The organism is Marinobacter sp. SBS5 (genome assembly GCF_048285575.1).
Lineage (GTDB): Bacteria > Pseudomonadota > Gammaproteobacteria > Pseudomonadales > Oleiphilaceae > Marinobacter.
The window spans coordinates 910,667-967,664 of the sequence record NZ_JBLWAZ010000001.1 but is presented as its reverse complement, the minus strand read 5'-3'; the positions used below and the strand labels follow the sequence as shown (position 1 = coordinate 967,664).

Below are 56,998 nucleotides of genomic sequence, written 5' to 3'. Positions count from 1 at the left end.
TCAGATTATAAATGTAGTCGATGGCAACGCTGGTAATCCGACTTTCAACATTGGCTTTCTGGAAAAAATCAAACGTTTCAGAACGGGTCAATTCAAGACGCTCCGATCCGATTCGTTGATAATTCCCATTGAGTTGCAACGTGTGGCTGGCAAACGGCAACGGCAAACGTGATACCAAAGCAATCGCCAGGTTACCCGGAATGTGCGTAACCAGATAATGAAGCAAGCCGATAACCGCCGGATTGGTTACATGCTGAAGATTATCCAATACCAAAACTTCCGGCTGCGTAGTGGCCTGCCGTGCTTTAGACACCAGCATCAAAGCCAGGTGGTCCTCAAAGGCCTCACTGCTTCCTTGAGCCATGTCGGAAAGCCTTAAGGCCGAGGCTAGCACAGAGAGGAATCGCGAAGGCGCATTGTCACCGGCGCTTAAAGAAATCCAGCGTATCGCTGGCATTTCAGATGCGTCGCCTGAGCCCAAAAGCGCACTCACGAGAGCGTGGGTTTTGCCATACCCACCGGGGGCTTCAATGAACAGAACTTTCCCCGGGACTAAAGCACCGCGAATGGCCTGATCCAATTCCGGACGGAGCAACCTGTCTGCAGGAATTGCAGGGAGTTGAAGCCGATGTTCAAGAAGATCACGAACCAATTCACCGTGCTGAACACCCGCATTGGCAATTTGGAATTCGTCGTTAGCTGCACAGCCTTCGCTTAAAGGTTTCACGCTCTGCCCCATTCAAAACCAGGCAAAAAATTGAAAAGCCTGGTACAACCATGATTCGCTTAAGCATTTAAGCGCTGGCGCCCTACGTGGGGTCGCCTTTAGTATGATTTTATGGGTAGAGGGTAAACCAAACCGCAGGCCTTTAGCAAAAAATGGCCTTTTTCGACATTGCAATATATCTATGTGATTTATCTCACATTTCCGGCAATTATTACAGACACAAAAAAGGCGAGCCAATGGCTCGCCTTTTCAACCGTGCATTCAGATGATTAACGCGTACCTGCTCTGCGCAATGCAGCCGGCGTAAAGTCTCGTGAATGACGCTCAGCACCGAAGGTGTACGGGTTGTTTTCTTCGTTGGTGAGACCCAACGCCAAGTAACGGCCAGAGAGCAAATCGTACAGCACTTCAATGGCGTACCATGGCACGTCCTTGTCGTAGAACTGCATGCCGTGCGCTTCCGCTACACGCCACAGCTCACCACGGCCATCGTAGTGATCAATCACTGCGGCCTGCCAAGAATCCTCATCAATGTAGAAGTCACGCTGGGCGTAAACGTGGCGCTCGCCGTCTTTCAGCGTGGCGCGAACGTGCCATACCCGGTGCAATTCATAGCGAGTCAAATCTTGATTGATGTGACCTGCCTTGATGATGTCGCTGTAGCTCAGACCGCGATCAACCAGTTTGTAAGAGTTGTACGGGATGTACATTTCTTTCTTGCCCAGTAACTCCCAGTTGTAACGGTCTGGAGCACCGTTAAACATGTCGAAGTTATCACTGGTACGCATGCCATCAGCCGCGGTACCCGGTCCGTCGTAGGCTACCTGAGGCGCACGACGAACACGACGCTGGCCAGCGTTGTAAACCCAAGCACGACGAGGCTCTTTTACCTGGTCAATGGTCTCGTGAACGAGGAGTACGTTACCCGCCAAACGTGCCGGCCCGGTAATGGCCTGCTTGAAGTAGAAAAGAACGTTGTCGTCCTGCCCCTTCTTGTAATCGGACAGCGCGCTATTCCAAGTAATTTCATCCTGGAATCGCACAATGGAGTAGGCACCACCTGCCGTAGGTGTTGCCTGCCCTACGTTACGCTGAACCGAACCGCCCCGGTAACGGGTAATGTGGTTCCAAATGGCCTCAAGACCATTCTGAGGGATGGGGAACGGTGTGGCGCTCTCATAATTACCAAGTCCGTTACCGTTCTGAATCAGCTCTACCTTGGTTGCGTTTTCAACCGTTTTATCCATCACGTGTTTCGGATAGGTGGCTGTTCGATGAGTTTCGTACACCGGAATTTTGTAGTCGGCGTACTGGCGAATCATCGCAACCTGACCAGGCGATAGCTTGTCTGCATGCTGATCAACGTTGCTTTGGTCGATCACAAACTCAGGCTTCTCATTCGGAAAAGGGTTCACGTAGATCCCGTCACCTTTATAGCCCGCAGGCGGTGTTGTCATACCACCTGTCCAAGCAGGAATAGCGCCGCCGTTGCCTGCTTTTTCCGCACCCATCGGGGTCAATGTGTCACCCAGCTTGGCTGCTTCGCCGGCAGAAACTGCACCCCAGGCGTGGCCAGCAAACATGCTTGCGGCCAGAACGCCTGTAGCTAATAGTTTCTTGTTCAGTTTCATTTAAATTACCTCTTTGAACAAATTCTGTCCGATTTAGAATGAGTAAGAAACACTAGCACTCACGAAATCACGGTCAGTCTTCTCGTTATAGGGTTTGCCACCAAAATAGTTGGTGTAATCGATGCTGCCAGTGATGGTGTTCTGGTAAACGCCCGTCAAAGACAAACCAATGGACTTGCTACCTTCGTTGAAGGCGCCACCCGGCTGAGGGGCATACCCCTTCACATCATGCGCCCAGAAAACGGAGGGCGTCAGATTGATACCCGCAATCGCATTCGGGTATTCCCAAGCCAGGTTTGCACGGTAGCCCCAGGAGAATGAAGTTACGAAGCCGTCGTTTGTGCAGTTTTCGGGGTTGAGGTTGTTATCCTCACAAGCGGTACTACCCGGAGTCGCGCCCAATCCGAAGGTTCCTGACCGACCGTAACGGGCCTCGTCTTTACCCGGCAGATCGTGGATGTAGGTTGCTCCAATCTCTGTTACCAAGGACATGCGGCTGGCCCCCATAACTTGGTCGAAGAACTTAATCAACGTCATCTGAGCCTGAGATACGCCGTAGCGGTCATTACCGGATACAGCCACCCCGTCAGTATTGCCATTATTTTCTGCCGCGATTTTGTCTTTATCCCGAGCATAAAGAAGGCTATACGGAGCCTGCAATCCACCATAAATCAATTCGAAGGCGTTCCACTGGATCGGCATTTTGTCCCGGTAGCTGTACTCCGCACCCAGTGACCAGCCTCCCGGTGTCGTTGTGTTGATACTGATGCCGTACAGATCGATAGCCTCAGGGTATTCAATGAAATAATTCGGGAACGGCTTACCATTTGAAGGATCATTGGTCCGACCACTGATATACGGCAGTCGGCTATGGTACTTGATGTAATAGAAACCCAGTTCGGAATCATTCAATTGGGGAACGTACCAGCGCACAGCCACACCAAACTGGTCTTTAGCATCTGGCTCTCTATCGCCTTCACGCGCGATCACAAGTCCACTTGACTGGTTAGCCGCCTCAGAGAGTGCCCCTGTCACAAACACAGGTCCACAGCCATCCGCCACGAAATCAACGGTTGAAAAGAAGGTGCCGCAATCATCAGTCCGAATCTTTTCCCAATCGGTCTGTACGAAACCTTCAATTGTGACGTTTTCGGTTACACCGGCTGACATGTAGAACATTTCCACCGGCAGAAGCGCATCTTTCAACTGTGAGCCCGGGGCACGGAAAGCAGGGATATCAACCGGGTTAATGGTGTTGATGCCACCTTGAATGTAGGTACTCTCACCCCAACTCAGAACTTGTTTTCCGTAACGGGCACTGACGGGCACATTGCCCAGATACCAATCGGTAAACACGTAAGCATCGAGAATTTCACCACCAGACGCGTTGTCTTTGGCTTTATCGTTCAGCTCGACATAACGGCGGTCACCGTCTTTCAGTTCAAAATCGTACCAGTAGCGGCCACGAACCAAGGCACCCACACGGGTGAGGTAGTCGGTGTCTACGCTGTAATCCAGGAACAGCTCACTGTTACCTTTGACGACGTTGGAAACCACATCGCCTTTGTCGAAGTTCCGGTTACCGTCATCGTAGTTGTTTGTTGATGCAGTGCCTCGGCCATCGTGAGGCGCGAGCAAACGCTTATCAGCATCTTCAGTACGCCATGTGGCCCCGGCTGATAGCGTGGTATTAAATTGAACTTGCCCGGCATCCCCCAAGGGGTACGAAATAGCAAAGGCCGGGCTGGATACGCCAGCTGCGATGGCGACGGCAAGTGGTAACTTGGTCCAGCGCTGCCAGGGTTGAGTTTTTCTTGTCATTGGAAGGCTACTCCGTTGTTGTTCTGAGTCGCTGCTCGATTATTCTGTTGTTGGTGTTCTGCGGCCATAAATACACTGCCGTGATGCTAGCACTATAGCTAAGGCTTCTCGCGGCTTTGATCAGTCAAAAGTATGATTTTGCTATCACTCTTCGTTAGCCGTCTTTCTCGCACCTCATCACTATAGACAAGATTCTGGAATGCAACCACTTTGGGGAGTGTGGTTTTGGGCTATCTGATTAGGGAACTTTTGGAGGGGGATTCAAGGTAATAGACGCTCTTCTGAGAGGCCTGACATAGTGCAAGCAAACAATGCCGGGCTGGTTATCCGGAAACCGCTACGAGCACATCCATGTGTGCTTCTCTCAGGCCATCCTTGGCCTTCGAAATTTCCGGATAACCAGCCCGACATTGTTTGCCCAGACTATGTACTTAACGTCCGGGCAGATAAAACGAGAGAAATCCCGTTAGATCATTTCGATAGCCATAGCGGTGGCTTCGCCGCCGCCGATGCACAGGGCCGCTACACCTTTCTTTTTGCCGTAACGCTGCAAGGCGTACATCAGGGTGACCAGCAGGCGTGAGCCTGTGGATCCGACTGGGTGACCCTGGGCGCAAGCGCCGCCGTGGATGTTTACTTTTTCGGCGTCGAGGCCCAGCTCTTTGATGGGCATCATGGCGACCATGGCGAACGCTTCGTTGATTTCGAACAGATCAACGTCGTCTTTGGTCCAGCCGGTTTTGGCGAACAGTTTTTCGATCGCGCCCACGGGGGCACAGGTAAACTCGGCAGGAAGCTGCGATTGGGTGGAATGACCAACAATGCGGGCCAGTGGCTTGAGGCCGCGTTTTTCGGCTTCGGATTCGCGCATCAGGACCAGTGCAGAGGCGCCATCGGAGATTGAAGAGGCGTTGGCTGCGGTTACGGTTCCATCTTTGGCGAAGGCCGGGCGCAGGCTTGGGATTTTTTCGATATTGGCGTTGTGGGGCTGTTCGTCGTCTGCGACAACCACTTCGCCTTTACGGGTTTTGACGGTTACCGGGATGATTTCATCTTTGAGGACGCCGTCTTCGATGGCTTTTTTGGCACGCTTCAGGGAGGTAATGGCGTATTCGTCCATCTCTTCGCGGGTGTAGCCTTTTTTATCAGCGACTTCTTGTGCGAAGGAGCCCATCAGGCGACCGGTTTCGGCGTCTTCCAGGCCATCCAGGAACATGTGATCCTGCGGTGCTGGGCCGGGGCCCATGCGGTAGCCTTGGCGAGCGCCTTGCAGGATATGCGGGGCGTTAGACATGCTTTCCATACCGCCGGCTACCATGATGTCGTTGGTACCTGCTTTGATCAGGTCGTGGGCGAACATGGTCGCTTTCATGCCGGAGCCACACAATTTATTAATGGTGGTCGCGCCAGTGCTGTCGGGTAGTCCGGCTTTGCGCATGGCTTGGCGTGCAGGGCCCTGCTTAAGGCCTGCGGGCAGTACGTTGCCCATGATAACTTCTTGCACATCGGCAGGCTGGATGCCGGCACGTTTGACCGCTTCGGCGATTGAGATTGCGCCCAACTCAGGCGCAGTGATCGGGGCAAGGCTGCCCATGAATCCGCCCATGGGTGTGCGTACACCACTTACGATAACGACGTTGTCTTGGCTCATGTTGTGACCTCTCTGGTTTCGTTCTTTCTAGTTTTTGATTAAGGCTTGTGCGGTGCTTCCAGGTATTCCTGGGATTGCATTTCCAGCAAGCGGGATTCGGTACGTTCAAACTCGAAGCTGAGACTGCCACCGGAGTAAAGTTCGGTGATTGGAGCTTCGGCTGAGATGATAAGTTTTACGTTGCGGTCGTAGAATTCGTCGATCATGTTAATGAAGCGCCGAGCTTGGTCGTCTTTTTCTACGCCCATGACGGGTACGTTGCTGACGATTATGGCGTGGAACTGGCGGGCCATTTCGATGTAATCGTTCTGGCTACGAGGGCCGTCACAAACATCCAGGAAATCAAACCAGACCACGTCGTCCGCGTGAGCTTGCGCCGGGATTTTGCGGCCGTTTATTTCCATGGATTTACTGTGTTTACCGGCCTCAACGGCTAGCGCATCGAAGCTTTCCCGCAAGCTGGCATTAGCGCCTTCGTCTAGCGGGTAGTAATACAGTTCGGCCTGTTCGAGTGTGCGTAGGCGGTAATCCACACCGCCGTCTACGTTCACCACGTCGGTGTGTTGCTTGACGAGCGCGATGGCGGGGAGGAATCTGGCCCGCTGCAGGCCGTCTTTATAGAGCCCGTCTGGGACGATGTTGGAGGTGCATACAAGGGTAACGCCCCGGCTGAACAATTCTTCCATTAGCGTGGCGAGGATCATGGCATCGCCAATATCCGATACGAAGAATTCGTCGAAGCAGATAACCCGGGTTTCGCCCGCGAAGGTTTTGGCCACTTGTTCGAGCGGGTTTTTCTCGCCTTTGAGCTTTTTCAGTTCGTTGTGGACGCGCTGCATGAAGCGATGGAAGTGCACGCGCATTTTGCGATCGAACGGTAGGGCTTCGAAGAAGGTGTCCATCAGGTAGGTTTTACCGCGGCCGACTCCACCCCAGAAGTACAGGCCTTTCACCGGGGTTTCTTTGCCTTTTTTCAGCTTGCGGCGTAATTTCTTCAGACCTTTGCTACGCTCACTTTCAGCTTCCACCAGTTTGTCGTACAGTGCTTGTAGGCGGCGAACGGCGTCTTCCTGCGCCGGGTCCTTGTGAAAATCCGGGCGCTCGAGATCCTTTTGGTAACGTTGCCAAGGAGTCAGGTTCGCAACAGCTTCGGTGGACACGGCTTCTGTCATCAGGGTTTTCCTGCCATCTGGGTGGATTTCTGGGCGCGGTATTGTCGCTTATTTCGTGCTTTTTGGCCACGGCACTTAGGCCATGGAGCAATACGACGATTGGCGCAGTGTTTCGGCATGTGCGCTGGTGCTTTGGAGGGGTATACTCCTTTTATAGGTTTTGGCTCTCTCGCATGTACTGACTAGGACGATTGTTATATGACGAACCTGATTCTGGCGGCTGTGGCCGCGCTGGTAGTAGGCATTATCATTGGGGTTCTTTTTGGCCGTTCTGGCCAAGGTGCTTCTTTACGTCAGAGGAGAGCTGAGCAGAAGATTGATGAGCTTCGCGGTGAGTTTACGCGCTATCAGGCTCAGGTGAATGAGCATTTTCTTGAGTCCGCGCAGTTGTTAGAGCGGTTTAATAACGCCTATCGCGATGTGAATGATCATATGGCGCGTGGGGCGAATCGTTTGTGCAATGATGAGGAGTGGCCGGAGTCGCTGGGACAGGATGTGTCTGGGCGTATTGAGCACTCTGACTCTGATTCTTCTGAGCCGCCTCGGGATTATGCGCCGAAGGCCGATCCAGAGGAGAAGGGTACGCTGGCTGAGGATTTCGGGCTGCCTAAGGGTGCGAAGCGGCCTGCTTGATATGACACAAGACTTCTTTTGGAGTTAGGTTGGGGGGGGTAGGCTTTCCAAAAACCGCTCCTTCGGCACGTCCATGTGACGCTTCTGCTCCGCGATCCGTGGCTACGCACATTTTTGGAAAGCCTACCCCCCCCACCCCGTCAAACCCCTTTTACAGCCTGCCACTACACCGGGTTATCACAGTCGATGAACTGGTGCTTTACTCCGAACTCTCTCGCTAATGCTTCACCCAGTGCTTTAGCACCATAACGCTCTGTCGCGTGGTGGCCGGCTGCGTAGTAATGGATGCCGGATTCTCGGGCGGTATGGGTGGTTGGTTCGGAGATTTCGCCGCTAATGTAGGCATCGACACCAAGTTCCAGTGCTTTGATGATAAACCCTTGGGCTCCGCCGGTGCACCAGGCGACGGTTTTGATCAGTTCTGCACCCTCACCTACGTGAAGTGGCTGTCGGTTCAGCGCAGTTTCAATGTGATGGCCAAAGACGGTGGGAGACATAGGCTCGGCCAGTTCGCCTTGCCAGACTAAGCCGCCTACCGGGCGTGGGTTTTGGATGTCTAGTACGCTTGCCAATTGGCGGTTGTTACCGTATTCGGGGTGGTCGTCCAATGGCAAGTGGTAGGCAACGAGGTTGATGTCGTGATCTAGGAGCTGTTTGATGCGGCGTTTTTTCATTCCGCGTATGCTTTGATCTTCGCCTTTCCAGAAGTAGCCGTGGTGCACGAGGATCATGTCGGCGTTTTGTTTTACTGCGGCGTCGATCAGCGCTTGGGAGGCAGTTACGCCGGAGACAATGGTCTGAACCTCTTCCTTACCTTCAACTTGCAGGCCGTTTGGGGCGTAGTCTTGGAAGTTTTCGGGCTGGAGCCATTCGTTTATTTTCGCCAGAATCTCATTTCGTTTTGCCATGTTTTGCACCCCTACCCTTCAGTCTTTCGAGATCGGATCGGCGCACGTACTCTGAGACGCAGTAAGATGCAGGAAGCTCTTTCCAAAAACCGCTACAAGCACATCCATGTGCGCTTCTCTCCGGCCATCCATGGCCTACGAAATTTTTGGAAAGAGCTTCCTGCCCCTTACTTCCAGCTTGGGTGCGCGCCGGTTCGTCGATTAAATTTCCCGCGAGTTTAGAGAAAGTCCAAAGCTTTAATCAACGCGTTGTTTTGGTCACTGGTTCCGATTGTGATTCGGAGAAACTCGCTGATTCGCGGCTTATTGAAGTGGCGGACAATAATACCCTGCTCTCTAAGCTCCGCAGCAACATCGGCACCTTTGTGATCGGGGTGACGGGCAAACACAAAGTTGGCTTTTGAAGGCAGCACTTCGAAACCGAGCTTCTCAAGCCCTTTGGTGACCTTCTCACGCTCTCGAATGACACCGTTACAGGAGTCTTCGAACCACTGGCGATCTTCGAATGCGGCTACGGCACCTACCAGAGCCAAGCGATCCAGCGGGTAGGAGTTGAAGCTGTCTTTGACTCGGTTCAACGCCTCAATAAGTTCTGCATTTGCGACAGCGAAGCCGACCCGCAAGCCGGCCAATGAGCGGGCCTTAGAGAGAGTCTGGCAGACAACCAAGTTCGGGTATTGGTTAACCAATCGAATCGCGGTTTCACCACCGAAGTCAATGTACGCTTCATCAACGACCACAACACTGTCGATATTTGCCTGCAAGATGGCTTCTACGTGTTGCAAGCCCATGTAACGACCGGTAGGAGCGTTCGGATTCGGGAAGATGACCCCGCCGTTGTCCCGTTTGTAGTCATCCGGGTTGATTTCGAAGTTTTCAGTCAGCGGGATGATGTTACTTTCGACCTTATACAAGCCGCAGTAGACGGGATAGAAGCTGTAGGTGATGTCTGGGAACAGGATTGGTTTGTCCTGTTTCAGCAGGCCTTGGAAGATGTGAGCCAGCACTTCGTCGGAGCCGTTTCCGACGAACACTTGGTTCTCTTCTATGCCGAAATCGGTGTAGTAAGACGCGATGGCCTCTTTCAACGCCTGACCTTCGGGGTCTGGGTATAGACGAAGGTTGTCGTTGAGCTCCGACTTAATGGCGGAAATCACCTTCGGCGAGGGGCCGAAGGGATTTTCGTTGGTGTTCAGCTTCACCAGGTTCGCCATTTTGGGCTGTTCACCTGGCACATACGGCTGTAACTCGCTGACGAGTGAGCTCCAGTATTTACTCATGATTTCTGCACTCCAGATTGGTGCGGGAGTCGGTTTGGTTGTTTTGATTTGGGAGTTTTCGCGGAGCGGGTAGTGCTTTCCAAAAACCGCTCCTTCGGCACGTCCATGTGACGCTTCTGCTCCGCCATCCATGGCTACGCACATTTTTGGAAAGCACTACCCGCCCCACTCTTCAGACTTTCAGTACAACCAACCCAACTCGCAAACTATTAAGATGGGCCGCGGCAGGCGTTTGCTGCCGAAACAATCAATCAGTCTTTGATACGATACTCGGCAGAGCGAGCATGGGCTGTCAAACCTTCGCCACGGGCAAGAACCGAAGCCACACGCCCCATCCGATCGGCGCCTTCAGGTGTAAAACCGATCAGCGAAGAACGCTTCTGGAAGTCGTAGACACCCAGTGGGGAGCTGAACCGTGCAGTGCCGCTGGTGGGCAATACGTGGTTCGGGCCAGCGCAGTAATCGCCTAAGGCTTCTGCTGTGTAACGGCCCATGAAGATAGCCCCAGCGTGGCGAATGTCTTCCAGCATGGCTTGAGGGTCTTCTACCGACAGCTCCAAGTGCTCAGGAGCGATGCGGTTAGAAACTTCAGCAGCTTCTTTCAAGTCTGCCACGTTGATCATCGCGCCACGACTGGTCATGGAGGTACGGATGATGTCTTCACGCTCCATGGTGGGTAGAAGCTTGTTGATACTCGCTTCCACCGCATCCAGGAAGTCCGAATCCGGGCTGATCAGAATGCTCTGCGCCTGCTCGTCATGCTCAGCTTGCGAGAACAAGTCCATGGCGATCCAGTCTGGGTCGGTTTTGCCGTCGCAGATAACCAGGATTTCAGACGGGCCTGCGATCATGTCGATACCAACAACACCGAACACTTCACGCTTGGCGGTCGCCACAAAAATATTGCCCGGCCCAACGATCTTATCCACCGCCGGCACCGTTTCCGTGCCGTAAGCCAAAGCACCCACCGCCTGTGCGCCACCTAGGGCAAACACACGGTCAACACCAGCAATGGCGGCTGCCGCCAGTACCATATCGTTCACCACACCATCCGGCGTAGGAACCACCATAATCAACTCGCCGACACCCGCCACCTTGGCAGGAATCGCATTCATCAACACAGAAGAAGGGTATGCAGCCTTACCACCCGGCACATACAAACCGGCGCGATCCAGCGGCGTTACCTTCTGCCCCAGAACCGTTCCGTCTTCATCCTGATACTGCCAGGACTGCTGATTCTGCCGCTCGTGATAATCCCGAACTCGCTCCGCCGCCTTCTCAAGCGCCTCGCGCTGATCCTGAGGAATCGCCGCCAGCGCCGCTTGCAAACGATCTTGTCCCATTTCCAGATCGGCCATAGAGCCAACCTTCAGACGGTCAAACTTCTCTGTAAACTCCAGAACCGCCGCATCGCCACGGGTCTTCACCTCATGCAGGATATGACGCACCGACTCATTCACCTGATGATCCACACTGTCATCCCACGCCAACAGCTTGGCCAGCGCACTGTCAAAGTCGCCCTGGGTGGTGTTTAGTCTGGTGATCTTATCGGTCATAACTCAAATCCTGCTTTGGATTGAAAACGAATGCCTGCCGAATAACCCGCCGGCAGTTACGGGAATTGAATGAGAGGAGCTTCAAACTCCCCAAGCCTGAGAGAGCGTTTAGGGTGTCCCTTCCAAAAATGTGCGGAGCCATGGATGGCGGAGCAGAAGCGTCACAAGGACGTGCCGAAGGAGCGGTTTTTGGAAGGGACACCCTGAACGCTCATGCACCAAGCGCCTAAACAGGAAGCCCCACCATAACCAAAAGGAAGCCTTACTCCGACGAACCGCGACGACGATCCACAGCAGCCGCCATCATCTCGATGATCGGATTAATCTTCCCATGCTGCATCTTCATCGACGCCCGATTCACCACCAACCGCGTACTGATATCGTCAATCAACTCCCGCGCCTCAAGCCCATTCGCCTTCAGCGTATTACCGGTATCCACGATATCAACAATCTCATCCGCCAAATCCAGAATCGGCGCCAACTCCATCGCACCATACAGCTTGATGATGTCCGCCTGCCGCCCCTGAGCCGCGTAATAACGCCGGGCAACGTTCACAAACTTGGTCGCCACACGAATACGCCCGGCAGGAGGCTGCTCACCCTTCTTACCAGCCGTCATCAAACGACAACGGGAAATATTCAAATCCAACGGCTCGTACAGCCCTTCCCCGCCATGCTCCATCAACACATCCTTGCCGGTTACGCCAAGGTCTGCACCGCCATACTGAACATACGTAGGCACATCCGTTGCGCGAATAATCAGCACACGCACGTTGGGGTCCGTTGTTGGGAACACCAGCTTGCGAGACTTTTTCACGTCGTCTAGCAGCTCAATACCGGCTTCCGCCAGCAACGGCAGCGTCTCTTCGAGAATTCGTCCCTTCGACAAGGCGATGGTGATGGAATCTGTCATGGATCTTTCCGGGTTCCCGTTGGTGTTTGATTACGCTGGCAAACGGCGAATACTTCCGCCCAACAGCTGCAATTTTTCTTCAATACATTCGTAACCGCGGTCAATGTGATAAATGCGGTCTATGATGGTATCGCCCTCAGCAACCAACCCGGCAATCACCAAACTGGCCGATGCACGAAGGTCTGTGGCCATAACCGGCGCGCCAGTCAAATGATCCACGCCTTTGATAATGGCTGCGTTACCCTCCAGCGTGATGTCGGCACCCATACGGCTCAATTCCTGCAGGTGCATGAAACGGTTTTCAAAGACCGTTTCCACGATGGTTCCAGTACCTTCTGCTACCGCATTCATGGCCGCAAACTGGGCCTGCATGTCGGTTGGAAACGCCGGATAAGGCGCGGTACGAATGCTCACCGCCTTCGGACGCTGACCTTTCATGTCCAGCTCGATCCAATCTTCACCCGTGGTGATGTGGGCACCCGCCTCTTCCAGCTTGAGCAGCACCGCTTCCAGCAAATCGGCGCGGGTATCTTTCAGCTTCACCCGGCCGCCAGTAGCCGCGGCTGCAACCAGATAGGTGCCGGTTTCAATCCGATCCGGCTGCACGTTGTGATGGCAACCGTGCAGACGTTCAACACCATTAATCTCAATCGTCGCCGTACCGTGGCCCTTGATGTCTGCGCCCATGGCGATCAGGCATTCAGCCAAATCCACCACTTCGGGTTCACGGGCGGCGTTTTCCAGAATGGTCTTGCCGTCAGCCAACGTGGCAGCCATCAACAGGTTCTCCGTACCGGTAACAGTAACGGTATCCATGAAGATGTGCGCGCCCTTCAGGCGGCCGTTGGTTTTCGCATGGATGTAACCGTTTTCAACCTTGATTTCCGCACCCATCTGCTCCAGGCCGTGGATATGCAGGTTGACGGGGCGAGTACCAATGGCACAACCACCCGGCAAAGACACCTGCGCCTCACCAAAGTGTGCGACCAGCGGCCCCAGCACCAGAATGGAGGCGCGCATGGTTTTTACCAGCTCGTAAGGCGCGTGGTAGTGCTCGATGGTGTTGGCGTGTACTTCAACGCTCATCTTTTCATCAATCAGCAGCTCGACACCCATTCGGCCCAGCAGCTCGATCATGGTAGTGACGTCATTCAGGTGCGGCAGGTTGCCGACGGTAACCGGCTCAGAAGCCAGCAGAGTCGATGCCAGAATCGGCAAAGCCGCGTTTTTGGCACCGGAAATCCGAATTTCGCCGTCCAGAGGCTTTCGGCCTCTGATCAGAAGTTTATCCACAATAGTAATCCTGTTCTGTTTAGGCGTTGGCCTGCCGCGCGGCCCACTCGCTCGGAGTGAAAGCCTTCGGGTGAAGCGCGTGAATAGTACCGTCCATGATGTGCTGGAACAGTATTTTGTTGATCATCTGCTGTCTTTTAATGGTAGGCAGGCCTTCAAAGACGTCACCCACTGCAACGACCATGTAGTGGTTGCCATCGACTTGTACCTGAACCTCACAATCAGGCAGGGCTTCTTTGACAAGTTCGGTAACCTGGGCAGCGTCCATAGGATATCCTCAGCTTTATTAAAATCAGGAGCGGAATTGTAACCAATTACCGGGCAGCGGTCAGCTATGTGCGGAAAATCCGGGCAGGTGGGCCTCGAGATTGCTCAACGCTGCCAGCGACTGCAAGCGATCGCTGGCGCCCTCAAAAGAAAGCACCACTTGCTTCGTTTGCCCTAACCGCTGCCAGCACATCAACATGGAAAGCACCACGCTGTGGGCCGTTGCCAGCTTGGCGAGATCAACCGTCAGCGGGCCTTGGGCACCACTGATCAGCTTCTCACCCTGCTTGCGCAGCTCAATGACAGTGTTCGCATTCACTTCGCCAGCGACACTCAGCACAGAACCTTCCAAGCTAACGACCGGACTGGAGTTGTTCATGAGGAGGTAACATCTTCTTCAAGGTTCAAAGATTTTACCGAGTCGGCCCAACCATCAATCACAAGCTGAACCTGCCCACGATTCTCTTCCATTTCCTGAGCAAAGCGGTCGCGGAAGGCCAAACCGATGTTCACACCTTCAACAATGACATTCTCCATCAACCAACGATCTTCTTTGGCTTTATACATGGAGTAGGTCACGGGGTAACGGTTGCCCGAGGCCGTAATCACCACCAACTGCACCGATGCCCGGCTATCATCCTGCGGCAACAACTCAGCTTCGAGTACGTTAATTTTGAACTCGTCTGCAGTCACCAGCGCTTTGGCGTAGCTTTCGAACAGACTGCGCTTAAACTTCACAACAAACTCGTCCCGCTGCTCGCGAGAGGTTTGACGAGCGTATCGCCCCATCACCCGAGCGGCGATCCGGCGAAAATCCACAAAATCCGTCAAAGCCTCATCCATGCTGCGATAAAAGGCTTCAGGATCTTTTTCATAAAGCCCTTTTTCAGCATTGAGCTTCTTAACCAGCATCTGAGTGTTGTCGTTCACATACTGCTTCAAGTCATCCTCAACGCCCGCCCATGCCTGCCCGGTAACCATGACCAACAAGGCAAAGACTGCAAAAAACGCTCGCTTCAAACCCAACATTCTCTTCTCCTTTTCTAAGCTGTTATCAGCGGCCCGAGGCAAAATTGCTGATCAGCCTTTCCAGATTCATCGCAGACTGGGTGGAATAAAACGTGTCACCCTCACTCAACGATTCCATATCCCCACCGATAGAAATATCAATATACTGCTCACCCAACAGTCCGGATGTACGAATGACCGCCGCGCTGTCGGCCGGAATGGTGTCCACATCCGCATGAATGGCCATGGTCACTTTGGCCTGGAAGGTATTTTTATCCAAGCTGATGGACTCGATCGAGCCCACCGTCACACCCGCCATCGACACTTTGCCCCGAGGCGTCAGGCCACCCACATCATTGAAGTTAGCGTATATCGTGTATGTCGACGCGGCCGACTTCGGCGACAATCCGCTCACCTGCAACGCCAGGAACAGCAGAGCTGCCAGCCCAGCGATCATGAAGAAACCTACCACTATTTCCGTTGTTCTCTGCACCATAACAGGGCCCTAGAATCCTTATTAAAAATCGCCAAACATAACAGCGGTCAGCACGAAATCGAGGCCGAGCACCGCCAGTGATGAATAAACAACTGTCTTGGTCGTCGCAGAACTGATGCCTGCAGACGTGGGTACACAGTCGTACCCTTGATAGACAGCTATCCAGGCACACACAAACCCAAACACCACAGTTTTAATGACGCCGTTCAGCACATCGTCCAGAAAATCGACCGATGACTGCATGTTGCCCCAGAACGAACCTTCAAAGACACCCAGCCAATCCACGCCAACCAGCATGCCACCCCAAATACCGACCACCGAGAAAATCATTGCCAATATGGGCATCGCGATAAAGCCAGCCCATAGGCGAGGCGCAATGACACGGCGCAACGGGTCAACGCCCATCATTTCCATACTGGACAGCTGCTCGGTCGCCTTCATCAAACCAATTTCTGCGGTCAACGCGGAGCCTGCCCGGCCGGCAAATAACAGCGCCGTAACGACCGGCCCAAGTTCTCGCACCAAGGTCAGCGCAATCATCTGACCAATCGCGGCCTCTGAGCCGTAATCACTGAGAATGGTGTACCCCTGAAGCGCCAACACCATGCCAATAAACAAGCCGGAAACCACAACAATGGCCAGCGAGAGCACACCCACTGAGTAGAGCTGTTTAATGAGGAGCGGGAAGCCCGTCGCCGGCTTTGGCACACCCACGAGAACGCCCACCAAAAACTGGGTGGCGCGGCCCAATGAGCCAACAATTTCCATACTTCTGCGACCGAAGCCCGCTACGTAATCCATCATAACGAGGCTCCTTTAAGGCCGAAGTCAGCGACGGAATCACGAGCCGGGTAATGGAAGGGGACCGGACCGTCTGGCTCACCGCTCAAAAACTGACGAACCAGCTCCGATGGGTGGTTACGCAATTCGTCCGGCGTACCCGTGCCAATCACCTTGCCATCGGCAATGATGCACGCGTAATGGCAAATACTCAGGGATTCCGGCACATCGTGAGACACCAGCACACTGGTCAGACCCATCGAGCTATTGAGATCTCTGATCAACTTAACCAGCACACCCATTGCGATCGGATCCTGACCGGCAAAGGGCTCGTCGTACATAATCAACTCCGGATCAAGCGCTATGCTTCGGGCCAGCGCTACACGCCGGGTCATGCCACCGGAAAGCTCTGAAGGCATCAGATCCCGGGCGCCACGCAGCCCTACCGCTTCCAACTTCATCAACACGATATCGCGGATCATGTCTTCCGGCAGGGAGGTATGTACGCGCAGCGGGAAAGCCACGTTCTCGAACACGCTGATATCCGTGAACAGTGCACCACTCTGGAAGAGCATGCCCATCTTTTCGCGCAGGCGGTACAACTCCTTCCGCTTGAGTTTCGGAACTTCGTGACCCGCCACCATGACCTGGCCTGAATCCGGCTTGAGTTGTCCGCCGATAACCCGAAGCAGCGTCGTCTTGCCGGTGCCACTTGGCCCCATAATGGCGGTAATCTTACCCACAGGAATATCCAGGGTAATACCATCAAAAATGCGCCGACCGGAGCGGGAAAACACCACATCCTTTAGCGTAATGTATGCAGATGACTCCATAATCCATCCTTTTCGAGGAGCGCCTACATTAAGATAAGCGTCGCCTGACCTCAATCTCAGGTTATTAAAATGTACTGATTGCAACGTTCAGATGTCCTGAACATTGGCAGCCCTACCGGGTATCAATGGTATACTTTCTGCCATAGTCATCCGTCCCGATAACAGGGCCGGGTTCACAGACCGACCGAGCAAAGCCAGCCGAGATGACAGATTCAAACTCTTCAAGTTCCCGGGATTACCGCAACTCAGCCGTTCGGGCCATCCGGATTGAACGGGATGCAATCGAAGCACTCGAACACCGTATCAATGGCGAGTTCAGCCGTGCCTGCGACATCATCATGGCCTGCAAAGGCCGAGTCGTGGTGACAGGGATGGGCAAATCCGGCCACATCGGCAACAAGATTGCCGCCACTCTGGCCAGCACCGGCACGCCCTCTTTTTTCGTGCACCCGGGTGAAGCCAGCCACGGTGATCTCGGCATGATCACCCCGCAAGACGTGGTTATCGCCATCTCCAACAGCGGCAGCACCAGCGAAGTCGTCACTATTCTACCTTTAATCCGGCGAATGGGCGCGCCCCTGATCAGCATGACGGGCAACCCGGACTCTTTACTCGCAAAAGAAGCCGAGGCCAACCTGGACGTCAGTGTCGCCAGTGAAGCCTGCCCACTTGGGTTGGCCCCCACATCCAGCACCACGGCCACACTGGTGATGGGTGATGCTTTAGCAGTCGCGTTGCTGGAAGCCCGCGGGTTCAGCGCGGAAGACTTCGCTTTTTCTCACCCGGGCGGCCGGCTGGGGCGACGCCTACTGCTGCGCGTTTCCGACATTATGCACACCGGCGACAAGGTTCCCCGTGTACTTGAAACCACCACCCTGAGCGGCGCACTTCTGGAAATAACCCGCAAAGGTCTGGGCATGACCACCGTCGTGAACGCCACTGGCGAGCTGACCGGCATCTTTACCGACGGCGACCTGCGCCGAACCTTGGACAAATCCGTTGATGTGCACACCACCGCCATCGCTCAGATCATGACGCGCAACGGTAAAACCATTCAGGCAGATCAGCTGGCGGCCGATGCGCTCAACATTATGGAAGAGCTAAAAATCAACGCCCTGCCGGTGACTGATAGCGAAGGCAATCTGGTCGGCGCCATCAACATGCACGACCTGTTGCGGGCGGGGGTTATCTGATGCCAGAACTGACACCACCACTCAGCCAACACTGGAGCGATGAACTCCGCACCAAAGCAGCGACCATCAAACTGGTCGCCTTTGATGTTGACGGCATAATGAGTGACGGCAAGCTCTATTTCAGCGCCAGCGGCGATGAACTGAAAACCTTCAACATTCTGGATGGTTTGGGGCTGAAGCAGCTGATGAACGCTGGCATCACCGTTGCCGTAATTACCGGCAGGCGCTCTCCTCTAACCGAAAAACGCATGAACGACCTAGGCATCAGCCACCTCATGCAAGGGCGGGAAGACAAGAAAATTGCCCTGCAAGAGCTGGTGGCCAACATGGACATCACACCAGAGCAGATCGCCTACATGGGCGATGATTTGCCAGACCTTCCTGCACTGCAATTCGCCGGCCTTGGTATCACCGTCCCGAACGGTTACTGGCTGGTTAGACAGCATGCAGATTACTGCACCACGGTTGCCGGCGGCAGTGGCGCAGTGCGAGAAGCCTGCGACCTGATTCTCTGGTCGCAAGACCGACTCACAACAACCCTCGCACCCTATGTGAGCGAAGCGCTGTGATCACTCGACTGTTCAGCCCCGGAAAAGGCAAAGCGTGGGCCAGAACGCTGGCGTTGGGCGGCACGATAGCAGCCACCCTGTTTCTCATGTGGCAAAGTGAGGAACCACCAGGCAGTCAGGACGACGCCAAAGAGCTTCGCGGGCCGGCGGAGCCAGACGGTTTTATCATCCAGGCGGATTACCGGACCTGGGACGCACAGGGCAACCCGAAAATTCGCATGACCAGCCCTCGCATCGAGCAGTTCGAACGCAACAACCTCGCCGCCATGGAGAAGCCCCGTGCCACCCTGCATGGAGAAGGCGACCCGGTGCCGTGGAATATTGAGGCGGATCAAGGTAGCCTTCTGCAAGACGATGGGCTAGTTAACCTGAACGGTAACGTTGTCATCCATCGACAGCTTCAAGGCTCTGATACCACCTTCAAAACCAACGAGCTAACCCTGAACAATACCGAGGGTACCGTGTACACCGATCAACCGGTGACCATCATCGAGCCCCACGGAACCACCAAAGCAACAGGCATGAAAGCCTGGCTAGACGACCGAATTCTGGAACTCAATTCCCAAGTGGAAGGGCATTATGATCCCATCAGGTAACCGACTTCTTTTTCCGCTGATTATGGCAGCCGCTTTTCTGGCCAGCCCGGCAGCAGCCTTCACGCTGGACTCCGATGAGCCCATCAAAGTCAGCGCCAACTCTGCACGCCTGGATGACAGCGCTGGCACAGCCATCTACACCGGAGCCGTAGAACTGGTGCAAGGCAACGTTAAACTGGATGCGGAACGCGTCGTTCTTTATCGCAGCCCTCAAGGCCTGAGCAGAATTGAGGCGAGCGGCAGCCCCGCCCATTACCGCCAGCCATCGCAGGACGAAACCGCCGTCATCAATGCCGAAGCCCGGAACATCACCTGGTCGGCGAAAGACAGCCAGCTTACCTTTGAGCGAGAAGCCTTGATCGAGCAAGGTGGCAGCACCTTTCGGGGTGATATTATCCACTACGACACCGTGAATCGGGTGGTCACCGCAGAAGGTGGCAACGTTGAGGGTGAAGGCTCAGGCCGAGTAGAAATGGTGATTCAGCCGCGCAGTTCAGGTCAATAACAGGAAGGTTCTGATGGCAGTTCTCAGGGCCAGTAATCTGGCAAAAAGCTACAAGCAGAAAAAAGTGGTTCTGGACGTTTCTCTGGAAATTCGTTCCGGCGAAATTGTTGGCCTGCTGGGCCCCAACGGTGCCGGTAAAACTACCTGCTTTTACATGATTGTTGGACTGGTGCCCGCGGACCACGGCCGCATCACCATAGACAACAACGATATTACCCCCCTCCCCATGCATGGACGTGCGCGAAAAGGCATCGGTTATTTGCCTCAGGAAGCGTCGGTATTCCGCAAGCTGACCGTGCGCGACAACATTATGGCCATTCTGGAAACTCGCAAATCGCTGTCTAAAGCGGATCGCGAAGCCAAACTGGAAGAGCTACTCGAAGAGTTTCACATTACCCACATTCGCGACAGCGTGGGTATGGCACTTTCGGGCGGTGAACGTCGTCGGGTAGAGATTGCTCGGGCTTTGGCTATGGAGCCCGCGTTCATTCTTCTGGATGAGCCCTTTGCCGGAGTTGACCCTATTTCGGTCAGCGACATAAAACACATCATCCGACATCTTCGCGACAAAGGCATCGGCGTTCTCATTACCGACCACAACGTACGCGAAACGCTCGATATTTGTGAGAATGCCTACATTGTCTCTGGTGGCCACATCATCGCATCGGGCAACGCGGATGCCATTCTTGCCAACCAGCAGGTGAAAGAAGTTTACCTTGGAGACGAGTTCCGACTATAGACAATCGCAGACCTGAAAGCCGGGCTGATTGTTTTGCTGAACGCTAGCAAGTAAACTCGGCAGGGTACTTGCTTAAATTGTTGGGCATGCGCTGCAAGTTACCAGCACACAACAATTTTTTTCATTCGCAAGCAATGCTATATATCAGGATACAGGCACGTTATGGATTTTGAGCCATGGTTATGAAAGCTTCATTACAGCTTAAAATGGGCCAAAGCCTGACCATGACCCCCCAGCTGCAACAAGCCATACGGCTACTGCAGCTTTCCACGCTGGACCTTCAGCAGGAAATTCAGCAGGCACTCGATTCGAACCCAATGCTGGAAACCTCCGAGGACGACGATCAAACCGACTCGAATGAGCAGCGAGAAAGCAGCCAGGACGACCAGCACGAGACTGCTTCTGCTGCTCAAGAAGACCAAAGCACAGACTCGCAAAGCTCGGATTGGGACGAATCAGAAACCGCGCCTGACTGGTCTGCCGAAGACCAAACGCCGGACACCATCCCAGACGACCTACCTGTCGATACGGCTTGGGACGACATCTATCAATCGGCGCCAGCCCCTGCAAGCCGGGGTGAAGACGAACACGACTCCGATTTCGAGACCCGCAACTCCCCGAGCGAAACGCTACACGACCATCTTGAGTGGCAACTGAACCTGACTCCGTTAAGCGAAAGGGATCAGGCGATCGCACACGCTCTGCTGGATGCTGTGGATGACCGAGGCTATTTGACGTCATCCATCGAAGAGATCCATTCGGGCCTGTTTGAAGATTCCGAAGACGATCCGCTCGAACTCGACGAAGTTCAGGCTGTCCTGCGCCGACTGCAGCATTTTGATCCTCCAGGTGTATTTGCCAAGGACCTGCAAGACTGCCTGATGATCCAGCTGAACCAGCTGCCGCCTGAGACCCCTTGGTTGCGCCAGGCAAAATTGGTGGTTACTCAATTCCTGCATTTACTGGGCAACCGGGATTATGCTCAGCTGCTGCGCCGTAGCCGCTTGAAAGAAGACCAATTGAAAGAAGTGTTGGCGGTGATCACCAGCCTGAATCCCAACCCCGGCGACAGCATCGACCGCACAGAACCGGACTACGTGATTCCGGATGTCATCGTGCGCAAGCACGAAGGTCGCTGGCGAGTAGAGCTTAATCCGGAAATTGCGCCGCGCATTCGCGTCAACGCCAGCTATGCTTCGCTGATTCGGCGGGCCGACAGCAGCGCTGACAACACCTACATGCGCGACCAACTGCAAGAAGCCAAGTGGTTTATCAAAAGCCTTCAGAGCCGCAACGAGACCTTGCTCAAAGTTTCCACTCGCATTGTTGAGTACCAACAGGGCTTTCTGGACCATGGCGATGAAGCCATGAAACCATTAATTCTCTCGGACATCGCTCAGGCCGTGGATATGCACGAGTCGACCATATCCCGGGTCACCACTCAAAAATACATGCATACCCCGCGGGGCATTTTTGAGCTCAAGTACTTTTTCTCCAGCCACGTGGGCACTGCCGAGGGTGGAGAATGTTCCTCAACGGCGATTCGTGCGATGATCAAAAAACTGATTGCCGACGAAACACCAAAAAAGCCATTGAGTGATAGCAAAATTGCAGCCATGCTAGGAGAACAGGGAATCAATGTTGCCCGACGTACGGTAGCCAAGTACAGAGAGGCGATGCACATCCCTCCCTCGAACGAGCGTAAGCGTTTGGTTTAAGGATTCGTCAGCACAAGAGGTGCTGACACTCAGTCCGGCAAAAGCCGGCTATATGACAACAGGAGAAGCCTATGCAACTCAACATTTCAGGCCATCATGTAGAACTGACTCCCGCACTAAAGGATTACGTAACCACCAAGTTTGATAAGCTTGAGAGACACTTTGACCACATCAGTAATTGTCAGGTGACACTGCAAGTTGAGAAAGTTCGCCAGATGGCCGAAGCTACCCTCCACGTAATTGGTGGCGAAATTCACGCAAAGGCTGAAAGTGAGGATATGTACGCCGCTATCGACGGCTTGGTCGACAAACTCGACCGCCAAATCCTCAAGCATAAAGAGAAAACAGTTGCTCGGATGCAAGGTAACGGTTAACGCGCTCTTTAGCGTGAAACCGAACCGGGCGTTTCAATAAGACGTGCTGCGGCAGGAGTATCCGGCCGCAGCCTTTTTTTTACGGAAATGAAGTCGATCTATGACCGATTCATCCCTGACCATCGACAACATTCTGGCTCCAGAACTGACTCTGTGCCGGGTTGCGGCGTCAAGCAAGAAGCGTGTACTGGAGTTTATCGCTGAACACATTCATCAACAGGATGAAAGCCTCAACGATACAGATATCTTTAACAACCTGGTGTCGCGGGAGCGGCTGGGCAGTACCGGTATTGGCGAAGGCATAGCTATCCCCCATTGCCGTCTGGACGGGCTGGATAGAGTCATCGGCGTATTGATGACACTGGCCGAACCGGTTGACTTCGATTCCATCGACAGCCAACCGGTTGACATTGTTTTCGCCCTGGTTGTCCCCAGAGAGGCGACTAGCGAACACTTGGAGCTGCTCAGTCAGCTTGCCGAGAAGTTTAATGAAAGCTCTTTTTGCGAAAAACTGCGCCAGTGTCAGGATGCCGGCAGCCTGCACCAGGCCATGATTTCCAACCCTAACTGATACAGTTTGGGCAGAACGCGTAGCATGAGAGGAATACCGTTATGAAGCTGATCATCGTCAGCGGCCGCTCAGGCTCGGGCAAAAGTACCGCGCTGCACGTACTTGAGGATTTGGGGTTCTACTGCATAGACAACCTCCCCATCGGCCTTCTGTCCCCACTGACTCAAGAGGCCACCACTCAGGAAGCGCCCACCCGCCTGCGTAAAATGGCGGTCAGCATTGACGCTCGTAATCTGTCCGGCGAGCTGGCGAACTTTGAGGCGATCTACCATCAGCTGAAAAGCACCGGCATGGAAGTGGAAATCATCTTTCTCGATGCCGACGAACAAACTCTGCTGCAGCGTTTCCACGCGACCCGCCGCAAGCACCCGCTCAGCGATGACAAGACCTCGCTGCCGGAAGCCGTTTCCAACGAGAAAGTTCTCCTCGAGCCGCTATCCAGACTGGCCGATCTTTATGTGAACACCACTGGCCTGTCCATGTATGAGCTGCGCGACATGGTCAAGCAGCGGGTTGCAGGTCGCAAAGATCAGGAACTCGCCCTACTGGTTCAATCCTTCGGTTTCAAGCACGGCGTCCCGGTCGATTCCGATTATGTCTTCGACGTCCGGTGCCTCCCCAACCCCTACTGGGACACTACTCTGAGAAAGTACACCGGCATCGACCAACCGGTGATCAATTTTCTTGAGCGCGAGCCTTTGAGCCAAAAGATGGTCAACGACATCATTGGCTTTCTTGACTCTTGGCTGCCCTCGTTCGCCGACAGCAACCGCAGCTACATGACCATTTCCATCGGTTGTACGGGCGGCCAGCATCGATCGGTGTACGTGTCGGAGCAACTGAAAAAGCACTTCGCCACAAAGTACCGAAACGTACAGGTGCGCCATTCTGAACTACCCCATCTGCAGGCCAGAGGGGAAATCTGATTCACCATGATCAGCCGAACGGTCACCATCATTAACAAACTCGGTTTGCACGCTCGGGCGACCGCAAAATTAGTCGCCACCGCTTCCCAGCACGAATCCAAAGTCTGGATCAGCCGAAACGGCCGAAAGGTCGATGCCAAGAACATCATGCAAGTAATGATGCTCGCTGCCAGCCAAGGTACAACGGTAGAACTCATTGCCGATGGTCCGGATGAGCAACAAGCCATCGACGCTGTGACCACCCTGATTGCGGATTATTTTGGCGAAGGCGGCTGATTCTTCGCAATTCACCTACAACTCCCCCTCACCGACACCTCCTAACTCCGCTATAATACGGAGGTTTTCTGACCGTAGGTGGATCCATGTCTGATATTCTGGAACAAAGTCAGGCCCACCAGAGACTCCGTTCCCTGAGCGAGGCTCTGGATAGTGGCGCGCTGAAGCAGGTTGCTCGCATCCTGAATGGCGGCCTTAGTCCCAGTGATATTGCCCACCTGCTAGAATCCTCTCCGCCTCGTCAGCGGGCTTTGTTGTGGAATCTGGTTGATAAACAACTAGAAGGTGAGGTTCTCCAGCACCTCGGCGACGACATTCGAGGGTACTTCCTGAGCAAGTTCAACGCTCAGGAGCTGGCTGACATCATTGAAGATTTCGAGTCGGACGACCTGGCCGACCTTCTTCAACAGCTACCGGACACGGTGATCCTGGAAGTTCTGGACACCATGGACGAACAGGACCGGCAACGGGTTGAGGAAGTCCTCTCCTACCCGGAAGACACCGCCGGCGGTTTGATGAACACGGACACCATCACGGTGCGCCCGGACATCAGCATCGACGTCGTGCTGCGTTATTTACGCCGCCACCGCAGCCTTCCCCCCATGACTGACAGCCTGATTGTGGTTAACCGGCGGGATGAATTTATCGGTACCCTTGCCATCACCCGAATGCTGGTATCCAACCCGGCGTCTACTGTCCGGGAAGTTATGGACACGGACATAGAGCCCATCCCGGTCACTCTATCCGACACCAAAGTGGCTACCCTGTTCGAACGTTATGACTTGATTTCAGCCCCGGTGGTCAACGAGCACAACAAGCTGCTGGGCCGTATCACCATCGATGACGTGGTCGATGTTATACGTGAAGACGCAGACCACTCTTTGATGAGTTTGGCCGGTCTTGATGAAGATGAAGACACCTTTGCCCCGGTGATGAAAACCACCCGCCGGCGCGCCGTTTGGCTCGGCATCAACCTGCTCACCGCATTTACTGCCTCGGCGGTGATCGGCCTGTTTGAAGAGACTATTGCCAAGGTGGTTGCCTTGGCGGTCCTCATGCCCATTGTTGCCAGTATGGGCGGCATCGCGGGCAGCCAGACCCTGACACTGGTCATCCGGGGCATGGCCGTCGGGCAAATTACCAGCGTTAACGTAGCCTGGTTGCTGAACCGAGAACTGCTCTCCGGTATCCTTAACGGCTTATTGTGGGCCGTGGTGGTGGCCACCGCGGCGATCCTTTGGTTTGGCGACTGGATGATCGGTGGTGTGATTGCCGCGGCTTTGGTCATCAATCTGGTGGCCGCCACCGTGGCCGGCACCTTACTGCCCTTGTTCCTGAAGTCCCGTAACATTGACCCTGCCCTTGCCGGTGGTGTTATTCTGACAACGGTGACTGATGTAGTTGGCTTCATGGCCTTTCTGGGATTGGCCACCCTCTTTTACGCCTGACAGAATCGATAGAAACCATGACTGATCATACTGACGACCAACTTCCAGAGTATCTGGGGCCCAGCAAATCGCAATTGAAACGGGAAATGCACGAGCTGCAAGGCCTCGGCAAGCGCATGCTGGAACTGAACGACGACCAGCTGGCCACGCTCCCGATCAGCGACACGCTTCAACGGGCTATACTGGAATCACGCCGCATCACACAGCGTGAAGCCCGCCGCAGACACCTGCAATACATCGGCAAGATCATTCGTCAGGAAGACGACCCGGAAACCCTCAGTAAAACCATTGACGCTTTCTATTCCGGTAGCGAAGAACACACACGCAGGCATCACCTAGCTGAGCGCTGGCGCGATAAGATGATTTCTGACGGGGATTCAGTGGTTGGTGAGTTTATAGACTATTGCCCGGCTGCGGAGGTGCAGCACCTTAGAAATCTAGTCCGCAACGCCCGCAAAGAAGTCGAAAAGCAGAACAATACCGGGCAGTCACGCAAACTGTTTCGCGCATTGAGAGAATGGATTGACGAAGCCGAGCAGCAGTAAAGCTGCCGGCGATTTATAAGCGCCGGTGCTCCCACACCGGCATGCGCGCTCTCACTTGCTTCAAGTGCTCCGGTTTCAAATCCGCCAGAGCCACACCCGGGCCCTCTTCTATTTCGACAAGCACTTTGCCCCACGGATCACACACCAGACTGTGGCCGTAGGTTCGTCGGCGCTCGCTGTTCTGACCACCCTGCCCCGGCGCCACCATCCACATCTGATTTTCAATTGCTCTTGCACGAATAAGAGCATGCCAATGGGCATCACCTGTCTGCCAGGTAAACGCACTGGGTAAACACACCCAATCGGCACCTTGTTCTCTCAAGGCCCGGAACAACTCTGGGAAGCGAAGGTCATAGCAAATAGCCAAACCTAAACGTCCCGCTGGCGTGTCTATCGTGACAACCTGATCACCGGGTTCAAACGCATCGGATTCCCGATATTGGCCATGAGCATCTTCCACCATCGCATCAAATAGGTGGATCTTGTCATAGCGTGCAACTTCATCCCCCTGATCGTCATAAACCAAACAGCAAGCTCTCACCCGGTCTGGAATAACGGAACCATCCGGTCGGCTCGCCAAAGGCATGGAGCCCCCGACAATCCAAAGCCTGAGCGCCCTGGCTTGCTCAGCCAGAAAACGCCTCACGACGGGGTTTTCACTGGCTTCCTGCTGACCACAGGTTTGCATCTGGCTGGTGGCCAATACCGCAAAGTTCTCAGGCAATACGGCTACTTTGGCACCATGCTCCGCTGCTTCTTTGAGAAGCCGTGCGGCTTCCGCCAGATTGACGGCAATATCGTGACCACTGACCATCTGAATCGCAGCAACCTTCGTCATATCCAGTCTCCCGAATTACTTGCCTGTATCAAAAACACCTTTCAGCTCAACCTTTGGTTCGCTCCAATTACCTGTCACAGTATACGTAGCACTGGTCAGTTTGCTGAGCGGGTCCCCCAGTATCTTATCCAGAACAAACAAAGCACCACCAATCGGAGCACTTGCGCCCATCAGCAGCGCTGCCAACGGCAGGTTTTGGGTGATCGGCAATACCATTACCAAACGCATATTCAGATCTTCTGTCGCCATATTGGTATTGCCACTGATCTTAAAGGCACCAGAAGGGCCCACCAACTGGAGCTCTGGGTCTAGGGTGAGCAAACCATTGGTAATCACCGCCTTGCCCGAGATGGCATCAAATGCCACGCCGGCCTCATAAAGATCCGAGAAATCCAGGCTCAGGCGGCGCCATAAGGTATCGGTGTTGAGAAGATTAAAAATACGGAACAGCTGCGCCGAGTTGTTTTGCTCGAGAATCACTCCGTTATCCAAACGAACACTGACATTGCCACTGAGCTTTCCCAGTTCAAGGTGTGCAGGGCTGCCGGGCCAGTCCACGTCCAGTTCAATCGTAGTTTCGTCATTGTTCAACGGGATGGAGCTCCCAGTAATCGGCTCCAGATCCTTAACCCCGCCACCCGCGAGCTGACCTTTAAATTGGGTCACCTCGCGGCCATCGAGGATGCGCCAAGCCATATCGCCGGTGAGTGCCAAAGAACCCACCTGCCCTTCGATATCGGTGACGTTTAACTGATGATCCTCGGGGCGAAGCTTGAATGCCCAACGCCCGGCAGGCTTTCCGCCAACGCTCAAAGCGGCGACCTTGCCGTCTATGTTTGGCCAGCTGCCAATATCCAGTTCCCGGAAGGCCTCCAACTGCTGCTCAAGGGTCAACAGCTCCGGGGCATCCTTTGCTACTTCGCTTTCGTCTTGCCGGCTCAAGCTCAGGCTCTGCAGATCCACCTCTACAATGCCGTCATTGTCGGGAATAACCACACGGCCCACAGCTCGCTCGGATTCGGTATTCACCACCCAACGATCACCCAAGTCCAAAGCACTCACCTGAATATCGGAAAGCCGATGCTCGCCAAGGTATAAATGCTCAAAGGCGAGGTCAAAGCCGGCTTCTCTCAGGTTCAAATCAAACGCCAGCCTATCCGCCCACTCGCCGGTCACTTGTAGGCCTTCGTCAACGAAGGGATTAATCTGCACATCCAGTGGTGCGGCATCCAAGGCCTCTTTGCCATGGGGCTCCGGCCAATCCACCGCCAGCCCGAACAAGTCTGACGTCAGAGAAATCGGAGACAGTCCGTCTGAACCTACCGTCAGCCCCGCGCTGTATTCCAGCGAGCCATCCAACCCAAACGAGCTGTCGCTTCCGAGATCAAATTGACGCAGGAATGAAGGCATCGGCAGGCGACCACTTTGCTGGATATGCAAAGCATTGCCCTGTCCACTGTGGCCAAACCAGAGTTTTACCGGCTGCCCGAGAAACTCTGCCGATACAGGCCCACCGGAGAAGCCTGCTTCTGTGTGGTAAGTCAGATCAGTGGTGATGTTGCGCCACGTCAGCCCCGCTTGCGGAAGGCCGAATTCAGCCCCCTCTGTTTGCACCCTCGCTGCAACGGTAACAGGCAGCGTGCCACTCAACGGCAAATCAATATTCAAGCCTAACTGGAATTGTCCGAGAATATCAGCATCCGCGAGGGCTGAACCTCCCATCTCTACGAGCGGACTATTGCTCAGCCACCAGGAAACCGCATCACCCGGAACAGTCGCCGAAGTATCGACCTTTATTCGAACGGGCTCTTCCGAATGCCCGGGCACTACCTGCACCTGGGCCTGATCAACCGCCAAACCTCCAGTGCTCCCCTGCCGAAGCGTAACCAAGGTGTCGCCATTCTGAACTTCCACCCGACCAGCAGCTTCGGTTACCACTGGCCATCGATCATCGTATCGGACCTTACCCTTCTCAAACTCGTACCACATAGACGATACAAACGACCCGCCAGGCGCATCAGAGCCGATCTGTCCGTGGCCATAATATTCGCCATTGAGAATGTCCGCTTCCTCGATACGGGTCGACAGCCAGTCATAGAGCCCCGGATTCACAACATGAGCAGGTACGAATGCCGCGAGCATGTCCGCTTTGCCATCTTCCACCCCGACCCGTAAACCGAGGCTATCTTCGCCCTGCCCGTCGAGTTTCAGGTCAAATGCGCCGGTAATAAGGGTCTCTTTCTGAAAACGGAATTGAAGTTGATCGGCGAATACCCGAATGATCGATCCATCCCTTAACCAAGACACCCGACCGGTCAACGCATCAAAAGTCCACTCATCCAAAAACAAAGAAGGAAAGCCCAGAGTCACCGGATTGGACGCATTCAAATCAACAAAGCCTCCTTTTGCCGACAGCTCGAAGTAACCCTCAAGCCCCGTCGCACCGGGTGCCCCCCGCCATGCTTGCGCGCTGACATCCCTAAGTTGCCCCGACAAGCTGAAGCCACCCGCTTGCTCGGGCAGCAGCAATAGCATGTCATCCACATAGCCTTGGGGGCGATAATGCTCTAGCGCCAGATTGGCCACTTCAGGCAACAACTGTAAATCCAACACCAGTCTTCTGAGGGGCTCCAGGGGGAGCGCGTCCGCCACCAGAGCCCAGCCTTCGTCTTGAGGTTGAATTCTGAAACTGAACGGTTGCACGAAATCTCCGACCCACTGCCATTGCAGTTGCTGGAACATCACCGCCTCACCACGCTTCCACCCGAACCTTGCGTGAATATGTTCCAGCGGTGCCAGTGACTGTCTGTTCACGCCCAGCTGTAAATACGGCGTTTCTACTTGGCCCTGAATCTGCTGCAGTTCACCTTCTTCGAAGGTCAGCCAAGCCTTGCCCCCGAGATCGAACCCTTCCAGGCGAATGCCTTTCCAGCTCACGTCATCAACCAGCCCGTCGAACAATCGACCGGAGTCTACGTCCAAATAAAGCTGGCCAGTAAAGTCACCGCGGAAAAAGTGCTGCCCCACCAGCGCAAAGCTGGCCAATTGCGTTGCGGTGCCGCTTTGCATTGCGCGGCCCGCAGCCTGAAACAGCCCCCGGCGATACAGCAAGTCCAGTTGAGGAATATCGATGTGGCGCAAATGATCTTTGCCGTCATCGAGAGTCAGGCTGACGCGCGTGATTCGCACTTCAGGGTCGGACAACCAAGTACCGGCATAATCCAGCCACTTCTGCAGGCCTCCGTTCTCCCTGTCCGGATCTTGCAGCAAGTCTTCTATAGGGCGGCTGTCGCTTGCCACCGCAGAGCGTTTCAGGGTGAGCGAGAGTCCGTCTGCGTCGAAATCTTCAAAAACAATTCTGAAGCGCATAAGAGAAGCCAAAAAATCCAGCTTGGCACTCAAATGCTCTAGATCAGCCACCACCTCTTCGGTATCGGGGTGTCGAACGATGATGTCAGTTGCGGTTACCGAGGGGTTGAGCCACTGCCAAGAGGAAGACAGGCCGCCAATGCTGACCTCGAGTCCTGTCTGTTCGGAAAGAATTTGCGCGGTTCGATCAGAGAATTGATCAATATTGGCAGTAAGCTGCCGGCCGATACCCGCGTACAACGCCAGCAAAACCAGGCAGACGAGCAGAGTCCACCACACGCATGAAGCAATGCCGGCCAACACACGGCCAAACAGCCCCCCGGGTGGCGGGTCTGACTGGACACTGCCTTCATCACGGATCGACATCGTTATCGGTCAGCCCCCTGAAATGCCCGGCTGCTCAGGTATCAGAGCAGCACCACATCATACTGCTCCTGGCTGTAGAAAGGCTCAACCTGGAATCGAATGGTCTTTTTGATGAAGGTTTCAAGATCCGCCACGTTATCAGACTCTTCGTCGAGTAGCCGATCAACCACGTTCTGGGATGCCATTACCAGATAACTCTCCGCCTCGTAGACTCGGTTCACACGGAGAATTTCACGGAAAATCTCATAGCAGACGGTTTCCGCGGTTTTCAGAAAACCGCGGCCATCGCAGATCGGGCATGGCTCACACAACACCTGCCCCAGGCTCTCGGTGGTGCGCTTTCGCGTCATTTCCACCAAACCCAGCTCTGAGACGCCGGTGATCTTGGTTTTCGCGTGGTCGCGCTCGAGCATTTTCTCAAGCATCCGGTGCACCTGCCGTTGGTGCTCCGTGTCATCCATGTCGATAAAGTCGATGATAATGATGCCGCCAAGGTTTCGGAGTCTCAGCTGGCGACTGATCGATCTGGCTGCTTCGAGATTGGTTTTGAAGATGGTTTCTTCAAGGTTTCGATGCCCGACAAAAGCGCCCGTGTTGATGTCGATGGTGGTCATCGCTTCGGTTTGATCGATGATGACGTAACCACCGGATTTGAGCTGAACTTTGCGGCTCAGTGCTTTCTGAATTTCATCTTCGACCGAGTACAAATCAAAGATCGGTCGTTCGCCGGGGTAATACTCCACCTTGTCGGCAAACTCGGTGACGAACTCATGTACGAATTCCATCACTCGCTGATAACTTTCCCGACTGTCGATGCGCACCTTTTCGGTTTGCGGACGAATCAAATCACGAATCGTCCGGATAAACAGCGGGAGATCCTGATAGACCGCGGAAGGTGCCGGGGCTTTGTTGATGCGCTCGTGAACCGATTGGCTCAGCCGGTGCAGATACACCATGTCGGCAATGAGCTCTTCCGCCTGCGCGCCTTCGGCGGCCGTACGGATGATGTATCCACCATCAACTTCTTGATGCTCGGCCGACGCTTCTTCAATAATCGATTTCAGTCGAGCGCGTTCGCTGTCGTCTTCGATGCGCTGGGAAATGCCAATATGCTTGACCCCCGGCATGAACACCAGATAGCGGGACGGCACAGAAAGTTGCGTGGTCAGGCGTGCGCCTTTGGTGCCAATCGGGTCCTTGGTGACTTGAACAACTAAGGACTGGCCTTCCCGCAGGAGCGTGCGAATATCGGGAACCACTCTTGGCCCCTCGCCTTCCTCTTCCGCAGGGGGCTGGCTGGCCACAACATCCGAGGCATGAATAAACGCCGCCCGCTCAAGGCCGATATCAACGAATGCAGCCTCCATACCCGGCAATACTCGCACCACTTTGCCTTTGTAGATATTACCGACGATCCCTTTGCGGCTGGTCCGCTCGATGTAGGCTTCCTGCAGCATGCCATTTTCGACCAATGCCACCCGGGTTTCCACCGGCGTTACGTTGATCAGGATTTCTTCGCTCATCGTTGACTCTCCTTAGTGCTCGGCCAGGACTGCATCACCGGGTGGCCCGCTTGGGCGAGCAAGACTGCGGTTTCCTGAAGCGGAAGGCCTACGACCGCACTGTAACTCCCCTTGATCGAACTGACAAAAATACCGCCCAGCCCCTGAATGCCATAACTTCCCGCTTTATCCATGGGCTCTCCGCTAGCGACATAAGTGCGAATCTCGGCAGCTTCAAGTTCCCGGAACGTGACATCGGTGACCACAACCCGAGACCAGCACTCCGAACCTTTTGCCAACGCCACAGCGGTTAACACCTGATGGGTGCTTCCCGACAGCGCCTGCAGCATGCCCACGGCTTGCTCGGTCGACTCGGGCTTACCCAAAATCTCTTCATTGTGAATCACCGAGGTGTCCGAACCCAGAACCAGCTTTTCCGGGTGCGCGCGCGCGATGCAAAGCGCTTTTTCTCGAGCCAAGCGTTCAACGTAATGTTCAGGGATTTCAGAGGAGGCGGGGGTTTCATCGATATCCGCCGGCTGTACTTGAAAACTTAAGCCTATCTGCTGGAGTAATTCAGCGCGCCGAGGGGAGGCGGAAGCAAGAATCAGATCAGGCATATTGGTTTATCCCAGTTTTCGATTGATATGGTCCAGCACACTACTGAACAACGGCCAGATCAAGGCACTGGTTACTGCCGGCCACAAATAACTGAAGCCCGTGTTCTCAGCCCCAACCAGCTGCTTGATAAAATGCACAAGCATCTGGTTGATGCCCAGTAACAAAAATACCATGAGACATTGCTGCTGCAATGGGTACATGCGAAGACGTTGGTGCACGGTTAAAACCAAAAAGGCGATCAACGCCATACCCATCGCGTTAACGCCGAGCGGCGTAGACTCAAGGGTATCCAGCAACAAACCAAGACACCACGCCAGAATCACACCAAATTGAGCCGGTGCGCGGAAGGTCCAATAAAACACCACCAGCCCCAACCACTCGGGCCGAAACTCAAACCAACCCACCGGAAATAGAGAGATACTCAGTACCAGCGACACCAGAACCGAGATTATAAACAGTGGATAGCTGATGACTGACAACATCAGGGAGCCTCCCCTTCAACCGAATCCGCCTGACTCACCGCCTCTTCATCGCGCCGGGATTCCGGCTGAAAGACCACCAGCACCAAACGACTCTGATTCAATCGTGCCTTCGGCGCTGCGCCAATTGTGACGAACGGTTCGCCGGGTTCTTTAACGATCTCGGTGATCTCGGCCACCGGGTAACCGGAAGGGAACCGACCACCTAAACCAGAACTGACCAGCACATCGCCCTCCCGAATGTCCGCCGTATCAGGCACGTGCACCAGATCCAGGGTGTTGGGCTGGCCACTGCCAAGCAGAATCGCCCGAAGACCATTGCGCAGCACTTCGACAGGAACCGCGTGACTGCTGTCAGACACCAACAATACGCGGGAGGTAAACTGGCTGGTTTGAATCACCTGTCCCATTAGGCCTTCGGCATCCAACACTGCCTGACCAACGCTAATGCCGTCACTCTGACCTTTGTTGATCACGATTTCGTGGGTATATGGGTCGGGTGAGACGCCCACAACTTCGCCGACGATGACACGATCATCCAACACTTCGGCGGAGTTCATTAAACGGCGGAGTTCGTTGTTCTCGGACGCCAAGGCGGCGTATTTCAGCGCCCTTCGTTCCAGAATAAGAAGGCGGGTTTGCAGTTCTTCGTTTTTTTTCTGTAAATCTTCGTGGTCCTCAAATACGCCGTCGAACCAATCTCCAAAACGAGCGGGCATATTGCCGAACCAATAGACAGGGGCTAACCCGGTCTCAATGGAGCTACGGACGATCGACAGTCTTTCAGAACGGCTATCGGCAGCGATTAACGCTGCCGATAACAGAATGACGAGGAGGAGTCGGAAGCCGGGTACCGGCCCCTGAACGAAGATTGTCTTAATGGTGAGTTCCCCCCACGGGATTAACCCTCCTGGGAGAACATTCCGATGCCGCTGCGATCAATCACTTCCAGCGCTTTACCGCCACCACGGGCGACGCAGGTCAGCGGGTCTTCGGCAATGATTACAGGCAACCCGGTTTCTTCACTGATCAGCTTGTCCAAGCCTGCCAGGAGTGCGCCACCACCCGTCAGTACGATGCCGCGCTCGGCGATGTCGGATGCCAACTCAGGCGGCGACTGCTCAAGCGCACTTTTGACGGTCTGGACGATTTGAGCCAGTGACTCTTGCAGAGCGTCTAGAATCTCTTCGCTGTTCAGCGTGAATGCGCGGGGAACACCCTCAGCCAAGTTGCGGCCACGGACGTCGATTTCTTTCAGTTCCAGCCCTTCGTAGGCACAGCCGATTTCATGCTTGATGCGTTCGGCCGTTGAATCACCAATCAAGCTGCCGTAATTGCGGCGGACGTAAGTCACAATGGCTTCATCAAATTTGTCACCACCTACGCGCACAGAGTCTGCGTAGACGATACCATTCAAGGATATGATGGCGATTTCTGTGGTACCACCACCGATATCGACAATCATGGAACCGCTGGCTTCTTCTACCGGCAAGCCTGCGCCGATCGCTGCGACCATGGGCTCTTCAATCAGGAATACTTCGCGCGCGCCTGCGCCGAGCGCTGATTCGCGAATGGCTTTGCGCTCTACCTGTGTAGATTTGCTGGGTACGCACACCAGCACGCGAGGGCTTGGGGTAATGAAGCTATTTTCGTGCACCTTATGGATAAAATGCTGGAGCATTTTTTCGGTGACCACGAAGTCTGCGATCACGCCATCTTTCATGGGGCGAATGGCGGTGATGTTTCCCGGGGTGCGGCCGAGCATGCGCTTTGCTTCGGCACCCACCGCTGCAACGGTTTTCTGGGAGTTGGTAGTTCGGATGGCGACAACGGACGGTTCGTCCAATACGATGCCACGACCCCGCACATAGATGAGTGTGTTGGCGGTGCCCAAGTCAATGGACAGGTCGCTGGAGAATAGGCCTCGGAGTCTTTTAATTAACATTCGTGTTGTTTCAACCTGAGAGTTGCGGTTGCTAAGAAGGATGCGGCAACTTTATCAGTGGGGCCCTGTGCAGGCAAGGAGCCATCGGGGCGACTGGCTTACTAATTGCACATTTTATAGGTTGTTTCGGGGCCAATCTCTGGTGGGTTTCTGCTAATATATCCGGCTTGTTTTCATCAGGTGCAAAGATGCCTTGGGGAACTGCTTTCCAAAAACCGCTCCTTCGGCACATCCATGTGGCGCTTCTGCTCCGCCATCCATGGCTCCGCACATTTTGGGGAGGCTTCACCAACCCACCTCCTTCCGGCTTCACGATGGCATGAAAAAAACTAAAGGCCTAAAACCTCAAAAAGGTAATAGACCTGCACTTGTTTTTTCACTATCGGGCCTGCACATTATTTGAACGGTTCAGGGTTGGTAAGGCTTTCCAAAAATCTGGAGCGCCAAGGATGGCGCGACGAAGCCCTACAGGGACGTATTTACGTGGCGTTTTTTGGAAAGCCTTACCAACCCTGAGCCAATGCACATACATAGAAATGCTAACTCCCCATAAAAATCGAGAGGGAGTAAACCAATACGGAGTAAGATTGAACACTCAAGACAGCAGACAATTTGACCTGCACCCCGTAGACCAGCGAAGACTCACCACGCTGTGCGGGCAATTTGATGAACACCTGAAGATGATCGAAAAACGTCTGCAGGTAAAAGTCGGCCGTCGCGGCCATCACTTCCGGGTTGAAGGGCCAACTGAAAACGTTGCTGCCGCCACGGAAGTTATTCGTCATATGTACCGGGAAACCGAAGCCGTGGACGATATCCCGCCGGATACCGTGCACCTGTTCATTCGGGAAACCGGACTGGAAAGGCTGCCAGATGACGTGCCCTATAACGAAGGGCAAATTACCGTCATCAAAACCCCTAAGCTAACCGCCAAACCCCGGGGCCAGAACCAGCAGAAGTATGTGCACAGCGTTCGCACCCACGACATCAACTTCGGCATTGGGCCTGCAGGTACCGGTAAAACCTGGCTGGCGGTTGCTTGTGCGGTGGAAGCCCTGAAAGACGAGCAGGTGAAGCGCATTTTGCTGGTGCGCCCTGCGGTCGAAGCCGGTGAAAAACTGGGTTTTCTGCCGGGCGACCTTGCTCAGAAAGTGGACCCTTACCTCCGCCCGCTTTATGACGCCCTGTATGAAATGCTCGGATTTGAACAAACCACCCGATTAATTGAGAAAAGTGTAATCGAGATTGCGCCGCTGGCGTTTATGCGTGGTCGTACGCTCAACAACTCTTTTATTATTCTGGATGAAAGCCAGAACACCACCCGGGAACAAATGAAAATGTTCCTCACCCGTATCGGCTTTGGCTCTACCGCGGTGATTACCGGCGATACCACGCAGGTGGATTTGCCGCGCGGTCAGGATTCGGGGCTTATCCATGCCGCCAGCGTTCTCAGCAACGTTCGAGGCATCGGGTTTACCCGCTTCGAATCAAGAGACGTGGTTCGCCACCCCTTGGTTCAGCGTATCGTTGAAGCTTACGATTCATTCAATGATGGAAGTGGCCCGCGCTCATGAGTCAATTAACAGTCGATTTCCAGAATGCATTTGAAGGCGAAGGCCTGCCGGACGAGTCCAGCTTTCAAACTTGGGCTGAGCTGGCTTGGCAGGGAGACGCGGAAACCGAGGTTACGATCCGCATCGTTAACATGGAAGAAAGCCAATCTCTGAACTTTCAGTACCGTGGAAAGGACAAACCGACCAATGTTTTGTCCTTTCCATTTGAAGCACCAACGGGTATAACATTTCCTCTGGCCGGAGATCTTGTTATTTGCGCGCCGGTTGTTGAAAAAGAAGCCCAGGAGCAGCATAAAGAACCTGTGGCCCACTGGGCTCATATGGTAATACACGGCATGCTGCATCTTCAGGGCTACGACCATATTGAAGACAGTGACGCCGAGGTTATGGAAGGCCTCGAAATCCAGCTGCTTGAGCAGCTCGGGTTTGCCAACCCTTACGAAGCAGAGGAAACGGAAAAAGACTCATGAGCGACGATCAGTCGAGTCGCAGTCAGGGCAACAAGTCCTGGCTGGAGCGTATTTCACAGGCCTTTTCCAGTGGGCCGGAGTCCGTAGAGGACGTACTGGAAATCCTGAGGGATGCAGAATCCCAGGAAATCATCGACACCGACTCAATGAGTATCATTGAAGGTGCGATGCAAGTGATCGATATGCGCGTGGAAGAAATCATGATTCCGCGCTCTCAGATGATCACCGTCAAAGCCTCTCAGGACCCCAAAGAGTTCCTTCCCGATATCATCGCTTCTGCTCACAGTCGCTTTCCGGTGATCGGTGAAAGCCCTGATGACGTTCTCGGCGTTCTGTTGGCCAAAGATTTATTGCCGCTAGCCCTCAACGATGATCTGGATTGGTCTCATATTCGCGAAATCCTCCGTCCGCCGACCTTTGTGCCTGAGAGCAAGCGCCTGAACCAGCTTCTCAAAGAGTTCAAAGAGAACCGCAACCACATGGCAATCGTGGTTGATGAGTACGGCGGTACAGCCGGCCTGATCACCATTGAGGATGTTCTCGAGCAAATTGTGGGCGAGATCGAAGACGAGCATGATTTCGACGAAGAGACCCACATCAAGGCACGAGGCGATGGCACCTATGCGGTAAAAGCTGTTACCCCGATCGATGATTTCAATGAATTCTTCGAAACCGGCATGGACGAAGAAGAGTTCGACACCATCGGTGGATTGGTTCTGAAAGAGTTTGGCCACCTGCCCAGACGCGGTGAAACGGTTGAATTCGGCGGCTTGCAGTTTACCATTGCCAACGCTGATAACCGTGTCATCCGTTTGCTGCAGGTAACCCGAAGTGACTCATGAGCCAACCCTAGGCCACCCGCTAAACCTCAAGTTTACAGCCAACCCTTGGTTCAGCTCGGCGATCCTCCTGATCGCCGGCGCTGTTCAAACGCTGACTTTCTCGCCTTTCCACCTTTGGTGGCTCGGGCCTCTGTCTGCATTCCTGATCCTCTTGGTCGCACTGCACCAACCTTCCGGAAAACTGTTCCGTGCGGGCTGGCTAGTGGGGGTAGGCTTGTTTGGCTCCGGCGCCAGCTGGATCTACATCAGTATCAGCGAGCACGGCAACACGCCCATCCCGGTCGCTATTATTTTGATGGTTTTATTTGTGGCGGGCCTTGCCCTCTTCCATGGGCTAGCTTTCTGGTTCTGGGGCAAGCTGGCAAAGCAAAACCTGATCCGCCGCCTGATCTTGTTCCCCGCCATTTGGGTGCTGGGCGACTGGTTACGAGGCTGGCTGCTCACCGGTTTCCCCTGGCTCTATCTGGGCACCGCCCACACTGACGGCCCTCTCGCAGGCCTGGCACCCGTGACCGGCGTTCACGGAATCACCTTCTGGGTGACCGCCACAGCCGCTGCAGCCTATGCATTCTGGTGGATGCTGCGTGCAGGTCGGACCAAAGCAGCCGTGACAACGATCATTGCGGCTCTGTTGCCTTGGCTCATTGCACCCGCATTGAACAAAACCAGCTGGACCAATATCAGTGACAAGCCTGTGAGTTTTGTCACCATGCAGGGCAACATTCCTCAACAGATCAAGTGGGATCCGGACTTCCTTCGGGATCAGATCGTTACTTACTTGGGAATGACCGAGGATCATTGGCAAGCAGACATCATCCTTTGGCCCGAAACCGCGATTCCGATCCCCCAGGACCAAGCCGGCCCCATCTTCGCCCATATCCAGGAACGACTGGGCGAAAACAGCACCCTGATCACCGGCATTCCCTGGTATGGCTACAGTGATGAAAAGGCAGGCAACACCTTCCACAACAGCATCATGGCGATGGGCAACGGCGAAGGCATTTATCACAAACAGAAACTGGTGCCATTCGGAGAATATGTTCCGTTGGAAGGACTGCTGAGAGGCCTGATCGGCTTTTTCGACCTCCCCATGAGCAGTTTCTCCCCCGGCCCTGACAACCAGTCACCGCTGCAGGCCAATGGCACCAACGTGATGCCGTACATTTGCTACGAGGTGGCTTACCCGGATTTTGTTGCCTTCAACGCTCGCAATTCCGGGCTGTTGCTGACGATCAGTAACGATGGTTGGTTCGGTGACTCCATCGGGCCCCTGCAACACTTGCAGTTAGCCCGCATGCGCGCGCTGGAAACAGGCCGTTATATGCTTCGGGGCACCAACAACGGCGTTACCACCATCATCAATGAAAAAGGCCAGATGACGGAACGGGCCCCCCAGTTTGAGCGGACCGTCCTGACCGGAGAGGTGTTCACAGCCACCGGCAGCACGCCCTACATGCAAACCGGATCTTGGCCGGTGCTCACGCTGGCATTGATTCTGATTGTCTTCGTCCGCGAACGAGTGATACCGAAAAACTGACCTTCAGTCCTTCTCAGCCTTGTGAGGCCAGCGGCTCGTTACCCGTTCAAAATAATGGGAGTCGCAGGCCTCACAAGGCTCGAGATGACTGGTTTTGGTCAGGCATAACATGTGACTGCAATTCAAGCACCGGAACATCCCTGCAGTCGCCACTTCACCCGCAATGTAATGCCCCACCTCCTCGTTTTCGAGCTTCTGCTTCAGTGCCAGCGTATCGACCAGCGTCTGGTCTGCCACCGACAGCAACCGATCCGCCAGAGTTTGCTCCAGCAACGACATATCCAGCTGCAACCATTCTTTCAATCCTTCGCCGGTTTCTTCGACGAAGTGCATCAGGTGCTCCAGATCTCGTTTGAGATAAGCACCCAGCAAGTCGGCCTCTTCCCGCGTCATCTCTTCCAGTTCGTACTCGAACTCCACAGCCTTCTCAATTTCCTCCTCCAGTGTCTGTACCGAGGTTTCCTGAAACACGTGCAAACGAGCCTGCACGCGCTCAAGCATTCTGTCGTAGGCCTCAAGAGCCTTACCTGAAAGATGATTGCGCTCTGGTTCGGTCATGTTCGTCCTCTCATCTGCTGAAAAACTCCAACAATAGGAAGTCTGGCACAAGTCCGACAAATTGGCAGACTACCTGTTAAGCCGCGGGTGCGTTAGAATGTTCGGCCTTTTCGAACATCATTCTGACACAGGGTAATTTTGGTAATGGCAGGACTGGACGAGCAATACAATCCACGCGATGTAGAACAGACCGCCCGTGACTTCTGGGAAACCAACGAAACCTTCAAGGTTGTAGAAGATCCGAGCAAGCCCAAGTACTACTGCCTGTCTATGTTCCCGTACCCGAGCGGCAAGCTGCACATGGGCCACGTCCGGAACTACACCATCGGCGACGTGATTTCCCGCTACCAGCGCATGCAGGGCAAGAACGTCATGCAGCCCATGGGCTGGGATGCTTTCGGTCTGCCTGCTGAAAACGCCGCCATTGCCAACAAGACTGCGCCCGCCAAGTGGACGCGCTCTAACATCGAATACATGAAGAACCAGCTCAAGCAGCTGGGCTTCGGTTACGACTGGGGCCGCGAACTGGCCACCTGTGATCCGGAATACTATCGCTGGGAACAGTGGTTCTTTGCCCGCCTTTACGAGAAAGGCCTGGTGTACAAAAAAATGTCCACCGTTAACTGGGACCCCGTTGACCAAACCGTACTCGCTAACGAGCAAGTTGTGGATGGCCGCGGCTGGCGCTCTGGCGCACTGGTTGAGCAGAAGAAGATCCCCCAGTGGTTTATCCGCATTACCGATTACGCGGAAGAACTGCTGAACGACATGGACGACCTCGACGGCTGGCCCGAGCAGGTCAAGACCATGCAGCGTAACTGGATCGGCAAATCGACCGGTACCGAGCTAACCTTCCCGCTGAAAAATCGTGAAGACGGCCTGACCGTCTACACCACCCGCCCGGACACCCTGATGGGCGTGAGCTACATGGCCGTCGCAGCCGAGCACCCACTGGCCAAAGCGGCCAGCGAGCGTCATCCGGATGTGGCCGAGTTTGTCGAGCAGTGCCGCAACAGCAAAGTGGCTGAAGCTGAAATGGCCACCATGGAAAAGAAAGGCATCGACACCGGATTCAAGGCCATTCACCCGCTGACTCAGGAAGAAATTCCGGTTTGGGTCGCTAACTTTGTATTGATGGACTACGGCACCGGCGCCCTGATGGCGGTTCCTGGCCACGATGAGCGTGACCATGAGTTCGCGTTGAAGTACAAGTTACCGGTCAAGCAAGTCATCGCCCCGAGCGATCACGAAGAGATCGACGTACAGGAAAAAGCCTACACCGAGAAAGGTATTCTGGTTTCCTCTGGCAAATACAGCGGCCTAACCAGCGACGAAGCTTTCGAAGAAATTGCGACCTTCCTGGAAGAAAACAACATTGGTAAGCGTACGGTGAACTACCGCCTGCGCGATTGGGGCGTTTCACGCCAGCGTTACTGGGGCGCGCCCATCCCGATGATGACTCTGGAAGACGGCACCGAGATGCCGGTTCCTGACGACCGCTTGCCAGTGCGCCTGCCTGAAGATGTGGAGATGGACGGTGTTCAGTCTCCCATCAAGGCCGATACCGAATGGTGTAGGACTAACTACAACGGTCAGCCAGCGACTCTCGAAACCGATACCTTCGACACCTTCATGGAGTCGTCCTGGTACTACGCACGCTTCTGCAGCCCCAACTACGATCAGGGCATGCTAGACCCAGCAGCGGCCAACTATTGGCTGCCTGTTGACCAGTACATTGGCGGCATCGAACACGCCATCCTGCACCTTCTTTACGCTCGCTTCTTCCACAAACTGTTGCGTGATGTCGGCCTGGTGGACAGCTCCGAGCCATTCAAGCGCCTGCTGACGCAAGGCATGGTGCTGGCTGAAACCTATTACCGAAACGAAGACAACGGTGGTAAGTCCTGGTACAACCCATCCGAAGTCACTGTCGAGCGCGACGGCAAAGGCCAGGTGGTGCGCGCGGTATTGAAATCTGATGGTCAGCCTGTCGAGATTGGCGGCGTCACCAAGATGTCCAAGTCCAAGAACAACGGCATTGATCCTCAGTCGATCATCGATGAGCACGGCGCCGATACCGTACGTTTGTTCATGATGTTTGCCGCCCCCCCGGAGCAGTCTCTGGAGTGGTCTGACAGCGGCGTCGAAGGCGCTCACCGCTTCCTCAAGCGCCTATGGCGTATTGTTCACGAGCACACCAGCAAGGGCGAAGCCCCGGCTCTGGACGTGGCGAGTCTGACGGATGCGCAGAAAGACCTGCGCCGCAAGACTCATGAAACCATTGCCAAAGTCAGCGATGACATCAGCCGCCGCCTGACGTTCAACACTTCCATTGCTGCAACCATGGAACTGCTGAACGAAGTCAGCAAACTGGCCGACGATGAACCGCAGAGCCGTGCCGTTCGCCAGGAAGCGCTGGATGTAGCCGTGCTGGTACTGTCACCGATCGTACCGCACATCTGCCACAAACTCTGGCACGCGCTTGGGCACAGCGAAACTGTTGTTGATGCCAGCTGGCCGGTTGCCGACGAAAGCGCCATGGTGCGCAGCGAGATCGAAGTGGTGCTGCAAGTGAACGGTAAGGTGCGCGCCAAACAGAGCGTACCGGCCGACATCAGCAAAGACGACCTCGAAAAACTGGCTCTTGAAAACGAAAACGTGCAGCGCTTTACGGAAGGCAAAACGGTTCGTAAAGTGATTGTCGTTCCCGGGAAGCTCGTAAACGTGGTAGCTAACTGACATGAAATCGGTGCCTCTGTTACTGAAAACACTTCGGTTGCCGCTTCTTGTGGCACTGACCGCGGCCATCGTTTCCGGCTGCGGTTTTCAGCTACGGGGCACCTCGCCGGTACCGGCGGCTTTGCAGCCGCTGGCCGTCGATTGCCCGAATTCCTTACCTGCCCGCTTCTGCGAGTCGGTTCGCGAGCAATTGTCTCTGGGCGGCATTGAGTTACATCCCATCGAGACCGCCGATTACCAGCTGAAACTTCGAAACTACAGCCAGGATCGTCGGGCCTCGGCCATCACCGCCCAGGCTTCTGCCGCCGAGTACGTTCTGCGCCACACCGTCACCATCGAACTACTCACGGCAAACCAAATCCCACTCATCGCTGCGACGGATCTGACCGCTAGCGAAACCTATCGCTACGATGAAACCAATGTGCTCGCCAAACAGCGAGAAGAAGAAGAGCTCCAACAGCAGCTCGGCGACCGACTCGCCCAACAGGTTATTTTCCGGTTGGTGCCGATGACTCAAGAACGCATCGCCGCTGCCCTCGAGGCTCACTCAGCCAACACAAAACCTTCCGAGTCGCCATGAAGATTCAGGCCGGCCAACTCCCTCAAACGTTAAAAAAGGGTCTTGCACCGGTTTACCTTGTCTCGGGCGATGAACCCCTGCTGGTTCAGGAATGCTGCGACCAGATACGCAAGGCCGCCAAGAACGCCGGCTTTCATGACCGCCTGACCTATCACGCCGACCAACAGCTTGACTGGGGTTCAGTGGCTAGCGAATGCAATGCCATGTCTCTGTTTGCCGAGAAACGGCGCATCGAAATCCACTTACCCACAGGTAAGCTCGGTGACGGCCGAAAGGTGATGGAGCAGATTCTCCAATCCCCTCCTGAAGACGTCATCCTGCTGTTGATCAGCGCAAAACTCGATGCCGCAGAAACCAAACGCAAATGGTATAAAGATTTACAGGCCAACGGTGTGCATGTTCCTGTTTGGCCCGTGGATTCAGACAAGTTTTCCGGGTGGCTTCAACAGCGCGCCAGCAACCAAGGTTTGCACATTACCCGTGGCGCTCTGGCGATGCTGGCCGAACGCCTGGAAGGCAACCTGCTTGCCGCGAGCCAAGAGCTGGACCGGCTGACCCTGCTTTCTGATGGCAAAACGATCGATGAAGAAACCATCGAGATGGCGGTTCAAGACAGCGCCCGCTTTAACGGCTTCGAGCTGGTAACCGAATTGCTCGCAGGTAAAGCAGCTCATGCGGGAAAGATTATCGGCATCCTGCAGCAGGAAGGCGAGAATCCCCTTGGCTTGTTGAGTGTTTTGGTTCGCGACCTGCATTTGATCATCGAGCTGAAAACAGCCTTACCTCCCGGCGACAATCCGGCAGGTTTCCTGAAAAAGCGTGGGGTGTTCCAGCCCAAGCGGGCGGGCGCCATTCAGCAGGCTGCGCGGCGGCTCAGTCTGGCTCAGCTGCACCGCGCCATCCAATTGTGCGGCGTTACCGATCGTGCCGCCAAGGGTTATGGAGACCTTCCACCTTGGCACCATCTCAGAGATTTATCCGCTCTGCTTGCCGGCGCCAGCTAATCTTACTCACCAAAATACAACTCCTGCGAACTTTTCTGACGCCCCCGTCACGAAATAATACCAACCGCAACTTACTAATACTTGCAGCAATACGTGTAACAAACATACACATTAATCAGGCCAAACGCGGTTCCCGCCAATCACCACTGTGTCATACTTCACATTAATAAATGATCACACTGTCATAATTTCGGCGACTTGATCATTTCACGATCAGCCAGTTCAGGCACTCGATGTACGATGTGAGGCACATGGAGCATGAAAAAAATAATAGCCATACCCACGACACTTGCTGTCGCTCTCTCAGCCGGCATGGTTATCGCCCAGAACACTCGGTTCAGTGACCCGGAATCGGTAGTCAAAAATGAGTTTTGGGGCAACCTTTATTCTGAAGGTGGCTCGTCTTTTTTCTGTGACGAGCCGTTCAAATCCAAGGGCTTTGTGATGACCGACGGGCATATTTATCCGCTTGCCGATATTCGCTCGGCGTTGGATTGCGGGACCACATCGCAATGCAAGCGTGATAATCGCTACCGCCAGATTGCGTCGGATTTGCACAATATGGTTCCGGTTCGCAGCCGGGTGGAGTTGAAGCGCCGGACCGCGCGTTATGAGAACTTGAGTGAGGCAATCGATAGGGATGAGTGCGGTATTCGCACGAACAATCAGTTCTTTGAGCCGGCAGAGCGCATTAAAGGTGATGTCGCTCGCACCATGGCGTACATGGTGGATACTTATGGCTTGCCGTGGCTGGGGGCGACTCCTGTGTTCCAGAGCTGGAGTCGGCTTGATCCGCCCGATGATAAGGAGCTGACGAGACATCGTAGCATTGCAGAGATTCAGGGTAATGAGAATCCGTTTGTGACGAATCCGAATCTGATTAACCGCCTGTGATTTAAGTTCGGGGGTTCGCGAGGGCACGAGGTACAGCTCTCCGAAACACGCTGTGAATACGTCCCTGTGCGCTCTGCATCGCCATCCATGGCTTCGCAAGGTTTCGGAGAGCTGTACCTCGCACCCTCGCCCATACCGCGTTCTTTGCGTCCACAAAAAAGCAGGCCACTAGGGCCTGCTTTTTACTTACCGGATCTACGAAATCGGTTTAGATTTCGTTAGCGTCCAGCGCCATCATGGCATCGCTGCCACTGCGAATACCTTCAGCCAGTGACACGGCTTTCGGCAACAGACGCTCGAAGTAGAAGCGTGCCGTTTTCAGCTTACCGGTGTAGAAGCCAGAGGTGTCGCCTTCTGCCTTCGGTGCAGCCGCTTTAACCGCCTTCGCCCACATGTAGGCCAGCGCGGTGTAACCGAACATGTCCAGGTAGTCGACAGCCGCAGCGCCAATGGCGTTGGGGTTTTCAGCAGCCTGCTTGATGACGTGCTCGGTGGTGTCAGCCAGTCGCTCTAACGCAGCCGCCAGCGGCTCCAGGTAGGGGCGAAGTGCTTCGTCACCGCTGTTTTCTTCGATGAACGCACCAACGTCTTCTGCGAAGAGTTCGAACAGTTTTCCCTGGCTCGCTACAACTTTACGACCCATCAGGTCCATCGCCTGGATACCGTTGGTACCTTCGTAGATCTGGGTGATGCGGCAGTCACGAACCAACTGCTCCTGGCCCCACTCGCGGATGAAGCCGTGGCCACCGAAGACTTGCTGGCCGATGATGGTGGCTTCCAGACCACGGTCGGTCAGGAAGGCTTTAGCAACCGGCGTCAGCAAAGCAACCATGCCTTCGGCGTGCTTGCGCTGCTCGTCGTTGTCGGAGTACTTGGAGATGTCCAACCACTTGGCCACGTAGGTAGAGAAAGCACGGCCGCCTTCAACGTAGCTCTTCATGGTCAGCAGCATGCGACGCACGTCAGGGTGGACCAGGATCGGGTCAGCGGCTTTTTCAGGCTGCTGGGCACCAGTCGGTGCACGGCTCTGGATACGCTCGTTGGCGTATTCACGAGCGCTCTGCAGCGAGGCTTCAGCCGCGCCGATACCTTGGATACCCACACCCAGACGCTCATAGTTCATCATGGTGAACATGGCGTTCAGGCCTTTGTTTTCTTCACCGACCAACCAGCCTTTGGCGCCATCAAAGTTCATGACGCAGGTAGCGGAACCTTTGATGCCCATTTTCTTTTCAATGGAGCCACAGCTGAACTGGTTACGCTCGCCCAGAGAACCGTCGTCGTTAACCATGAACTTCGGAACCAGGAACAAGGAGATACCCTTCGGACCTTTAGGCGCATCCGGTAGCTTAGCCAGCACTAGGTGGATGATGTTCTCCGCCATGTCGTGCTCGCCCCAAGTGATGAAGATCTTGGTGCCGGAGATATTGAAAGAGCCATCGTCGTTCGGCTCAGCTTTGGTACGGATGATACCCAGGTCTGTACCGGCGTGCGGTTCGGTCAGATCCATCGCGCCAGACCAAACGCCGGAGTACATGTTCGGCAGGTACTTTTCTTTCAGTTCCTGGCTGCCGTGGGCGTTCAACGCCAGGCAGGCACCAGCAGTCAGCATAGGAGCCAGACCAAAGGCCATGTTGGCGCCCTGCATCATTTCTTCAAATTGCGCGACCAGAGTTTTGGGCATACCCATGCCGCCGAATTCCGGGTTACCGCCCAGACCGTTCCAACCACCTTCTACGATGGTTTGGTAAGCCTCTTTGAAGCCTTCCGGGCTGGTTACTTCACCTTCGTCCCACTTACAACCTTGCTCGTCGGCTTCGCGGTTCAGCGGGGCAAGAACGCCGCTGGTGATTTTTCCAGCTTCTTCCAGAATGGCATCGGCCGTTTCCGGATCTACATTTTCAGCAATTCTTGGCAGCGAGGCCCACAGAGCAGGCGCATCAAACATTTCGTTCAGCACGAAACTCATATCACGAAGGGGGGCTTGATAGTCAGCCATGTATAACTCTCCAGAAAATCAGTCAGTCTCTTCGGGGGCATGCTCAAAAAACGGCCCTCATAGGAAGGCGCAGCTACGTCCGCCCGATCGGCAATGTGTCCGTAACAAAGTTATTATTCTGTGGGCAGGTATTCTACATTAATACCGCCCCCAAACTCATGAAAAAAGCCCGCCTCTTTACGGAGAGCGGGCTTTTTTTGCACTATCAATCAGATAGCAACCTCAGCCTTAAAGGGCGAAGGCTTCTTCCGGCATATCCAGCAGAGTGTCTGCGCCGGCCAGCATGGTTACAGCGTGAGTCTTGGTACGCGGCAGCATGCGGGTGAAGTAGAAGCGTGCAGTCTGAAGCTTAGCGGTGTAGAACGCTTCTTCACTAGTACCTTCTTCCAGCTTCTCCTGAGCAACCTTGGCCATACGGGCCCACAGGTATGCAAACACGGCGTAACCGGAGTACATCAGGTAGTCCACGGAAGCAGAACCGACTTCTTCACGGTTCTTCATAGCGGCCATACCCACTTTCATGGTCAGGTCGCCCCATTCCTTGTTGATCGCTGCCAGCGGCTCGATGAACTGCTTCAGCTGCTCGTTGTCGGCATTTTCCTTGCAGAATACGTGAACCTGCTTGGTGAAGTTCTTCAGCGACTCGCCTTGAGTCATCAGAACTTTACGGCCCAACAGATCCAGCGCCTGAATGCCGGTTGTGCCTTCGTAAATCATGCCGATACGGGCATCACGTACGTTCTGTTCCATGCCCCACTCGGAGATGAAACCGTGGCCACCGAACACCTGCATGCCCAGGTTCGCTGCTTCGTAACCGATTTCGGTCAGGAAGGCTTTAGCGATCGGGGTCAGGAAGCCCAGAGCTTCGTCAGCTTCTTTGCGCTCTTCTTCAGTCTTACCGCGACCAACAATGTCAGCTTTCTGTGCAGTCAGGTAGATCAGGGCACGGGCGCCTTCAGCAACCGCTTTCTGAGTCAGCAGCATGCGACGCACGTCCGGGTGAACGATGATCGGGTCAGCAATGCCTTCCGGGTTCTTGGCGCCACTCAATGAGCGCATCGCCAGACGGTCTTTGGCGTATGCCAGTGAGCCCTGGAAAGCCAGTTCAGCAGCACCCAGACCTTGGATAGCGGTACCGATACGGGCAGTGTTCATGAAGGTGAACATGCAGTTCAGACCTTTATTCTCAGGTCCGATCAACCAGCCTTTGGCACCGTCGAAGTTCATGACGCAAGTCGCGTTACCGTGGATACCCATCTTGTGCTCGATAGAACCACAGGAAACGGCGTTACGCTCACCGGCAGAACCGTCTTCAGCAGGCAGGCACTTAGGTACGATAAACAGGGAGATGCCCTTGGTACCTTCAGGTGCGCCCGGCAGACGAGCCAGAACGATGTGAACGATGTTCTCGGTCATGTCGTGCTCACCGGCAGAGATGAAGATCTTGGTACCGGAAATGCTGTATGAACCGTCTGCATTAGGCTCTGCTTTGGTGCGCAGGGTGCCCAGATCAGAACCACAGTGAGCTTCGGTCAAGCACATGGTGCCAGTCCACTCACCGCTGATCATCTTGGTCAGGTAAGTCTGCTTCTGCTCTTCAGTACCGTGCGCTTCAAGAGTGTTGATAGCACCGTGGCTCAAACCTGGGTACATGCCCCAAGACCAGTTAGCAGTACCGTTCAGCTCGCTCATCACGATGCCGAGCGAATCTGGCAGACCCTGACCACCGTAGTTGACGTCAGCAGCCAGTGAAGGCCAGCCGCCTTCAACGAACTGGTCGTAAGCTTCTTTAAAGCCAGTCGGCGTTTTAACACCGTCTTCGCTCCAGGTGCAGCCTTCACGGTCGCCTACCGCGTTCAGCGGAGACAGTACCTGTTCAGCAAACTTCGCACCTTCCTGGATGATGGCATCAACCATATCCGGAGTTGCGTCTTCAGCGCCTTCCAAATTGGCGTAGTGGGTCTCGCTGTCGAGCAGCTCGTTCATTACAAATTTGATATCACGCAGGGGCGCTTTGTACTCAGGCATTGAATCCACCTCAATGTTGGTTGCAGCTGAAGCTGTTGCAGCTATGACCGTGGTTTGCTCAGACACCATGAAGCTTGCGCTTCACAGCCTTAATTAAACACTTGTTTGAAACATACGTTTTGGAGCACAGAATTGTCAAGAGAATTGCGTCAATTTTGTCGTGCTTTGTGTTCTCAAACGTAACAAGCACAGACCAAAAGTCCCGAGATGCCTTTCGGATTCAGGCTTTTATTGTTAGGACGGGTTCAAGCAAAAATCGAGGTGGCAGCGTCCGAATCGAATCCGTAACCCTGCATAGCGGATATATTTTGATAAGCTTCTGTCGCTTGGCGGGACTGGGCACCCTGGTAGCTTAGACTCTGCTCTGCCGCCTCAGCTTCACCATTGATGCTCGTCTTCTCACTTTCGCCGCTGACCAACTCTGCCTGCGCTTGCAACATCGTTTGCATGGCCTGGGAAGCCACCGCGCGATCCTGTGATGAGGGCTGGGCCGGAGCCATGGCGGCAGAACGAACAACTCGCATCTTTTCGATGGTTGCCTGGGGGTCACCGGCAACCGGGGACACATCAATGGGTACTTCACCGCCAACCGCATACTGAGCCCCATCAGGGCCACGCTCATACGTATAAGAGATCGCCCCGGCGTGTTGCCCACCCACCGCCTGATGCGCCGCCTCGTGTGCACGCACTTCGCGGTCTCTGGCCTTGAGCTCAGTGAGTTCTTTCAGTTCGGATTCGGTCAGCCCCTGAGGGTTCTCTTTTTCTTGGCCCGGCTTTTCAGTCGATGAGTCTGCGGCTTTATCCTCAGAGACTTGCTCAGGAGCGCGCACCGCTCGGCCTTCGCCGCTGGGGGATTTTTCGCCGGGTATGCTCGAAGTGCCAGCGACCGCCGGGCCGCTGGGATCAGCCCCTGAGACACTGCTAAAAGACGGGTAAACCGAAGAAACTGACGGCTGTATGTTCACGGGTAAAATCCGCTGATCAGACCTTAATATCCAGCAGAGTACCTATGGTCTCATCCGCCGTTTTAACGACTTGTGCCGAAGCCTCGACACTGCGCTTGTAGAGATTAAGCTCAATCATCGGCTCAGCAAGATTACCAGCGCCTTCGGCGCTCCCTTGCGGGCCATCGGCTCCTCCACGGGCGATCTTGCGAGCGGCATTATCCATCCCGACCATTCCGTCTTGAATGCCCTGAATGCCAATACCGAGTGTGCTGTTGATCATGGAGGAAGTTCCCCGTGGCGGACTATTGACGTAATTAACGCACAAACCTGGTCAATTTTCAATCAACGGCGAGACATTTAAGTAGCGCGCCAAAACCGCTGGCATCTCAGCCACCGGCACTTCATCCACCCACGGCAAAATACCCAAGCAGGGCGCCTCAAGATGAGTCACCAGATAATCTAGCGTTTCTTGCTCACAACTCATCGGCTCCGACTCAGGGTGATTGGCCACCCAACCTGCCACGGTCAAGCCATCCGCACGAATTGCCTCGGCCGTGAGCATGGCCTGGTTAATACAGCCAAGCTTAAGCGGCACGACCAAGATAACCCCCAGCCCCATCTCGCGGGGCACCGCGGCATAGGTTTCACGGTCGTTCAAGGGCACCCGCCAGCCGCCAGCGCCTTCGATAAGCATCAAATCGGCCGGCCGCATTTGCACACCACGGCAAAACCCGATCAGGCGCTGGGCACTAACCTGCTTGCCCGCTTGAGCCGCAGCCACATGGGGGGCAATTGCAGGCTCTAAAGCAATCGGATTAATGACATCATAAGCAATGGCTTCCGTGATGGCTGCCTGAAGCATCAGGGCATCTTCATTGCGCAGCCCCTCCGGTGTTTGGTCACATCCAGAGGCAATCGGCTTCATCGCGATGGTACGCTTACCCTGCGCCTTTGCGGCTTCGAGTATCGCAGCACTGACGATGGTTTTACCCACCTCGGTATCGGTACCGGTTACGAAATACGTTTTCTTCGCCATCTTGTTTATCCTGCTGTGGGCTTTTGCCAATACAACCAACCGGCCTCGTAAGTCGCGACAACTTCGCCAGACCTTTCCCCCGGGTACGCTCTGCACATGGCCCGAAAACGCCCGGGTGCCGTCACCGTTCTGCGCCTTTCTTCACCCTTGAACACGGCACCCAAATGCTTCAGCTCTCGATTCAGCGCCATGGGAGACTCATACGGTAAACGAATTGGCGACAACTCCAGCGCCGAGCCTGCCAAAACCTTACCCGTTAAGCTGCGCCATTCTTCTGCCGGCACAAACCGATTCACGTGCGGCTGGCCCGGGTCCGCTTTCGCCCAAGCCTGCTTAAGTTCACGCAAAGTGCCATCTACCAAGGTCGACATCACCAAAAAACCACCCGGACGCAGCACTCGCTGGCACTCCTCCAGCACAGCTTCAGGGCGCCGACTCCATTGCACCATCAAGTTACTGAAGACCAGATCAACACACTCATCCGCCAGCGGCAACTGCTCCGCATCTGCATTAAGCCAGTCAACCTGCTCCGACGCTGTGGCGGCCCCGGCTTGTTCCAACATACCCGGTGACAAATCAGCCCCGGTGACACGAGCCTGGGGATAATGTGTTATCAGCTTGCGGGTAAACCAACCCGTACCGCACCCCAAATCAAGAATGGCTTCCGGCTGCAAGGCTTCAGGAATCCGCAACAACATGGCGTCGCCCATAATCTTCTGCAACCGGGAAGCACTGTCATAAGTCTTGCTGGCACCACCAAACCCCGATGCAATCGAAGCTTTGGTCCCGGTACCACCCTCAACCCTGATAACCGCCGTCAGATCATTAAACATATTCATACGGCCGCCACCTGCCCGGAATCACATGAACCCAACAATGCCCGACACCCTGCCAGAGCAGCCAACAATTGATCGACATGTTCCCGGGTGTGTGCTGCGCTCAAAGTCACCCTCAGCCTAGCCTGCCCATCGGGCACCGTTGGCGGGCGAATTGCCGTCACCATAACGCCCTGCTGTTCCAACGCCTGACTCAACGCCAAAGCTTCCTCATTGCCCCCAATCATGATTGGCTGAATGGGCGTATAAGACGGCATCAACTCATACCCCAGCGCTTGCGTGCCCTCACGGAAACGCACAATCAAGTCCTTCAGGTGCTCTCGCCTTTGATCATCGGCCTCGATAAGATCCAGACTGGTACAGGTCGCGACCGCCATCGCAGGCGGCATAGCGGTTGTGTAAATGTACGTTCGAGCCTTCTGAACCAGATAATCCATCAACACCGCCGGCCCAGCCACAAAAGCGCCGCTGGTACCCACAGCCTTACCCAAAGTACCAATCAGAACCGGCACCTCGTCCTCCGACAACCCCGCCTCCAGCACACTGCCGCGCCCCTGCGGCCCAAGCACACCGATACCGTGGGCGTCATCCACCACCAACAAGGCATCGTGGGCCTTACAAACCCGAGCCAATGCCTTCAACGGCGCCACATCGCCGTCCATACTGAAGACCCCATCGGTCACCACCACCTTGTGACCCGACGTGTCGGCCAACATGGCTTCAAGCGCCGCCACATCCCCGTGCGCATAACGCCGAACCCGGGCCCGACTGAGAATGCAGCCATCGATAATCGAGGCATGATTCAGTCGATCCGAAAAAACCGTATCGCCCCGCCCCACCAAAGCGGAAATCACACCAACATTGGCCATATAACCCGTGGAAAAAAACAATGCACTGCTGCGCCGGGTAAAGTCGGCCAGCCGCTGCTCCAATCGGTGATGGGCGTCGTGGTGACCGCACACCAGATGAGACGCAGCCCCACCCAGCCCGGTGTCGGGTAAAGCGCTCTTCAATGCATCAATGTTTCGGGGATGATTCGCCAGACCGAGGTAATCGTTGCTACAGAACGACAACAACACCTGACCGTCTGCGGTTAACTCCGGCTGTTGCGGGCCAGAAACCAAACGGCGGTTCCGGTAAAGGCCCGCGTGTTTCCGTTGTTCAATCTCAAGTGCAAAATCACGCATAAAGACGACACCAACAGGTCAGAGAAAGGGTAATTCCTTCGGGAAGCGTTGAAGCGGAATACCCGCTGAGGATCAACGTGAAGGTCTGGTGCCGCTTTTCGGGACTATCAAGGGCCAGTGATGGCCCGTCGTAAGCGAACAGGGACGTCTTGAGCGTGTCCCGAAAAGCAGCACCAGACCTTCACCGGCACCAAAACTCAACTCTCGAAATCAGGCCGATTCCCGAGTCGCGTCATAAAACATATGCCGCGTAGCCTCATACTCGACAGCTTCCGCCAGCTCTTCTTCCTGCTGTTCCTCAGTCGCGCACTGCTCACGCTGCTCAGGACGAATGCCCAATTTACGGAACAACTGCATATCCGCATCTGCTTCGGGGTTAGAGGTCGTCAGCAACTTCTCGCCGTAGAAAATCGAATTCGCCCCTGCCAGAAAACACAGCGACTGCATTTGCTCATTCATCTGCTCACGGCCGGCCGACAGCCGAACATGAGAAGCGGGCATCATAATCCGCGCCACCGCAATCATCCGGATGAAATCGAACGGCTCCAGATCTTCCACATCTTCCAGCGGCGTACCCTTCACCTTCACCAGCATATTCACCGGCACACTCTCAGGATGCTGAGGCAAGTTGGCCAACTGAACCAACAAACCAACGCGATCGTCCTCATCCTCACCCATACCCAGAATACCGCCGCAGCAGACCTTCATCCCGGCCTTGCGCACGTTATCCAGCGTATCCAGGCGATCCTGATAGGTGCGCGTGGTAATGATGTGGTTGTAGTATTTCTCAGAGGTATCCAGATTGTGGTTGTAATAATCCAGCCCCGCTTCGGCCAGCTCCTTGGCCTCTTCCTCTTTCAGCATGCCCAGCGTCATACAGGTTTCCAGCCCCAGCGACTTAACCTGCTGAACCATATCCAAAACGTAAGGCATATCTTTCTTTGACGGGCTGCGCCAAGCGGCCCCCATGCAGAACCGTGAAGCGCCCTTCTGCTTGGCTGCTCGCGCTTCGGCAACGACTTTCTCGATCTCCAGAAGCTTCTCTTTCTCGAGGCCGGTGTTGTAATGCCCGCTCTGAGGGCAATATTTACAATCTTCCGGGCACGCGCCGGTCTTGATGGAAAGCAGAGTGCTGACCTGAACCTCATTAGGGTCAAAATGTTCCCGGTGCACCGACTGGGCACGGAACAAGAGATCATTAAACGGGAGATTAAAAAGCTCTTGAGCCTCCTGAAGGCTCCAGTCGTGGCGCAACGCGGTAGCAGTCATGTTCGAGTCCTGTTAACCTTCACAAGGTCTTTGGTTTACGGAAGAACCACGATGATAAACAGACTAAAACCGCTGTCAACCTTGTTCGACCAATTGGTTAACAGAGAAAGCACAGCAGGGCGCTGCGTGACCTGCCTGGACGCACCCGCTTACCATGGCCTATGCGCCCCGTGCCGCGCAGACCTCCCGCATAATTGCCTGCACTGCGACACCTGCGCCCTGCCCTTGGCTTTTGCAGGCCCGGTCAGGCGCTGTGGCGAATGCCTGACATCTCCGCCGCCTTTCACTCGCTCGTTGATCCCATGGCGTTACCAGTTCCCGGTCGACAGTATGATCGGGCGCTACAAATACCATGGCCAACGCAAGTTCGCACGGCCACTGCTGGCCGACTTCGGTGACTATCTGGAGCAGAAGCTGGATGATTCCGAACATCCGGAGTTGTTAATCCCCGCCCCCATGCACTGGCTGCGCCGGTGGCAGCGTGGATTCAACCAAGCACAGGACATTGCGGAACACGTGGGAGCCCGACTGGATATCCCCGTAGGAAGCAAAGCCGTGCGGCGCAGACGGCAGGTACGTGCACAAAGAGGCCTTAACAGATCCGGGCGCTTAACCAATCTGAACAAAGTGTTTGAGGTTTGCACCCCGATACCGGAACGGGTCGCCATAGTCGACGACGTGGTGACAACCGGTGCGACGACCCGAGCTCTGGCTCGGGCATTAACCGAGGCTGGCGCCCGCGACATTCAAATCTGGGCTTTGGCTCGCACACCCGGCTAACCCAGTTTGCGTTTTACAAAGTCGGCAATGGCCAGGCAAGACGTCAGACCAGGCGACTCGATGCCAAATAGATGGACCAGCCCGGGAACACCATGCTCTTCGGGCCCATCGATCCGAAAATCAACAAAGCCTCCGTCCGGCCCCGCAAGTTTTGGCCGAATGCCGGCATAAGCGGGCTGGAGCCGACTCGCATCGAGCGACGGCCACCACTGGCGAATACCCTCTGCAAAAGCCTGCGCCCGAGTTGGATTAACGGTGTAATCCTCCGCTTCAACCCACTCAACATCCGGCCCAAAACGGGCCTGCCCCGCCAAATCCAGCGTCAGGTGAACGCCGAGCCCGCCCGGTTCTGGCAAGGGGTAGATCAAATGATTGAACGGGTGTTTGCCGCTGTAACTGAAATACACACCACGAGCTAACCACTGCTCTGGCTTGGCACTGTCTGGCAGCCCCAACCAGTTACGCGCAAGGCCCGGTGCCCCCAATCCTGCTGCGTTAACGACCTCACGGGCGATCAAGGTAGTGGAAGCCTCTCCACTAACGCTGAGCCGATGGCCATCGATTGAACTTTCTGCAGCCATCACCGGACTGTTCAGCACCAGTTGCCCGCCAGCATGCTCCAGCTCACCCAGCAGCGACAACATTAAACCGTGGGTGTCGATGATACCGGTCTCTGGCGACCACAAGCCGGCAGTGGCCCGTATATCAGGACACTGCAGGCCCACCGCATTGCCCTCTGCATGTTGTAAGCGAACACCATTAGCTTCCGCCTGTCGGCAAATGGCCTCGAGTCTCGACGCCTGTCGATCGTCGGTCGCAACAATCCATTTCCCGCACTTACGGTGCCCCACCTTACGACTGGCACAATACTCGTACAGCTGCTCTCGACCCAGAACACACAACGCCGCTTTCAGGGAATCCGTTGGATAATAGATGCCGGCATGGATCACTTCGCTATTACGGGAAGAAATACCTTCACCAAACCTAGGGCCGGCTTCCAGCACCAACACCTCGCGCCCCGACCTGGCCAACTCCCGGGCAACGGCCAACCCCACCACTCCGGCGCCAATCACTACCGTTTGCACTTTGTAGCTTTCGTAATCCACTTTACAGCCCTGCTAGTCGAACAACGACCTGAAAATAACCCCGATAGCCCTGCGTTACATTAC

The 56,998-nt window shown here is 54.8% G+C and carries 55 protein-coding genes (1 of these 55 only partly in view); 22 read left to right on the top strand and 33 right to left on the bottom strand.

Going from position 1 to position 56,998, the window contains the following annotated elements; all coding sequences use genetic code 11:
- The 5 genes from ACNQ6O_RS04645 to zapE all read right to left on the bottom strand — a co-directional run.
- Window positions 1–727, bottom strand: the beginning of a protein-coding gene (locus ACNQ6O_RS04645; protein WP_418052065.1) for a LuxR C-terminal-related transcriptional regulator. Its footprint begins 1,958 nt before the window's first position; 727 of the gene's 2,685 nt are visible here — the first part of the coding sequence; its start codon is at window positions 725–727; the stop codon falls past the left edge of the window.
- 269 nt (window positions 728–996) lie between these two features.
- Window positions 997–2,358: a DUF1329 domain-containing protein gene (locus ACNQ6O_RS04640; protein WP_418052064.1), complete on the bottom strand. Its 1,362-nt coding sequence runs from the start codon at window positions 2,356–2,358 to the stop codon at window positions 997–999.
- Between the two features lie 33 nt (window positions 2,359–2,391).
- Window positions 2,392–4,179, bottom strand: coding sequence for a DUF1302 domain-containing protein (locus ACNQ6O_RS04635; protein ID WP_418052063.1), 1,788 nt, complete (start codon window positions 4,177–4,179; stop codon window positions 2,392–2,394).
- Window positions 4,180–4,645: 466 nt separating this feature from the next.
- Entirely contained in the window at window positions 4,646–5,830 is a 1,185-nt protein-coding gene (locus ACNQ6O_RS04630) for a thiolase family protein (protein WP_418052062.1), read from the bottom strand.
- A gap of 38 nt (window positions 5,831–5,868) precedes the next feature.
- Window positions 5,869–6,966, bottom strand: coding sequence for a cell division protein ZapE (gene zapE / locus ACNQ6O_RS04625; RefSeq protein WP_418052269.1), 1,098 nt, complete (start codon window positions 6,964–6,966; stop codon window positions 5,869–5,871).
- A 234-nt stretch (window positions 6,967–7,200) separates the two neighbouring features.
- On the opposite strand from zapE, the gene ACNQ6O_RS04620 reads away from it, so the two are divergent.
- On the top strand, window positions 7,201–7,635 hold the full coding sequence (locus tag ACNQ6O_RS04620; protein WP_418052061.1) for a YhcB family protein: 435 nt from the start codon (window positions 7,201–7,203) through the stop codon (window positions 7,633–7,635).
- A 164-nt stretch (window positions 7,636–7,799) separates the two neighbouring features.
- Here ACNQ6O_RS04620 and ACNQ6O_RS04615 read toward each other — a convergent pair whose 3' ends face one another.
- The 11 genes from ACNQ6O_RS04615 to ACNQ6O_RS04565 form a co-directional block, all read right to left on the bottom strand.
- Window positions 7,800–8,543, bottom strand: coding sequence for a Nif3-like dinuclear metal center hexameric protein (locus ACNQ6O_RS04615; protein WP_418052060.1), 744 nt, complete (start codon window positions 8,541–8,543; stop codon window positions 7,800–7,802).
- 218 nt (window positions 8,544–8,761) lie between these two features.
- The gene (gene hisC, locus ACNQ6O_RS04610) at window positions 8,762–9,823 is read right to left on the bottom strand and encodes a histidinol-phosphate transaminase (RefSeq protein WP_418052059.1); all 1,062 of its coding nucleotides are present in this window, start codon (window positions 9,821–9,823) and stop codon (window positions 8,762–8,764) included.
- Between the two features lie 251 nt (window positions 9,824–10,074).
- Window positions 10,075–11,379: a histidinol dehydrogenase gene (gene hisD / locus ACNQ6O_RS04605; protein ID WP_418052058.1), complete on the bottom strand. Its 1,305-nt coding sequence runs from the start codon at window positions 11,377–11,379 to the stop codon at window positions 10,075–10,077.
- 262 nt (window positions 11,380–11,641) lie between these two features.
- Complete coding sequence (hisG, locus tag ACNQ6O_RS04600) at window positions 11,642–12,292, bottom strand: ATP phosphoribosyltransferase (RefSeq protein WP_418052057.1); 651 nt, start codon at window positions 12,290–12,292, stop codon at window positions 11,642–11,644.
- A gap of 30 nt (window positions 12,293–12,322) precedes the next feature.
- Window positions 12,323–13,585: a UDP-N-acetylglucosamine 1-carboxyvinyltransferase gene (gene murA, locus ACNQ6O_RS04595; protein WP_418052056.1), complete on the bottom strand. Its 1,263-nt coding sequence runs from the start codon at window positions 13,583–13,585 to the stop codon at window positions 12,323–12,325.
- A gap of 19 nt (window positions 13,586–13,604) precedes the next feature.
- Window positions 13,605–13,853, bottom strand: a complete 249-nt coding sequence (locus tag ACNQ6O_RS04590) for a BolA family protein (protein ID WP_418052055.1) — start codon at window positions 13,851–13,853, stop codon at window positions 13,605–13,607.
- 60 nt (window positions 13,854–13,913) lie between these two features.
- Entirely contained in the window at window positions 13,914–14,231 is a 318-nt protein-coding gene (locus tag ACNQ6O_RS04585) for an STAS domain-containing protein (protein WP_418052054.1), read from the bottom strand.
- Entirely contained in the window at window positions 14,228–14,881 is a 654-nt protein-coding gene (locus tag ACNQ6O_RS04580) for an MlaC/ttg2D family ABC transporter substrate-binding protein (protein WP_418052053.1), read from the bottom strand. Before ACNQ6O_RS04580 ends, ACNQ6O_RS04585 begins: the two co-directional genes overlap by 4 nt.
- A gap of 25 nt (window positions 14,882–14,906) precedes the next feature.
- On the bottom strand, window positions 14,907–15,356 hold the full coding sequence (gene mlaD, locus ACNQ6O_RS04575) for an outer membrane lipid asymmetry maintenance protein MlaD (protein ID WP_418052052.1): 450 nt from the start codon (window positions 15,354–15,356) through the stop codon (window positions 14,907–14,909).
- A gap of 21 nt (window positions 15,357–15,377) precedes the next feature.
- Window positions 15,378–16,160, bottom strand: coding sequence for a lipid asymmetry maintenance ABC transporter permease subunit MlaE (gene mlaE, locus ACNQ6O_RS04570; RefSeq protein WP_418052051.1), 783 nt, complete (start codon window positions 16,158–16,160; stop codon window positions 15,378–15,380).
- Entirely contained in the window at window positions 16,157–16,969 is an 813-nt protein-coding gene (locus ACNQ6O_RS04565) for an ABC transporter ATP-binding protein (RefSeq protein ID WP_418052050.1), read from the bottom strand. The genes mlaE and ACNQ6O_RS04565 overlap by 4 nt, the downstream gene beginning before the upstream one ends.
- Window positions 16,970–17,172: 203 nt before the next feature.
- Here ACNQ6O_RS04565 and ACNQ6O_RS04560 point away from each other — a divergent pair, with 203 nt between their 5' ends.
- The 12 genes from ACNQ6O_RS04560 (at window position 17,173) to yjgA (ending at window position 26,429) form a co-directional block, all read left to right on the top strand.
- Window positions 17,173–18,162, top strand: a complete 990-nt coding sequence (locus ACNQ6O_RS04560) for a KpsF/GutQ family sugar-phosphate isomerase (RefSeq protein ID WP_418052049.1) — start codon at window positions 17,173–17,175, stop codon at window positions 18,160–18,162.
- Entirely contained in the window at window positions 18,162–18,731 is a 570-nt protein-coding gene (gene kdsC / locus ACNQ6O_RS04555; RefSeq protein ID WP_418052048.1) for a 3-deoxy-manno-octulosonate-8-phosphatase KdsC, read from the top strand. Before ACNQ6O_RS04560 ends, kdsC begins: the two co-directional genes overlap by 1 nt.
- Window positions 18,728–19,327: an LPS export ABC transporter periplasmic protein LptC gene (lptC, locus tag ACNQ6O_RS04550; protein WP_418052047.1), complete on the top strand. Its 600-nt coding sequence runs from the start codon at window positions 18,728–18,730 to the stop codon at window positions 19,325–19,327. The genes kdsC and lptC overlap by 4 nt, the downstream gene beginning before the upstream one ends.
- On the top strand, window positions 19,311–19,832 hold the full coding sequence (gene lptA / locus ACNQ6O_RS04545; RefSeq protein ID WP_418052046.1) for a lipopolysaccharide transport periplasmic protein LptA: 522 nt from the start codon (window positions 19,311–19,313) through the stop codon (window positions 19,830–19,832). The genes lptC and lptA overlap by 17 nt, the downstream gene beginning before the upstream one ends.
- A 13-nt stretch (window positions 19,833–19,845) precedes the next feature.
- Window positions 19,846–20,571, top strand: a complete 726-nt coding sequence (gene lptB / locus ACNQ6O_RS04540; protein WP_114334105.1) for an LPS export ABC transporter ATP-binding protein — start codon at window positions 19,846–19,848, stop codon at window positions 20,569–20,571.
- 176 nt (window positions 20,572–20,747) lie between these two features.
- Window positions 20,748–22,289: an RNA polymerase factor sigma-54 gene (locus ACNQ6O_RS04535; RefSeq protein WP_418052045.1), complete on the top strand. Its 1,542-nt coding sequence runs from the start codon at window positions 20,748–20,750 to the stop codon at window positions 22,287–22,289.
- 71 nt (window positions 22,290–22,360) lie between these two features.
- On the top strand, window positions 22,361–22,663 hold the full coding sequence (gene hpf / locus ACNQ6O_RS04530; RefSeq protein WP_418052044.1) for a ribosome hibernation promoting factor: 303 nt from the start codon (window positions 22,361–22,363) through the stop codon (window positions 22,661–22,663).
- A gap of 100 nt (window positions 22,664–22,763) precedes the next feature.
- Window positions 22,764–23,234, top strand: coding sequence for a PTS IIA-like nitrogen regulatory protein PtsN (gene ptsN / locus ACNQ6O_RS04525; protein WP_418052043.1), 471 nt, complete (start codon window positions 22,764–22,766; stop codon window positions 23,232–23,234).
- A gap of 41 nt (window positions 23,235–23,275) precedes the next feature.
- The gene (rapZ, locus tag ACNQ6O_RS04520) at window positions 23,276–24,160 is read left to right on the top strand and encodes an RNase adapter RapZ (RefSeq protein ID WP_418052042.1); all 885 of its coding nucleotides are present in this window, start codon (window positions 23,276–23,278) and stop codon (window positions 24,158–24,160) included.
- Window positions 24,161–24,166: 6 nt separating this feature from the next.
- Window positions 24,167–24,436 (top strand): HPr family phosphocarrier protein, encoded by a 270-nt coding sequence (locus ACNQ6O_RS04515; protein WP_418052041.1) that lies wholly within the window; start codon window positions 24,167–24,169, stop codon window positions 24,434–24,436.
- Window positions 24,437–24,522: 86 nt separating this feature from the next.
- Window positions 24,523–25,884, top strand: coding sequence for a magnesium transporter (gene mgtE / locus ACNQ6O_RS04510; protein WP_418052040.1), 1,362 nt, complete (start codon window positions 24,523–24,525; stop codon window positions 25,882–25,884).
- 17 nt (window positions 25,885–25,901) lie between these two features.
- Window positions 25,902–26,429, top strand: a complete 528-nt coding sequence (yjgA, locus tag ACNQ6O_RS04505; RefSeq protein WP_418052039.1) for a ribosome biogenesis factor YjgA — start codon at window positions 25,902–25,904, stop codon at window positions 26,427–26,429.
- A gap of 13 nt (window positions 26,430–26,442) precedes the next feature.
- Here yjgA and ACNQ6O_RS04500 read toward each other — a convergent pair whose 3' ends face one another.
- Genes ACNQ6O_RS04500 through ACNQ6O_RS04470 form a run of 7 tightly spaced genes read right to left on the bottom strand, consistent with a single transcriptional unit; the run spans window position 26,443 to window position 35,549 of the window.
- Window positions 26,443–27,267 carry a carbon-nitrogen hydrolase family protein gene (locus ACNQ6O_RS04500; protein WP_418052038.1) on the bottom strand — a complete coding sequence of 275 codons (825 nt, stop codon included), beginning with the start codon at window positions 27,265–27,267 and terminating at the stop codon, window positions 26,443–26,445.
- Between the two features lie 15 nt (window positions 27,268–27,282).
- The gene (locus ACNQ6O_RS04495; RefSeq protein WP_418052037.1) at window positions 27,283–31,002 is read right to left on the bottom strand and encodes a YhdP family protein; all 3,720 of its coding nucleotides are present in this window, start codon (window positions 31,000–31,002) and stop codon (window positions 27,283–27,285) included.
- Between the two features lie 41 nt (window positions 31,003–31,043).
- The gene (gene rng / locus ACNQ6O_RS04490) at window positions 31,044–32,525 is read right to left on the bottom strand and encodes a ribonuclease G (RefSeq protein WP_418052036.1); all 1,482 of its coding nucleotides are present in this window, start codon (window positions 32,523–32,525) and stop codon (window positions 31,044–31,046) included.
- The gene (locus ACNQ6O_RS04485; protein ID WP_418052035.1) at window positions 32,522–33,124 is read right to left on the bottom strand and encodes a Maf family protein; all 603 of its coding nucleotides are present in this window, start codon (window positions 33,122–33,124) and stop codon (window positions 32,522–32,524) included. Before ACNQ6O_RS04485 ends, rng begins: the two co-directional genes overlap by 4 nt.
- Window positions 33,125–33,130: 6 nt before the next feature.
- On the bottom strand, window positions 33,131–33,607 hold the full coding sequence (gene mreD, locus ACNQ6O_RS04480) for a rod shape-determining protein MreD (protein ID WP_418052034.1): 477 nt from the start codon (window positions 33,605–33,607) through the stop codon (window positions 33,131–33,133).
- Complete coding sequence (gene mreC / locus ACNQ6O_RS04475) at window positions 33,607–34,476, bottom strand: rod shape-determining protein MreC (RefSeq protein WP_418052268.1); 870 nt, start codon at window positions 34,474–34,476, stop codon at window positions 33,607–33,609. Before mreC ends, mreD begins: the two co-directional genes overlap by 1 nt.
- Before the next feature lie 29 nt (window positions 34,477–34,505).
- The gene (locus ACNQ6O_RS04470) at window positions 34,506–35,549 is read right to left on the bottom strand and encodes a rod shape-determining protein (RefSeq protein ID WP_418052033.1); all 1,044 of its coding nucleotides are present in this window, start codon (window positions 35,547–35,549) and stop codon (window positions 34,506–34,508) included.
- A 587-nt stretch (window positions 35,550–36,136) separates the two neighbouring features.
- On the opposite strand from ACNQ6O_RS04470, the gene ACNQ6O_RS04465 reads away from it, so the two are divergent.
- Genes ACNQ6O_RS04465 through lnt form a run of 4 tightly spaced genes read left to right on the top strand, consistent with a single transcriptional unit; the run spans window position 36,137 to window position 39,972 of the window.
- The gene (locus ACNQ6O_RS04465; RefSeq protein WP_418052032.1) at window positions 36,137–37,123 is read left to right on the top strand and encodes a PhoH family protein; all 987 of its coding nucleotides are present in this window, start codon (window positions 36,137–36,139) and stop codon (window positions 37,121–37,123) included.
- On the top strand, window positions 37,120–37,593 hold the full coding sequence (ybeY, locus tag ACNQ6O_RS04460) for an rRNA maturation RNase YbeY (RefSeq protein WP_418052031.1): 474 nt from the start codon (window positions 37,120–37,122) through the stop codon (window positions 37,591–37,593). Before ACNQ6O_RS04465 ends, ybeY begins: the two co-directional genes overlap by 4 nt.
- Complete coding sequence (locus ACNQ6O_RS04455) at window positions 37,590–38,435, top strand: HlyC/CorC family transporter (protein ID WP_418052030.1); 846 nt, start codon at window positions 37,590–37,592, stop codon at window positions 38,433–38,435. Before ybeY ends, ACNQ6O_RS04455 begins: the two co-directional genes overlap by 4 nt.
- On the top strand, window positions 38,425–39,972 hold the full coding sequence (lnt, locus tag ACNQ6O_RS04450; RefSeq protein ID WP_418052029.1) for an apolipoprotein N-acyltransferase: 1,548 nt from the start codon (window positions 38,425–38,427) through the stop codon (window positions 39,970–39,972). Before ACNQ6O_RS04455 ends, lnt begins: the two co-directional genes overlap by 11 nt.
- Before the next feature lie 3 nt (window positions 39,973–39,975).
- Here lnt and ACNQ6O_RS04445 read toward each other — a convergent pair whose 3' ends face one another.
- On the bottom strand, window positions 39,976–40,530 hold the full coding sequence (locus tag ACNQ6O_RS04445; RefSeq protein WP_418052028.1) for a zinc ribbon-containing protein: 555 nt from the start codon (window positions 40,528–40,530) through the stop codon (window positions 39,976–39,978).
- Window positions 40,531–40,683: 153 nt separating this feature from the next.
- On the opposite strand from ACNQ6O_RS04445, the gene leuS reads away from it, so the two are divergent.
- From leuS to ACNQ6O_RS04425, 4 genes are all read left to right on the top strand, one after another.
- Entirely contained in the window at window positions 40,684–43,269 is a 2,586-nt protein-coding gene (gene leuS, locus ACNQ6O_RS04440; protein ID WP_418052267.1) for a leucine--tRNA ligase, read from the top strand.
- Between the two features lies 1 nt (window position 43,270).
- A complete protein-coding gene (gene lptE, locus ACNQ6O_RS04435) occupies window positions 43,271–43,849 on the top strand; it encodes an LPS assembly lipoprotein LptE (protein ID WP_418052027.1) in 579 nt (192 codons plus the stop codon).
- Window positions 43,846–44,853 carry a DNA polymerase III subunit delta gene (holA, locus tag ACNQ6O_RS04430; RefSeq protein ID WP_418052026.1) on the top strand — a complete coding sequence of 336 codons (1,008 nt, stop codon included), beginning with the start codon at window positions 43,846–43,848 and terminating at the stop codon, window positions 44,851–44,853. The genes lptE and holA overlap by 4 nt, the downstream gene beginning before the upstream one ends.
- Before the next feature lie 258 nt (window positions 44,854–45,111).
- The gene (locus ACNQ6O_RS04425; RefSeq protein WP_418052025.1) at window positions 45,112–45,747 is read left to right on the top strand and encodes an endonuclease; all 636 of its coding nucleotides are present in this window, start codon (window positions 45,112–45,114) and stop codon (window positions 45,745–45,747) included.
- Between the two features lie 208 nt (window positions 45,748–45,955).
- On the opposite strand, the gene ACNQ6O_RS04420 is transcribed toward ACNQ6O_RS04425, so the two are convergent.
- The 8 genes from ACNQ6O_RS04420 to bioB all read right to left on the bottom strand — a co-directional run bounded on the left by ACNQ6O_RS04420 (window position 45,956) and on the right by bioB (window position 55,049).
- Window positions 45,956–47,746 carry an acyl-CoA dehydrogenase C-terminal domain-containing protein gene (locus tag ACNQ6O_RS04420; RefSeq protein ID WP_418052024.1) on the bottom strand — a complete coding sequence of 597 codons (1,791 nt, stop codon included), beginning with the start codon at window positions 47,744–47,746 and terminating at the stop codon, window positions 45,956–45,958.
- Window positions 47,747–47,974: 228 nt separating this feature from the next.
- The gene (locus ACNQ6O_RS04415; RefSeq protein WP_418052023.1) at window positions 47,975–49,774 is read right to left on the bottom strand and encodes an acyl-CoA dehydrogenase C-terminal domain-containing protein; all 1,800 of its coding nucleotides are present in this window, start codon (window positions 49,772–49,774) and stop codon (window positions 47,975–47,977) included.
- A gap of 245 nt (window positions 49,775–50,019) precedes the next feature.
- Complete coding sequence (locus ACNQ6O_RS04410; protein ID WP_418052022.1) at window positions 50,020–50,739, bottom strand: putative metalloprotease CJM1_0395 family protein; 720 nt, start codon at window positions 50,737–50,739, stop codon at window positions 50,020–50,022.
- A 16-nt stretch (window positions 50,740–50,755) separates the two neighbouring features.
- Entirely contained in the window at window positions 50,756–51,001 is a 246-nt protein-coding gene (locus ACNQ6O_RS04405; RefSeq protein WP_418052021.1) for a flagellar basal body rod C-terminal domain-containing protein, read from the bottom strand.
- Window positions 51,002–51,052: 51 nt separating this feature from the next.
- The gene (gene bioD / locus ACNQ6O_RS04400) at window positions 51,053–51,757 is read right to left on the bottom strand and encodes a dethiobiotin synthase (protein ID WP_418052020.1); all 705 of its coding nucleotides are present in this window, start codon (window positions 51,755–51,757) and stop codon (window positions 51,053–51,055) included.
- A gap of 5 nt (window positions 51,758–51,762) precedes the next feature.
- Window positions 51,763–52,596 (bottom strand): malonyl-ACP O-methyltransferase BioC, encoded by an 834-nt coding sequence (gene bioC / locus ACNQ6O_RS04395; protein ID WP_418052019.1) that lies wholly within the window; start codon window positions 52,594–52,596, stop codon window positions 51,763–51,765.
- Window positions 52,593–53,780 carry an 8-amino-7-oxononanoate synthase gene (gene bioF / locus ACNQ6O_RS04390; RefSeq protein WP_418052018.1) on the bottom strand — a complete coding sequence of 396 codons (1,188 nt, stop codon included), beginning with the start codon at window positions 53,778–53,780 and terminating at the stop codon, window positions 52,593–52,595. Before bioF ends, bioC begins: the two co-directional genes overlap by 4 nt.
- 210 nt (window positions 53,781–53,990) lie before the next feature.
- Window positions 53,991–55,049 (bottom strand): biotin synthase BioB, encoded by a 1,059-nt coding sequence (gene bioB, locus ACNQ6O_RS04385; protein ID WP_114334148.1) that lies wholly within the window; start codon window positions 55,047–55,049, stop codon window positions 53,991–53,993.
- A gap of 51 nt (window positions 55,050–55,100) precedes the next feature.
- On the opposite strand from bioB, the gene ACNQ6O_RS04380 reads away from it, so the two are divergent.
- Window positions 55,101–55,829, top strand: a complete 729-nt coding sequence (locus ACNQ6O_RS04380) for a ComF family protein (protein WP_418052017.1) — start codon at window positions 55,101–55,103, stop codon at window positions 55,827–55,829.
- On the opposite strand, the gene ACNQ6O_RS04375 is transcribed toward ACNQ6O_RS04380, so the two are convergent.
- The gene (locus ACNQ6O_RS04375) at window positions 55,826–56,935 is read right to left on the bottom strand and encodes an NAD(P)/FAD-dependent oxidoreductase (RefSeq protein ID WP_418052016.1); all 1,110 of its coding nucleotides are present in this window, start codon (window positions 56,933–56,935) and stop codon (window positions 55,826–55,828) included. The two genes, ACNQ6O_RS04380 and ACNQ6O_RS04375, sit on opposite strands and share 4 nt — an antisense overlap.
- Between the last annotated feature and the right edge of the window lie 63 nt (window positions 56,936–56,998).

What these genes read in the sequence shown, in the direction of transcription:
- ACNQ6O_RS04640 (WP_418052064.1), bottom strand. Translation starts at nt 2,358, where the DNA reads ATGAAACTGAACAAGAAACTATTAGCTACAGGCGTTCTGGCCGCAAGC.
- ACNQ6O_RS04635 (WP_418052063.1), bottom strand. Translation starts at nt 4,179, where the DNA reads ATGACAAGAAAAACTCAACCCTGGCAGCGCTGGACCAAGTTACCACTT.
- ACNQ6O_RS04630 (WP_418052062.1), bottom strand. Translation starts at nt 5,830, where the DNA reads ATGAGCCAAGACAACGTCGTTATCGTAAGTGGTGTACGCACACCCATG.
- ACNQ6O_RS04620 (WP_418052061.1), top strand. Translation starts at nt 7,201, where the DNA reads ATGACGAACCTGATTCTGGCGGCTGTGGCCGCGCTGGTAGTAGGCATT.
- ACNQ6O_RS04615 (WP_418052060.1), bottom strand. Translation starts at nt 8,543, where the DNA reads ATGGCAAAACGAAATGAGATTCTGGCGAAAATAAACGAATGGCTCCAG.
- hisC (WP_418052059.1), bottom strand. Translation starts at nt 9,823, where the DNA reads ATGAGTAAATACTGGAGCTCACTCGTCAGCGAGTTACAGCCGTATGTG.
- hisD (WP_418052058.1), bottom strand. Translation starts at nt 11,379, where the DNA reads ATGACCGATAAGATCACCAGACTAAACACCACCCAGGGCGACTTTGAC.
- hisG (WP_418052057.1), bottom strand. Translation starts at nt 12,292, where the DNA reads ATGACAGATTCCATCACCATCGCCTTGTCGAAGGGACGAATTCTCGAA.
- ACNQ6O_RS04590 (WP_418052055.1), bottom strand. Translation starts at nt 13,853, where the DNA reads ATGGACGCTGCCCAGGTTACCGAACTTGTCAAAGAAGCCCTGCCTGAT.
- ACNQ6O_RS04585 (WP_418052054.1), bottom strand. Translation starts at nt 14,231, where the DNA reads ATGAACAACTCCAGTCCGGTCGTTAGCTTGGAAGGTTCTGTGCTGAGT.
- ACNQ6O_RS04580 (WP_418052053.1), bottom strand. Translation starts at nt 14,881, where the DNA reads ATGTTGGGTTTGAAGCGAGCGTTTTTTGCAGTCTTTGCCTTGTTGGTC.
- mlaD (WP_418052052.1), bottom strand. Translation starts at nt 15,356, where the DNA reads ATGGTGCAGAGAACAACGGAAATAGTGGTAGGTTTCTTCATGATCGCT.
- mlaE (WP_418052051.1), bottom strand. Translation starts at nt 16,160, where the DNA reads ATGATGGATTACGTAGCGGGCTTCGGTCGCAGAAGTATGGAAATTGTT.
- ACNQ6O_RS04565 (WP_418052050.1), bottom strand. Translation starts at nt 16,969, where the DNA reads ATGGAGTCATCTGCATACATTACGCTAAAGGATGTGGTGTTTTCCCGC.
- ACNQ6O_RS04560 (WP_418052049.1), top strand. Translation starts at nt 17,173, where the DNA reads ATGACAGATTCAAACTCTTCAAGTTCCCGGGATTACCGCAACTCAGCC.
- kdsC (WP_418052048.1), top strand. Translation starts at nt 18,162, where the DNA reads ATGCCAGAACTGACACCACCACTCAGCCAACACTGGAGCGATGAACTC.
- lptA (WP_418052046.1), top strand. Translation starts at nt 19,311, where the DNA reads ATGATCCCATCAGGTAACCGACTTCTTTTTCCGCTGATTATGGCAGCC.
- lptB (WP_114334105.1), top strand. Translation starts at nt 19,846, where the DNA reads ATGGCAGTTCTCAGGGCCAGTAATCTGGCAAAAAGCTACAAGCAGAAA.
- ACNQ6O_RS04535 (WP_418052045.1), top strand. Translation starts at nt 20,748, where the DNA reads ATGGTTATGAAAGCTTCATTACAGCTTAAAATGGGCCAAAGCCTGACC.
- hpf (WP_418052044.1), top strand. Translation starts at nt 22,361, where the DNA reads ATGCAACTCAACATTTCAGGCCATCATGTAGAACTGACTCCCGCACTA.
- ptsN (WP_418052043.1), top strand. Translation starts at nt 22,764, where the DNA reads ATGACCGATTCATCCCTGACCATCGACAACATTCTGGCTCCAGAACTG.
- rapZ (WP_418052042.1), top strand. Translation starts at nt 23,276, where the DNA reads ATGAAGCTGATCATCGTCAGCGGCCGCTCAGGCTCGGGCAAAAGTACC.
- ACNQ6O_RS04515 (WP_418052041.1), top strand. Translation starts at nt 24,167, where the DNA reads ATGATCAGCCGAACGGTCACCATCATTAACAAACTCGGTTTGCACGCT.
- mgtE (WP_418052040.1), top strand. Translation starts at nt 24,523, where the DNA reads ATGTCTGATATTCTGGAACAAAGTCAGGCCCACCAGAGACTCCGTTCC.
- yjgA (WP_418052039.1), top strand. Translation starts at nt 25,902, where the DNA reads ATGACTGATCATACTGACGACCAACTTCCAGAGTATCTGGGGCCCAGC.
- ACNQ6O_RS04500 (WP_418052038.1), bottom strand. Translation starts at nt 27,267, where the DNA reads ATGACGAAGGTTGCTGCGATTCAGATGGTCAGTGGTCACGATATTGCC.
- ACNQ6O_RS04495 (WP_418052037.1), bottom strand. Translation starts at nt 31,002, where the DNA reads ATGTCGATCCGTGATGAAGGCAGTGTCCAGTCAGACCCGCCACCCGGG.
- rng (WP_418052036.1), bottom strand. Translation starts at nt 32,525, where the DNA reads ATGAGCGAAGAAATCCTGATCAACGTAACGCCGGTGGAAACCCGGGTG.
- ACNQ6O_RS04485 (WP_418052035.1), bottom strand. Translation starts at nt 33,124, where the DNA reads ATGCCTGATCTGATTCTTGCTTCCGCCTCCCCTCGGCGCGCTGAATTA.
- mreD (WP_418052034.1), bottom strand. Translation starts at nt 33,607, where the DNA reads ATGTTGTCAGTCATCAGCTATCCACTGTTTATAATCTCGGTTCTGGTG.
- ACNQ6O_RS04470 (WP_418052033.1), bottom strand. Translation starts at nt 35,549, where the DNA reads ATGTTAATTAAAAGACTCCGAGGCCTATTCTCCAGCGACCTGTCCATT.
- ybeY (WP_418052031.1), top strand. Translation starts at nt 37,120, where the DNA reads ATGAGTCAATTAACAGTCGATTTCCAGAATGCATTTGAAGGCGAAGGC.
- ACNQ6O_RS04455 (WP_418052030.1), top strand. Translation starts at nt 37,590, where the DNA reads ATGAGCGACGATCAGTCGAGTCGCAGTCAGGGCAACAAGTCCTGGCTG.
- ACNQ6O_RS04445 (WP_418052028.1), bottom strand. Translation starts at nt 40,530, where the DNA reads ATGACCGAACCAGAGCGCAATCATCTTTCAGGTAAGGCTCTTGAGGCC.
- lptE (WP_418052027.1), top strand. Translation starts at nt 43,271, where the DNA reads ATGAAATCGGTGCCTCTGTTACTGAAAACACTTCGGTTGCCGCTTCTT.
- holA (WP_418052026.1), top strand. Translation starts at nt 43,846, where the DNA reads ATGAAGATTCAGGCCGGCCAACTCCCTCAAACGTTAAAAAAGGGTCTT.
- ACNQ6O_RS04425 (WP_418052025.1), top strand. Translation starts at nt 45,112, where the DNA reads ATGAAAAAAATAATAGCCATACCCACGACACTTGCTGTCGCTCTCTCA.
- ACNQ6O_RS04420 (WP_418052024.1), bottom strand. Translation starts at nt 47,746, where the DNA reads ATGGCTGACTATCAAGCCCCCCTTCGTGATATGAGTTTCGTGCTGAAC.
- ACNQ6O_RS04415 (WP_418052023.1), bottom strand. Translation starts at nt 49,774, where the DNA reads ATGCCTGAGTACAAAGCGCCCCTGCGTGATATCAAATTTGTAATGAAC.
- ACNQ6O_RS04405 (WP_418052021.1), bottom strand. Translation starts at nt 51,001, where the DNA reads ATGATCAACAGCACACTCGGTATTGGCATTCAGGGCATTCAAGACGGA.
- bioD (WP_418052020.1), bottom strand. Translation starts at nt 51,757, where the DNA reads ATGGCGAAGAAAACGTATTTCGTAACCGGTACCGATACCGAGGTGGGT.
- bioC (WP_418052019.1), bottom strand. Translation starts at nt 52,596, where the DNA reads ATGAATATGTTTAATGATCTGACGGCGGTTATCAGGGTTGAGGGTGGT.
- bioF (WP_418052018.1), bottom strand. Translation starts at nt 53,780, where the DNA reads ATGCGTGATTTTGCACTTGAGATTGAACAACGGAAACACGCGGGCCTT.
- bioB (WP_114334148.1), bottom strand. Translation starts at nt 55,049, where the DNA reads ATGACTGCTACCGCGTTGCGCCACGACTGGAGCCTTCAGGAGGCTCAA.
- ACNQ6O_RS04380 (WP_418052017.1), top strand. Translation starts at nt 55,101, where the DNA reads ATGATAAACAGACTAAAACCGCTGTCAACCTTGTTCGACCAATTGGTT.